Raw genomic sequence first — 57,671 nt, 5'->3', positions numbered from 1 at the left:
GGAAACGATCGTCGTCCCGTTCCCCGCCAAGGGTTCCGAGCCTGACGCGGCGGGCCTCGCGATGATCGACGATCTGATGACGCACCCTTCGTTCCGGGCTGGCGGCCCGATCACCATCTGGGGTCACAGCGATTCCAAGGGGTCCGATGAGCAGAACCTCGCCGCCTCGCGCCGCCGGGCCGAGGCCGTGCGCGGCTATCTGGTGAAGAAGGACGTGCCGCGCGACCGCATCACCGTGATCGCCCTCGGCGAAGCGCGGCCGATCGCGCCGAACCGCAACCTCGACGGCACCGACGATATGGAGGGCCGGGCGAAGAACCGGCGGGTGGAGATCAAGGTCGATCTGCCCACACCGCCGCAGGCCGAGGAAACCCCGGCCGCGAAGCCGGAGTAAAGCGGGTCAGACCGGTGCGATTTCGGTGACAGGGTCCACGTCAGCAAGGCTCTTGCGGAAGGCCGATCGGATCAGCCACGGCTCCAGAATCCGGCCGACGACGTAGAGCACCGTGAAGATACCGGCGAACACGAAAGCCGGATTGCGCGATTCCTTGAGCAGCCACGCGATGCCGAGGAACAGGAACGGCAGGAAGAAGCAGAACTGAAGGGTCGGGCTGTTCAGGTCGTAGCGCAGTTCGGCGCCTTGCCCGTCATCCTCCACCCACAGCGTGCCGTGGTTGAATATGGCCATCCGGTCCTGCGCGATCGGGTCCTTCTTGCTGAAGGCCAATGTGTCGCCATCGATGCGGAAGGTCGTGCCGACCGCGCGAAACAAGTGATCGAGGCGGGCGAAGACGTCCCGGGGCGCACGCCGCACATCGAGCGCTAAGGATCCCCGAACACGCCAGATCCGGTCTATGAAGGGAAGGTCCACGCGAAAGTCTCCCTTATTCGGCCGGGACGGCGGCGGGCTGGAAGCGAACCTGAATGGTGGACTTCGTGGTCCTCCAGGCTTCGGTGAAGGGGTAGGTCATCTGCTCGCGGATCGACATGCGGCGGCCGCCTTCCATGCCGAGGAGTTCCGCTTCGCCATCGACGCAAGTGCCGAACATGCGGTCGATGAAAATGTAGGTGCCCGCGTAGTTGCTGCGGCTCGCCTCGAAGTCCTGCGAGTGGTGGACGCTGTGGTGCTCGGTGGTGTTGAACAGGAAGCGCCACAGCCGGGGGGTGTTGAAGCGCACGTTGATGTGCTGGTACGTGCCGACCGCCATGCCGATCGCTCCGGCCAGCAGCGCCGCGCGCGGCAGGAAATCGAAGAACCCGCCGATGCCGAGCCCGATCAGGAACAATTCGACCGGATTCCCGACCGCACCCTTGTTGATGTTGAGCTGCGTGATGTAGTGATGGACCGAATGGGTGAGCCATAGCGGATACCAGTTGTGCATGCCGCGATGCATCCAGTATTGCCCGAAATCGAAGATGAACGAGATCAGGAACGCCTGAAAAAGCAGGGGCATCTCCTTGAAATAGGCGAATTTCTCCCAGTCGAAAGCATGCTGGATGGCCCCGACCATGGCGTCGCTGCCGATGTGCTTGCCGGCATACTTGACCAGCGTATAGCTGATGCCGACGTAGAACAGGTCGGTGACCAGTTCCTTCCATGTAAGCCGCCAGCTATCGTGGCGCGGGTTCACCCATTCGAGGCAATAAAGCAGCGCCTTAAAACCGATCCCGATGCCGATCGCGGTCGAGGCCTTGGCGATGGAATCGGGTGCGCAGAGCCAGAAGGTCACCAACGCGATCAGCACTGCAGGCTGAAACCAAGTGAAGACGAACTGTTTCACCGGGCTGCCCTCTACGCGCGGGATGTTTTCCCAGCCCACCGTGACCGGCGACTGCGTGCCGATCAGCCTCTTGCCTACGCGAACTCCGTCCATATCACCCGCCCTCGTAATACCCGACCACCCACATCGGTAATACTAAACTTTGATATGGTAATACCAAACCTTTGCGGCTGTCCATTCCCTCTTTGTGCACTGCAAAAATAATGTCACGAAATCCGGATTTCTGCCGTCTTCCGCTATACAAGTGGGCTCCGGCCCCGCGCATCGCCCTTTGCGCTGGCCATCACTCGGGCGGGAGCGGCACCGCACAAAGGCCCTTGTCGATCAACTGCCGCGCCGCGCGAAAGAGCAGTGGCTCATGTCCGGCCGCGCTGATCAACTGGATGCCCAGCGGCATAGCGAAGTCGCCCGCTAGCGGCAGCACCAGCGCGGGCAGCCCCATCAGGCTGATCGGCTGCGTGTAGATGCCAAGGTGGCTGCGAGCCGGGATCGTCTTGCCCTCGAACGTCATCACCGGATCGGCAATGGTCGGTGCGAAGCCCGGCGCGGCGGGGGTGAAGAGGACGTCGGCCAGCTCGAACTGGCGGCGCAGGCGCGCCTGAATCCAGCTCCGGAAACGCTGCGCGGCAAGGTAATCGTCGCTCGGCAATAGCAGACCTGCCAGCATGCGATCGCGCACCGGGGGCTCGAATTGCATCGGGTCGGCCTCCAGCGCGGGGCGGTGCAGGCTGGCACCCTCGGCCGCGATAATGACCGAGGCGGCGGCGCGGGCAATCTCGGAATGGGGCAGTTCGAAGCTGATGCGGCCGAGGCGGCTCCAGAACGCATCGAGCGGTCCGCGCATCTCTTCGGAAATGTTGTCGTCGAACCAACTCATCAAGCGGCCGAAGGAAATCTCGCCGCGCAGGGGCTCCTGCCGCTCGGGTGCGCCTTCGCGCAGGATCGTGCGGACCAGCGCCACGTCATCGAGATCGCGGCCGAGCACGCCCACGACATCGAGGCTCTCCACGAAAGGATACATGCCTTCGCGCGGTAGGTCGCCGTAAGTGGGCTTGAGGCCGATTACCCCGGTCAGCCCCGCAGGCACGCGCAGCGATCCATTGGTGTCGAAAGCAAGGCTGAGCGGGACCACGCCAGTAGCCACCGCCACTGCCGAACCGCCCGCCGCGCCGCCCGCGACGCGCGAAGGATCGTGGGGGTTGCGCGTCGTGCCGTACTCGGCATTCATGGTGACGAAGCCGTAGCCGAATTCGTCCATGTTCTGCGTGCCGACAAGCACCGCGCCCGCTGCTTCGAGCAGCGCGATCGCCTTGGAGTCACGGCTGGCGAACGCCGCATTGCGCCGTGTGCGCGACCCTGCGGTGGTGATCTCTCCGGCCACGTCGAACAGGTCCGCCACGCCGAAGGGCACGCCTGCCAGTGGGCCGGGATCGAGCCCAGCCTCGACCAGCTTGTCGACCGCCGCCGCCCGCGCCAGCGCACGCCGGCGCAGCAGCCGCGTGAAACCGCTACGCTCGCCGCCGAGTTGCTCGGCCTTGTCGAAAGCCTTCGTCGCCAGTTGCACGGCCGAAATTTCGCCGCCGCGCACCCTGGCGGCCATGACGATAGCGGATGACGGCGCGAGGGACATGCTCAAGCCTCGAACCGCATGGCGCTGGCACTGCGCGGATCGAGCGCAAAGGCGCGCAAGGTGGCGACGTGGTCCTGCAGGACGATCAGGTTGGACAGGACGCCCGGCAAGCACTCGTCAGGAGCGGAAACGCCCGCCTCGGCCATGCGTGTGCGCAGGCTGCCCTCGCTCGGAGGTGCCGCTTTTCCGCTCGTTTCGGCCACCAGCATGATCTCCCTCGCTCGCCATCGATCGAAGGGCCACCCTTACAGTCTTGCGATCTAGCGGCAAGGGGGCCTTTACCCGAACCGATAGGCCGAGATGTCCGCCATCATGACGTTGTCACCGAACACCTTGCGTCCGGCCGAGACCCCACCCGCCCCGGCCGCTACCATCAGCGGCAGCAGATGCTCCTCGCGCGGGTGCGACTGGCGGCCCGCAGGCGCCTCGGCCCAGTGAGAAAGCAACGTTTCACGCTCTTTGGGCGTGGCTTCGACCGCTCCCGTCAGCCATTGGTCGAACACCGCCGAGGGGCGGGTCGCCGCAGGTGTCCGGAAGCCGCGCATGTTGTGGTAGCTCATGCCCGAGCCGACGATCAGCACGCCCTCCTCGCGCAGCGGCTCCAACGCCTTGCCTGCGGCGATATGCTCGGCGGGATCGAGGTCCGCCTTGAGCGAAAGCGGCACGACCGGGATCGTAGCGTCCGGATCGACCAGCAGGAAGGGTACGAATACACCGTGATCGAAGCCGCGGGCGGGATCGGTGCGGGCGGGCAGGCCCGCACCCTTCAGCAGTTCCACGACGCGCTCCGCCAGCGCGGGGGAGCCCGGCGCCGGGTATTTCAGCTCGTAAGTATGCGGCGGGAATCCGTAGTAATCGTAGATCATCCCCGGCTCTACCGCGGTAGATGCGGTGAATGCCGACTCCTCCCAATGGCCCGAGATCACGACGATACCCTTCGGCTTTTCCGGGAGTGTCGAGACGAGCGCGCGCAGCCACGCCTCGGTCTTGTCCCACGTGTCGGCGGGGCCGCCCATCACCGACCAGTCCATGAAGAAGCACGGACCGCCTCCATGCGGAATGAAAAAGGTGGGCATCTGCGTCGAGGAAACCGTCATGTCGGCCGTCTGAGCATTCATCTTGGCGAATCGTCCCTGGTTGATCTCGCGGGCAATTTTCGACCCCACGGGTCGCTGGGTGCAAAGTCGGGTCGAGCGCGCTCTCGTGCAAGGACCCATAGTTGACGGCGCGCGAAGGAATTGTTGCGGCGCACCTATAAACACTTGGGATCGGCGCGCGGCGGGCCTTTACTCCGGCAATCGGAACCGGAGACCTGCCCATGCCGAGCGCTTCTACCCGCCTTGCGATCGCTGCCACTACCGGCAACCTCGTGTGCCTCACTGCCGCGATCAGCGCGACCTTCGGGACGTTCCTGGTGCCGATCTCGCAGGACCTGGGCTGGTCGCGCGCGGCGGTGTCGGGCGTGCTGGGCCTAATCGCGATCATCGCGGCGGCAAGCTATCCGTTGATCGGGCGCACCATGGACCGTGTCGGAGCACGACCCATGATCATGGGAGGCAACGTGGCCCTCGCGCTGCTGGTGGCCAGCCTGTCGCAGACGAGCGGCAGCCTCTGGCTGTTCTACCTCCAGTACGGTCTCATCGGGCTGGCGGGCGCGACATGCGCCTCGCCGATGATCGCCAAGATCGTGTCGAACTGGTTCGACGCCCGGCGCGGGCTGATGCTGGGGGTGACTGCCGGGATCGGCAACGGCGTCGGCGCGACCTTGATGCCGGTAGTGGCAGGCATCCTGCTGCCGCTGATCGGGTGGCGCGCGACGTACGGCGCGATCGGCGCGATCGTTCTGCTGCTGGGCTTTCCGATCATGTGGTTCTGGCTGCACGACACGCCCGGCCACGTCTCCCGCAAGGACGATGAACCCGAGCGCGTGTTCGAGGGCATGACGTTGCGCGAGGCGGCATCGACCCGCCGCTTCTGGCTGCTGTTGCTCGCCGTTGCGAGCGGCGCGGGAGGCATGACGGCGGTGTTCACCCATGTCGTGCCGATGATGACCGATCGCGGCTTCGGCCTTGGCCAGGCGACCGGCGTTGTCGCGACTTTCGCGCTTGTCACGGCGGCGTGGCAGGTGGTGACCGGCGGAATGCTGGACAAGCTGCGCACGCCGCTGCTGATCGTGCCGATGTATGCCGCCGCCATGGCGGGTCTTGGGCTTCTGCAGTTCGGACAGGGCGGTCTTGCCGCCACCGCCGCAGGCGTCCTGCTCGGTATCGGCATGGGCGCGGAATATGCGGCGTTGCCCTACTTCTGCTCGCGCTACTTCGGCCTCAGGCATTTCGGATCGATCAACGCGGTGCTCTACGCCGCCGTCATCCTGGCACAGGGACTGACCCCGGCGGCGATGGATCTCAGCTACGGGGCCACTGGCTCCTATAACGAGGCTGCACTGGCGATCATCGTGGTGCTGGGAGCGGGAATGGCCCTGCTGTTCTTCCTCCCTGGCATCGGTGCCGACGGGCGCACCCGCGTACGTCCGGTCAAGCCCGTTGCCTCCGGAGATCTCGCAATGGCGGCAGGTTGATGCTCAGGGATGCCCGCTGAGCGTACGGACCCGATCGATCGACGACAGGCTCTCCCCCACCCATCGGTCGAAAGCGTCGATGAGGGTCTGGGACAGTTCCACATAGTCCCCCGGCCGCTCGGACAGCGTGACGAAACCACGCTCCGCCGCACCCTTGAGCACGTTGCGGACATGGGTGCGCGAGACACCGCCCTGCCCGCCGGCCCGCGAATAGAAGCCCGGCGCCGTGCGATTGTCCGGATTGCCGCGTACGGACTGCATCAGGATCATCAGCACCCGAAAGCCCACTGCCTCCTGCACGAAATAGTCCATCGGCGGGTTGGCGCTCATGATCTCGTTGGCGATCTCGAGCGTTCTTAGCCCGGCGATGCGGAAGGCCTTCTGGTAACTTGTCCGTCGTTCCAGCACCGGACGGTAATCGACCTCCGGACGCAGCAGCGCGAGCGGTGCGTGGAATACCCCCAGCCATTCGCAATCGGCCGCGACCCCGCGCTCGGTGGCGCGCAGCAGCCGGGCTCGGCGATCCCTGGGGTCAGGCACGACATTCAGCAGCAGGTCCCGGCGCAAGTTGGCAACGAGATCGGCGATCCGCCTGCCGGGTGCTATACCCATGTTGGGCAGCACTTCGTTCAGCACCTGCATCGATACACCGCCCGCCGGATCGTCGGGATCGCGCAGCGCGTCGAGCGAGGCGATCAGCATGAACGTAACCCCCTTCTCGTATTCGATAAGCGTGCGCAGCCGAGCGTCGTCAATGTAAAGGCCTGCCAGCCCGTCGATGAGCAGCACCTTGGCATCCTCGAAGCGCGGATGCGCGCGTACTTGCGCGATCGAGATATGCGTATCGCCGGCACTACCGGCCCTCCAGTTCGTGTCCATCAGCCCCTCGTCGCCGCAACAGCCCCCGACGAAGCCGCGGCGAGGCTTCGTTAACGATAAGCTAGTGGATTTTACGGATTTTCGTAGCCGTTCAAGCAGCGATGGCAAAAAAATGACCCGGTGGCCGATAAGGCCCCGGGTCAGGCTGAAAGGCGGATAAGTTCCGTCCTTCGGGTCGCCTCGGTCGGATACCCCGATGGAGCCGAAAGGCAACGGAACAATTTCGTAGTATTTCAGAGTCCTTGGCCACGTATCTTCAGGTCGGGTCGATGACGGTGCCCTTGCCCGGGAAGATGCGCCGCTCGATGCGTGCGTGGACGCCCAGCGTGCCGTCCACCACTTGCGTCACGCCGAAATCGGCCGCCACGCTCATCAGCGAATAGGCGTCCTCCTTGCTCAGCCCCTGCTGTTCGTGGAGCAGGTGGAGCATGTCCATCGAACAGTTCTTCATCGCCTGGTCGAGATCCTCGCCGAAGCCGTGGACGATCCAGTTCTCGGGCGTCTCCAGCAATGGAGATGGGAAGGAAAAGTCCTTGCGCAGGATGATCTGGAACAGGCAGTCGAGCGACGCCTCGATCGCGGTGCCACTGATTTCGCCGTCACCCTGGCTGACGTGGGGGTCGCCGATCGAGAACAGCCCGCCCTTGACCTGGCACTTGTAGAACATCGTCGAGCCCGCGCCGATGCGCCAGTTGTCGATGTTGCCGCCATGCAGCCCCGGCGGGATGGTCGAGACCGGCGCATCCACCGCCGGCGCCACGCCCGCCGTGCCCAGATGCGGACGGGCGGGGATGGTGATGCCGGGCAGCGCCGGGTGCCGGTCGCACACCGGGCAGTTGGTGATGGTGCCGGGGACGAGGTATTCGCCCGGGAAATCGTAGGCATAAAGGGCGTGGGCGGTGTTCGCGCTGGGGTCCAGCTCGTAGATCGTCACCCGCTCCTTCCTGCCGAACTCCTCATACAGATGCCCCCAGTTCGCCGCGAGGTTGGAGCCGTAGTTGTTGCGCGGCGTCATCTGCAGATAGCGCACCTCGATCATGTCGCCCGGCTCGGCGTCCTCGATGTAGATCGGGCCTGTCATGATGTGGACGCCGGGCGCGCGGCTGGCGGGATCGACCTCGCGGAAGATGCGCTCCACGCCTTCGTCGAACATCAGTTCGGGCGCATCGCCTGCATGGTGCGTGATCGCCTCGGCCTGCACCAGATCGCCACTTTTGATCCTGAGCGCCGGCTTGATCTCGGGCGAGAAGTAGCCCCAGTGGATCGTCTCCGGCGTGGCCTTGAGATGCCAGATCGCCGAGGGCCGCGTGTCCGCCTTCGCCGATGTCAGAGTGGTGACCGAAGCCATGCAGTGTCCTTTGTAGAGTGGAGGATCGACCGCTTCACTCTCTCCCGAGGGACGAAAAGGGTCTTGGCCGTCAGCGCACTGGTAGTTGGCAGCGCGGTGAACTGCGGGGGCTGCGAGAGGCCGCGCCTGCCCCTTCGACAAGCTCAGGGTGAGCGGGGTTGGGGGTAAGCCTCCCGACTCCGCTCCGGGAGAGTGAATTCGGAGGAAACCTCCAATTCCGCTCAGGCTGAGCCTGTCGAAGCCCCCGCGCCACACGCCCGCCCACCTCGCGTCAACAAACCGGACGCTTGCCGCCAAGAGCCGCGCGCGCATCTGGCGCAGACCGTGAGGCACACGAGAAGGAAGCCCAAACCCCATGCCCAACACGCTCATCTTCGTAGACCTGCCCGCCGACGATCCGGCCGCCGCCGGGCGCTTCTACGCCGAAGTCTTCGGCTGGCGCGACGATCATAAGCCCGAGGGCGTCTATCACCGCATGGTGCCGGGCGGCATGTTCCCCAATCCCGACGGCACCGACAGCCAGATCGGCAACCTGCATGTCGGCATCTTCGACCCCGCCAACGCCCGCCCGCACCCGGACGCCGAAGGCATCGCCCCGCGCGAAATCGCCAAGGAGGGCCGGAAACCGCGCATCTGGGTGCTCATCAGCGACGACGACACCCCCGAACGCATCCTTTCCGCCGCCGAGGAGCGCGGTGCCACGGTGCTGTGGCGCAACCACTTCTGGGGTACTTTCAACGGCCTCAACCACTGCTTCCGCGATCCCTGGGGCAACGAGATCCTGCTCTGGGGCAAGGCCGGAGATCCTCCCAGGATTCCAGACGATTACACCCACGAGTAAGCCTTTCTCGCAAATGCAATATTGCCTTCGCAGGTGCCGCATGCACAAATGCACCTGACGGCACTCAACGGCACCTAGCGTACCCATAACAGCACTCAGGATGGTCACCATGCCCGCGCCAACCATGACGGACGACTTCATCGAATCCCTCTCCGCCTCGGCCGTGAACCTCGAGGACGCGGTCACGCTGCCGCCCTCGTGCTACACCTCTCAAGACTTCTACGAATTCGAGAAGGACGCGCTCTATTACGCCGAGTGGCAGTGCGTCGGGCGCGAGGACTGGATCCCGAAGCCGGGCGATTACTTCACCACCCGCACCATCAACGAGCCGATCATCGTCTCGCGCACCCTCGAAGGGCAGGTGCGGGCGATGTCGGCGGTGTGCCAGCACCGCGCGATGCTGGTGGCCGAGGGCAGCGGCAACGCACGCGGGTTCCTGTGTCCCTACCACCACTGGAGCTACTCGCTCGACGGCACGCTGGTGGCGGCCCCGGCGATGAACAAGACCTGCAATTTCGACCGCAAGGCGAACAGCCTGCCGCGCTTCGCGGTCGAGATCTGGAACGGCTTCGTCTTCATCAACTTCGACGAGAACGCCGCGCCCCTCGCCCCCCGCCTGATCGGGGTGGCCGAGGCGATCGCGGGCTACGACCTCGCCTCTGCCGAGGGTCCGAAGCCCGATGAGGGCGCCAGGCTCCCGTGGAACTGGAAGGTGATGTTCGAGAACAACAACGACGGTTACCACGCCAGCCGTCTCCACGCCGGGCCGCTGCATGACTTCGTGCCGTCCGGCAAGGCCGAGTTCCCGCATTCCGAACCCGAGGACGCCGGGTTCCTGCGCTTCAACGGCACGCTCCACCCCGACGCCAGCTTCAACGCCACGCAGCGCGCGGTGCTGCCGATCTTCCCGGGCCTTTCGGATGAAATGCGCAACCGGATGACCTTCGCCAACGTGCCGCCCTCGCTCAGCCTCATCATGATGAGCGACATGGTGATCTACCTGATCCTGCGGCCCGACGGCCCGGAATCGCTGGAAATGGACACCGGCCTGCTGTTCGCCCCCGGCGCGATGAAGGACCCTACGTTCGACCACAAGCTCGACATGAACATGCGCGCCACCGCACACATCATCGCGCAGGATTTCCACGTCGACGAACTGGTGCAGAAGGGCCTGCGCTCGCGCTTCGCCCCGCGCGGCCGCTATTCGTGGCAGGAAGGTGCGCAGGGCCAGTTCAACAAGTGGCTGGTCCACCGTTACCGCGCTGCACACAAGCGTCTGGCGGGATTGGAAACAGTGAGTTAGGCTGCCCCCTACAGGGTTACACAACAAGGATAATTCCGGCATGACCGGCGTGCGCTTGACCACCAATGCTTATCCCCACGACCAGCGATTGCAGGCGTGGCGTTTCGCATTGCAGCGCGTGTCGCTGGAACTGGAATCCGAGAACGAGGACATCTACGGAGACCTCGTCAGCTTCACCAGCGGGCAGAAGATCCAGTTCGTCCGCTGCACCGGCACCGCGCAGGCGATGACCCTCGACTTCCGGCAGGAGGCGCGCTGTTTCTGGCTCGTCCTCCTGCTCGAAGGGCGCATTGCCGCCAGCAGCGGAGACCGCGAAGTGGAAATCGGCGAGGGCGACATGGTCTACGGCGGCGGCGACACCCGCTGCCGCATCGCCATGGAAGGCGATTTCCGCCTGCTCATCGTCAAGGTGCCGCACAGCCTGCCCGCGCTCAAATCCCGCTCGCAGCTGCCGACCGAGATCAGCGACCTCATCGCCGACACCGCCGTGGGTCGCATGATGTCGAGCCTGCTGCGCACCGTGGCCGACACCATCCTCGACATATCAGACGACCAGATCCGCCCGGTCGAACTGGCCCTGCCCGAGATGATCGCCGCCACCCTGCTCGACCGCGCGCCCGCCAAGCAATTGGGCGGCGCGGCGGGCGGGCGCGCGGCGATCCTGGAGCGGGTGTTCCAGTCGATCGAGATGCGGCTGTCCGACCCCAACCTCAACACCCACCAGATCGCCGCCGAGCACAACATCTCGCCGCGCTACCTGCAGAAGCTGTTCGAGAGCCACGGCGAAAGCTTCGGCCATTACGTGAAGCTGCGCAGGCTGGAGCGCTGCCGCCTCGATCTCGGCAGCCCGCTCCATGCGCAGCGCTCGATCTCGGAAATCCTGTTCCAGTGGGGCTTCAACGACAGCGCCTCGTTCTCCCGCGCCTTCCGCGAGCAGTACGGGATGAGCCCGCGCGAGTATCGCAAGTCCCCCGAGATCGCGACGAGCGCGGCCGAAACTCCGCGCCGCGGACGGCCCGAAAAAGCGCGCGACGTGCGCATGGACAACCGCGAGCCGCCCAGCGTCCTCAGCGGACTACCCAGCCTCGACGATGCCGCAAGATCGCGCCGCCACCACTTTCTGCCCGCGCGGCCCGACACTATCCACTGGGGCTATTTCAGCCGCTCGCTGCAACCCGCGCTCGAAGTCCGCTCGGGCGACTACGTCACGATCGAAACGCTGACCCACCACGCCAACGACGATGCCGAGCGCATGATCGAGGGCGATGCGGGCGCCGAGGCGGTGTTCCACTGGACCACCGACGGCAAGGCGGTGGAACGGCGCGGCGCCGGGCCGTTCGACGCCTCGGCCCTGGGTCGCGGCCCCGGCGAGGGTTTCGGCGTCCACATCTGCACCGGGCCGATCGCGGTCGAGGGCGCCCGCCCCGGCGACGTGATCGAGGTCCGCATCCTCGACATGGAGAACCGCCCCAGCCAGAACCCGCTGTTCGCCGGGCGCGCCTTCGGCTCCAACGTCGCGGCCTACTGGGGCTATCACTACAATGACCTCCTGACCGAGCCCAAGCAGCGCGAGGTCGTGACGATCTACGAGATCGACAACGAGCCCGGCGGCGCCACCGCGCAGGCGGTCTACTCCTATCGCTGGACCCCGCAGACCGACCCTTCGGGCGTGGTCCACGAGCGCTACGACTATCCCGGCGTGCCGGTCGATCCCGAGACCATCACCCGCAACTTCGACGTGCTGCGCGACGTGACGATCCCGGTGCGCCCGCACTTCGGCGTGATCGCGCTGGCGCCCGCACATTCGGAACTGATCGATTCGGTGCCGCCCGCCAACTTCGGCGGCAATATCGACAACTGGCGGCTGGGGGCGGGATCGAGCTGCTTCCTGCCGGTGGGGGTGCCGGGCGGGCTGCTGTCGATGGGCGATCCCCATGCCAGCCAGGGCGACAGCGAACTGTGCGGCACCGCCATCGAATGCTCGATGACGGCGGTGATCCAGGTGATACTCCACCCCGCCAAGACCAGCCGCAAGTACATCCGCGACATCGATTATCCGCTGATCGAAACCAAGGACGAATGGGTGATCCTGGGCTTCTCGCACCCGGAATACCTCAAGGAACTGGGCGCGAACGCACAAAGCGAGGTCTACAAGCAATCGTCGATCGATGCCGCGATGCGCGATGCGTTCCGCAAAGCGCGGCGGTTCCTGATGACCTTGCGCGATCTGACCGAGGACGAGGCGATCTCGCTGCTCTCGGTGGGGGTGGATTTCGGGATCAGCCAGGTCGCCAACGGCAACTGGGGCGTGCATGCGGTGATCCGCAAAAGCCTGTTCGCCGCCTGAAGCAGCGACCGTGCGCCCGCATGGGCAGGCGCACGGTCGAGGCGGGGGCGCGCGGCGTCAGCCTTTCGGGGGGACGAGTTCGAGCATCGCCGTGGTCGCCCCGCTGCGGCCGACCCATGCATTGCTGCGGGCAGCATCCTCGCGCAGCCGGGTCATGTTCCTTTGCGCATAACCCTCCGAATTGGCGAAGAGAACGCGCACGATATACTGTTGGTCATGCCCCACCCCGCGCGGCAGCGGGTGAAGCGTGGCGATGCGCTCCACCGCGCGCACCGTTGCGCGGTCGAGGTCGCCGTGACCCGAAGTCTTGTAGAGTTGGACTTGTGAAGGCACGCCGTCTTCGCTGCAATTGAACTTGACGGCGACGATGCCTTCGCTGGCCGGCATCGTGCCCATCGGAGCCGGATACCTGACCTTACGCTCGAATTGTCGGAACACGTTCTCCGACCAGTTCTGGACGCTCGGCGGCGCAATGACGGAAAGCGTATCGGTCGCGGTTTCTGCCCGGCCGCCACTCGGCGCTACGCACAAAGTAAGACCCACGACAGCGGCTGCAACAAACTTCTGCCTGTTCATTGGAGTACCCTCCCAATGCGTCTCACATCGACCTCAGACAAGCAATATATGACGCGCAAGACGCAATTTTACATATTTTCATGAAAAACGACTCGTTTATTGCGCGAACCCTGGATCAATATTAAATCAAAATACGCACGCTGAGAGTCGACCAGATCACATAACGCGAATTAGTGTAGATTACTTTGCCTCGACATTGCTGCATATGCCGAGCGCCAGCATCAAAATCGCCATGGTTTCATGTGCATGCCAAGGGTTTGTCAGAAACGCCCTCATCCGAGATTATTTTGCAGCCACTGCCGTCGTCAGATGCATCCAGGTGTCGAATTGCCCTTGGAGCATCGCGAACTCCCCTTTGGCGTAGCCCAAGGCATCCTCTCCCAGCAGCAACACCAGCGGCGGCTCCGGCGCGGCGATGGCCGTCACAATCGCTTGCGCAATCATCATCGGATCGCTCGGTTCCTCGCCATGATGGCCGGTCAGTACCTGCCGCGCGACGTGCGCAGTCCCGGCATAGTCGGCGATCGAGGGCTCGGCCCCCAGCAGCCGCGAGGCGGCGAACTCGGTGCGCATGCCCCCTGGAGCTACGTTGGTCACCTTGATGCCGAGCGGCCCCACCTCCTGCGCCAGCGTGCGCCCGATGCAGTCGAGCGCGAACTTGCTGGCGCCGTAGATACCGGTGCCGTTCCAGCAGGCCATGCCGCTGATAGACCCGACATTGACGATATGGCCGGACTTTCGCGCCCGCAGGTACGGCAGCGCCGCCTGAATCACTGCCAGCGCCCCCCAGACGTTGACGTCGAACAGCGCCTTCGCGTCATCGATCGGCGTTTCCTCGATGGCCCCGGTATAGCCGAGGCCTGCGTTGTTCACGACCACGTCGAGGCCGCCGGTGCGCTCCTCGGCCGCATCGAACACCGCCTTCACCGCGCCGAGGTCCGTCACGTCGAGGACCATGCCGATGGCCCTCTCCCCCATCGCCTCGAAGGCGGCGACGGCATCGGCGTTGCGCACCGTGCCGACGACGGTATGCCCGGCGTCCAGCGCGGCTTGCGCAATGGCGCGGCCGAGCCCGGTGCTGACGCCGGTGATGAACCAGTTGCTCATGTCGAACTCCCTCACGAATACCCGGCGCACCTAGCGCGAGCAGGCCGACGCATCTATGCCCCTCGCGCCCGATGCCTTGAGCGGCGACAACAGCATGGGCGCAGGGTGACAAGAACCGCGCCGCGCCCCATTCTAGCCTTTGCCGAGAAATCCAGTCAGGGGAGCCCGATGATCCAAAGCCAACCGCGTCCCGAGAGCTTCGGCCTCCCGTCCGACACCGGAGGACGCGACCTCGGCATCTTCATGCCGATGGCGAACGGTGGCTGGATCCTGTCGAAGAACGCGCCCACGCTCGACGGGTCCTACGACTATAACCTCAAGGCCGCGCGGCTGGCCGAGGACATCGGCCTCGATTTCATCATGGCGATGGCTAAGTACCGCGGCTACGGCGGCGAGACGCAGCACTGGAACACGTCGCTGGACTCGCCGATGCTGATGGCGGGGCTGGCGCAGGCGACGAGCCGGGTGAAAGTCTGGGCGACCGTCCACACGATCCTGCAGAACCCCGCCGTCACCGCCAAGATGATCGCCACGCTCGATCAGATCAGCCATGGCCGCGCCGGGCTTAACGTGGTGACCGGCTCCTACAAGGGAGAATTCTCTCAGATGGGCGCCTGGCCCGAGGGCGTCGATCATGACGAACGCTACGTGCTGGCGACCGAGTGGATACGCGGCATCAAGGCGTTGTGGACGCAGGACTCCGTGACGATGGCGGGCAAGCACTTCACCCTCGACGACTGCATGTCGAACCCCAAACCCTCCAGGGCACCGTTCCTCGTCTGCGCGGGCACCTCGAAAGTCGGCATAGAGTTCACCGCCAACGAGATGGACGCGCTGTTCCTGTCCGGCGGCAACGTCGAGGAACTGGCGAAGGCCAGCGCCGACGCCAAGGCGGAGGCGGCCGGGCACGGCGCGAAGATCCGTACGTACTCCATGATGACCGTGGTGTTCGGCGACACCGACGAGGCCGCCGAGGAAACCGCCGCTCGTTTCCGTGCCGGCTTCGACGAGGAAGCTCTCCACGGTATGATGCGTGCCTACGGCTTCCTCGATAGCGAGATCGGCAAGGAGAACGCCTTCACCCAGAAGGCCCGCTCCACTTTCATGACCCCGCATGTGCTGGGCACCCCGGAGACGGTGACGGCGCGCCTGTCGGAGATTTTCGAGAAGACTTCGCTCGACGGGCTGATGCTGATCTTCCCGGATTATCACGCCGCGCTGCCCATATTCGGCGAAAAAGTGCTGCCGACCTTGCGCGAGCGCTTCCCGAGCCGGATGGAACCCGCGCATGGCTGACTTGCCGCACATCGACCCCGCCGGGATGATCGCTCCCGCCCGCACTGCCCTGATCGTGGTGGACGTGCAGGTCGACTTCGCCGCGCCCGAGGGCCTGATCGGTCGCTTCGGCATCGACCTCGCCCCGGCCGAGGCCGCGATCGACCGGATCGAGATGCTCATCGCCGCCGCCCGCGCGGCCGGAGTTACGTTAGCGTTCATGCGCGTGATGACGCGCCCCGAAACCGATTCCGAGGCTCTGAAGACGCTGATGGCCCGGCGCGGCACGCCCGGCGAGGAAGGCATCTGCCGGATCGGCAGCGGCGGCGAGGACTACTATCGCCTGTTCCCCCAGCCGGGCGACATCGAGATATCCAAGCTGGTCTATTCCAGCTTCCACGGCACCGATCTGGAACAGCAACTTCGCGCGCGCGGGATCGACACGTTGGTGATGACGGGCCTCACCACCGAGTGCTGCGTCGATTCCACCACGCGCGACGCCTTTCACCGTGACTTTCATACGTTCGTGGTGTCCGACGCCTGCGCAGCCTACGAACCGGACCTTCACGCCCACGCGCTCAAGGCGCTGGCCGCGAATACCTCGCTGCTGGTGACCACCGACGCGGTCATGGCTGCGTGGAGCGCGTGAACACCCTCTCGACGATGCGGGCCATGGATGCCATCTTGCTCCGCGTGGAGAGAAGTGTCGGCACCGCGCTTGTGTCGATACGCATGATTGTACTCAGCCGGTGGCCGGTGCCGAGAAACACCGCCGCCTCCACCCGCCCCGCCACAGGGATCATACCAGGATGAACACCCGTCTGCTCGTCATGATCGTGCTTCAGGCTTTGTGCCTGATGTACTTCCTGCTCTCGGCGGGGACGTTCAACTCGCTGGGCATGGTGCTGCCCTCGATGGTCGAGGCGTTCGGCATGACCTGGGCGCAGGCGGGCTTCGGCTTCACCCTGCTGGGCACGGCTTGCGGGATCGTCAGCCTCGCCCCCGCGCTGACGATCCGCAAGCTCGGCATCGGGCGCACGCTGGCGGCGGGGACGGTGATCCTGTTCGTGGCCTTCTGGCTGCTCTACACCTCGACCGGCGTGATGGGCTACTATCTGGGCACCACACTGCTCGGCATCGGCTACTGCTTCTGCGGGACCGTGCCTGCCGTGCATATCCTGTCGAGCAGTTTCCGGCGCCGCTCGACGGTGCTGGGGCTCTACTTCACGATCGGCAACCTCGGCGCCGTCGCCGGGCCGCTGCTGTGGTACGGATCGCAGAGCGCCGGGTTCGACTGGCGCTTCTACTGGCTGCTCTTCGCCGTGGCTTCGGTCGTCGTGGGGGGCTTTTGCACCCTCACCGCCGGACGCCTCCACATCGCCGCGCCCGAGGAGCACGTCGCGTCCCCGGGTGCACCGGCCGAGTGGACCGTGCGCCGCGCGCTCGGGACCGTGCAGTTCTGGGTCGTCGTGCTCGCCTATACCGCGTGCCTTGCGATCAACACGACCACGCACGGTTTCGCCTACCAGCACCTGATGGAGCACGGCATCGCGCAGGATCGCGCCTCGCAGCTCATAAGTCTTGCGGCTCTGGTCTGCGCGATCGGATCGGCACTGGCGGGCATCGCGGGTGAGAAGACCAGCGCGCGGACGCTGACGATGTTCTCGCTGGGGTGCCTGGGAGTCTCCGCGGCTACGCTGGCGATGATCGACGGACCGATCTCGCTGATGCTGTGGATGGTGACGTTCGGCGGTGGGCTGGGCTTCAGCTACGTCAGCACCGTCATGCTGCTGCAGTCCTATTTCGGACAACGCGCTTCGCTGGAACTCTATTCGATCATGATGGCGGTATCTACCTCGGCCGCGATCGGCCCGGCGCTGGGCGGCGCGGTGAAGGACCAAACCGGCAGCTTCTCCGGCATCTTCCTCGGCCTTGCGGTGCTGAGTGCGGTACTGTTCTGCGCTGTCGCGATCCTGCGCAAGCCGGGCGAGCGCGGGGTGCAGGCTGTGCAGGTCGTGGCGGCGGAGTAAAGACCCATTTGTCTCGGGGAGGTGGCGCCGCCGAAGGCGGTGGCGGAGGGGGAATTGCGCGAGGTTCTCCCCCCTCCACCACCCGCTGCGCGGGCGGTTCCCCTCCCCGAGCAAGCTCGGGGAGGAATTTTAGGGGATTTCCGACCTCAAGGGCATCGACGGCGCGGCACCCCTGCGCCCTACCGAGAGCGACGCCGCAGCGTTAGCCAGTCGCAGCGCCGCTTCCAGACCCACGCCCTGATCGATGCAGGCGGCGAGCACGCCGCAGAAGCAATCCCCGGCGCCGCTGGTATCGACCACCCGCTCGGCCGGAACCGCAGGCACGAACGTCGCACTCTCCACCCCGATCGCCGCTGATCCCAGCGCGCCGAGCGTCACCACAACAGTCTGATCCGGCCGCGCCAAGAGGCGGCGTGCCACGAGCAGATCGTCGAGCGTCTCCGGCTCGCGGTCCAGCGCGAGATAGTCGGCGAACTCGGTCTGGTTGAAGATCATCATGTCCGCCATGCCGAACAGCCGCGCGCCCGCCGGGATGGCCGGAGCGGCGTTGACGATCCTGCGGACATGCGCGGCCGCATCGCTGGCGAACAGCGCGGCAATGGCATCGATATCGGTTTCCAGCTGGACGAGCAGCACCCGCGTCACCGCGTCGATCGCACCGAGCGCCACCTCGGCGCGTGCCAGGAGGTTGGCCCCGGCCTCGACCGCGATCATGTTGTCGCCGCCGGGTTCGATCAGGATCGTGGCGCGACCGCTGCCCTGCCCTGCCAGCACCTCGACATGCGCGGTATCGACGCCATCACCGCCAAGCGCCTCCAGCAGCAGGCGCCCCGCCGCATCGTCGCCGACAGCCCCCGCCATACGGGTGACCGATCCGAACCGCGCCGAGGCCACCGCCTGGTTGAGTCCCTTGCCGCCGATCGCCTGCGCGCTGTCCTCTACCAGCAGGGTCTGCCCCCAGGCGGCCTTCGCCGGCAGGCGCAGCGCTATGTCGAGATTGAGGGAACCGAAGACGGTGACGCTCATGCTGACTCCCGGATCGGCTCCCTCGCCCAATCTATCAGAACTTGTACCCGACCGAGAAGAGTGCTTGGCGCGGCGGGATGTAGGTGTCCGAGATCTGCCCGCTGCCGTAAGGATCGGTGAAGCGCGAGTTGATGCCGTTCGTGTCGAACAGGTTGGTCACCGTGGCCGAGACGCTGAAGCCGGTATCGGCGAAGGCGTAGCTGGCGAACAGGTTCACCTGCGAGTAGTCGGGTGTATCGTCCTGCCCCGGCGTGTTGAATACGCGCGACTGGAACTTGCCGCGATAGATGTACTGCGCGCGGGCGGTGAATTCGCCGGGGCCGATATCGCCGGTCCACGAGAGCGCCGCCGATCCCTGTACCGAGGGCATCTTGGGGATCTTGTTGCCGTTGATGTTCTCGCGCGCTGCCTCGCGGACATAGACCGCATTGCCGAAATTGGCGAAGAAGCCGCCGACGCCGCCATAGCCCGCCGCGACCTGTGCCGCGTCGGCAGCCGTGGCGTTGAGGGCCAGATAGTCCTCGGTGAACTTGCCGTGCAGCAGCGACAGCGAGCCCTCGAACCTCAGGTGCTGCGTGGCGTGCCAGTCCATCTCCAGTTCGGCGCCGTAGACTTCCGCCTTCGGGGCATTGCTGATGCCCTCACCGAACAGCACCGCGTCCTCCTCGAGGAACTGCAGGTCCTTGTAGAAGTAGTAGAACGCCGAGGCATTGATCTGCAGCGTATCGCCGAAGAAGCGGTTCTTGGAACCGATCTCGATCGAGTCCAAAGTCTCGGGCTTGTAGGTCGGCTTCACGCCGGTCTCCATGCCGAAGATGGTGTAGGAGCTGTTCCCGCTCGCCGCCGCGCTGTTGATGCCGCCCGGCTTGAAGCCGCGCGTGTAGCTGGCGTAGACCATGTTGCTGGGGGTCAACTGGTAGTCCAGCGCGAACTTGCCGGTCAGGCGTCCGGTGCTGGTGCCGAGGGTCGGCGCAGGCTGGAGATAGGCCCCTGAAGTCTGCCCGCTGGTACCGCCGGACATGCTGTCGCTGACGCCGCTGTACTTGTCGTGGTTGTAGCGGATGCCCGCCGTCACCGTCAGCGCGTTCGTCAGTTCGAGACTGCCTTGCGCATACCCGGCATAGGCCTCGCGGGTGATGGCCGAGAGTTCGGCATAAGTGATCGCTTTGACCAGCGGATCGCTGAACAGCGTGCCCGTGGCCAGCGGCGGGTTAAGCCCGTCGCCCTTGTTGTCGCGATATTCGTTGATGTAGTTCTTGTTCTTCGAGCGCAGGTAGACCCCGCCGACGATCCAGCGGAATGGCCCCTCGTTGTCCGAGGCGATGTTGTATTCCTGCGTCCAAGAGGCGGTGTTCTGCTGCCAGGTGGCGATGTGGTCGTAGTTGTAGAAGCCACCGCTGGCCTGCAGGAACAGTGCCGGGTTCAGCCCGTCGCCGTCCCATGACAGGTCGCTGTGCAGCTTCTGGTAGCCGGTGATCGAGCTGAACGTTGCGCCGCCCAGGTCGAACTTGACCACGCCGTAATAGAGCTGGGTGCGGATATAGGTCTTGCCCGGGAAATCCTGCGTCAGTTCGCGCGGGTCGGGATTGGGATCGAGCACGTTTTTCTGCGCGGTCGCGTTCTGGTCGCCCTTGTACTGGATGGTTGAGAGCAGCACCGAGACGCGGTCGGTCGGGGTCCACTTGACGGCCAGCTTGCCGCCCCATTCATCGGCATCGTCGAGTTCATAGCCGGGCTGCCCGGCGACATCCGTGGCCTTGGCATAGCCGTCATGGCGCAGGCGCTGCCCGGCGGCACGGATCGCCAGCGTATCGGTGATCGGCACGTTGATGGCCGCATCGGCCTTGAGCATGTTGTAGTTGCCGTAGCCAAAGTTCGCCGAGCCGGACAGCGCCGAGGCGTCGGGCTGCTTCGACACCACGTTGATGGTGCCGCCGGTCGATCCCTGCCCGTACATCGTGCCCTGCGGACCGCGCAGCACTTCGACTTGCGCGACGTCGATGAAGGCAGCGTTCGCGGCGATCGAATTGAAGATGTAGACGCCGTCGACGTGGAACGAGACACCCGGCTGGGTCGAGGGGTTCTCCGGCGTCTCCGAACCGATGCCGCGGATCGAGATCATCCGCTCGCCGCCGCCGCTCTTGGCGACGACGAGGCCCGGCACGCTGCCGTTGAGGCCGGTGACTTCGGTGATGTTCGCCTTGTTCAGCGTATCGTCGGTGACCGCCGTGACCGAAAGCGACGCCTTCTGGAGAGTGACGTTGGTGCGCTCCGCCGAGACGACGATCTCGCCGATCGGACCGCCGCCGCCCTCAGCCGCCGCCGCTGCGGTATCGGCGGCCGCGTCCGCCGCTTCGGCCCGTGCCGAAGCCGGACAAGTCGCTGCCAGCAATGCGAGGACGGAGACGCCGGTGGCGCCCATGAATCGAGCAGTCGTGGTCACAATAACCCCCATCTGTGAAGGCGCACCGCATGGGTACGCGCGTTGGCACCGCCTTTCCGCTGCCGAAGATCCCCATTCCCGAAGGGCTGCCGACCGGTATTCCGGTTCGCCCTGCACTCGTCGCTTGCGCTTTTCCCTGAACCTTTTGTCTGACCCTGCCCCCCCCCGTGAATTGTGGGGTGAGTGGGCCGCCCGTCGAAACTTCGGCGAATCACACGCCGACGCAAGCGACAACTGGCCGCGTGCGCTCGCGATCAAACGGCGGGGCATCATGCGCAAAGAACCGGCCCTCAAGGCGCCTGGGTGACGATGGCCGCAATGCGGATTGCCTCAATTCTCATGAAACCCTGTGCAGTCTGACCCGTTGCCTCTGCCAAGAGCACGGCCAGAGGGGAAGTCAATTGCCGGAATACGTTTCGTGAGCAGCAGGGTACGCCGCCTTTGCGCGGGCTTCGGCACATCATTCCTGGCCTTCGCCCTGACGGCCAATGCCCAGCCCTCCCCCGCCGATCAGTTCGGGGACCTTTTCGCCGCGGTGCAGGAAGGCCACGTCTTCGAGGACGGCAAGACGTTCGCCGACGCCGTGCCCAGGCGCGCACCCGACGCGATCATGGCGGAGTACGCGGCGAAGCCGCCGACCTCTCCGACCGACCTGCGCTATTTCGTGCTCGACAACTTCACCGTCCCCGGTGTCAACGACAAGCCGCTGCCCCCCTTGCGCGAACACATAAGGACATTGTGGCCGCAGCTTTCGCGCGACGCGGTCACGCCGCCGCCCGCAAGTTCGGCGATCGCGCTTCCGTCGCCTTACGTCGTGCCGGGCGGGCGGTTCCGTGAGATCTACTACTGGGATTCCTACTTCACGATGCTGGGCCTCGTCGCCGATGGCCGCGACGATCTGGTCGAGGGGATGATCGACGACTTCGCCAGCCTGATCGAGCGCTTCGGTCACATCCCTAACGGCACCCGCACTTACTACCTCAGCCGTTCGCAGCCGCCGTTCTTCGCTCTCATGCTGGACCTCTCGAAACAGACCGACGGCACCGTCCGCGCCCGGCGTCTCGCGGCCTTGCGCAAGGAGCATGCCTACTGGATGGCCGGCGAAAGCTGTGCCCGTGCGGCGAAAGCGTGCGAGCGGGTGGTGCGCATGCCCGACGGCAGCGTGCTCAACCGCTACTGGGATGACCGCGATACGCCGCGCGACGAATCCTTCGCAGAGGACCGCGCCACTGCCAAGGCCTCCGCACGGCCTGCCGCCGAAGTCTACCGTGACCTGCGGGCGGGCGCGGAAAGCGGGTGGGACTTCAGTTCGCGCTGGCTCTCCGACCCGCAGGACCTGGCGACCATTCGCACCACGCGGGTGGTGCCGGTCGATCTCAACGCTCTGATGTGGGCGATGGAGAAGCGTATCGAGAAAGGCTGCAAACAGGCAGGCGATCAGCCCTGCACGCGCGAATTCTTCCAGCGGGCCGCAGCGCGCAAAGGCGCCATCGACAGATACATGTGGCAGAGCCGCCAGCGGCGGTTCGCCGACTGGCTTCTCGACGAGAGCACGCCAGGCAGCGTCCAGTCGTCCGCCACGCTGTTTCCGCTCTTCGTCGGCATGGCGTCCCCCGCGCAGACCACGGCCATCGCCGCAACCACGCGGCGCGCACTTCTGGGCGAAGGCGGCATCCGAACGACGATCCTGCGCACCGGCCAACAGTGGGATGCTCCCAATGGCTGGGCGCCGCTGCAATGGGTCGCCCTGGAGGGGCTGCACCGCGGTGGGCAGGACGCTCTGGCGAAGGACGTCGCCGCGCGCTGGCTCGGCACTGTGAACTGCACATACCTGGAAACGGGCAAGATGCTGGAGAAATACGACGTGGAGGAACGCCGCGCGGGCGGCGGCGGCGAGTATCCGCTGCAGGACGGCTTCGGCTGGACAAATGGTGTCACGGCGGCAATTCTCGAACGCTATCCGGCACTTGTACCCGGCACTACGCTGCGAACTTGCGCCCCGACTTCCGGCAGTGAACAGTAACGCCGGTAGCTGCGCCGTTTCGGGACTCGCTGTTCTTTCGTACAGCTTGCAGATGTTATCGTTTACATCTATATGTGATTCATGCGTGGCCCCGAGGGGCCTTTTTGTAGCCAGGCGGTGATCTCCTCCCTCCGCCACCTGTGCCGGACAAGCGCAGAGCCTTCTCGGGTCGCAACCGCAGACGGTAAAAGAGAAACCCCGGGAGCTTCCGCACTCCCGGGGTTTCCGATTCTCAGGCCCTCAGTATCAGGACATGCCCATCCGGCGGAAATCCGGCAGTGCTCCGTCGCCGCCCGCGAAGTCGTCGAAGGCATGTTCGGTCACCCGGATGATATGCTTTTCGATGAACGGCGCACCTTCCGCCGCGCCGACCTGCGGATGCTTGAGCGCGCATTCCCATTCGAGCACGGCCCAGCCCGCGAAGTCGTACTGCGCCATCTTCGCGAAGATCGCTCCGAAATCGACCTGCCCGTCGCCGAGCGAGCGGAACCGGCCCGGGCGTTCCACCCAGCCTTGATAGCCGCCGTAGACCCCCGCCTTGGGCGAGGGACGGAACTCTGCGTCCTTCACATGGAAGCACTTCACGCGCTCGTGATAAACGTCGAGGAAGCCGACGTAGTCCATTTGCTGCAGGACCATGTGGCTGGGGTCGTAGAGGATATTGGCGCGCGGGTGATTGCCGGTTGCCTCGAGGAAACGCTCGAAAGTCACGCCGTCGTGCAGGTCCTCGCCAGGGTGCAGTTCGAAGCCGATGTCGACGCCGCATTCGTCAAAGCGGTCGAGGATCGGCTGCCAGCGGCGGGCGAGTTCGGCGAAAGCCTCGTCCACCAGCGCGGCCGGGCGCTGCGGCCATGCATAGAAGTAGGGCCACGCCAAAGCGCCCGAGAAGCTCGCCTGCGTCGTCAGGCCAAGGCGCTCGCTGGCCTTTGCCGCCAGATGCATCTGGTTCACCGCCCATTCCTGCCGCGCGCCGGGATTGCCGCGCACCGCTTCGGGAGCGAAGGCGTCGAACGCCGCGTCATAGGCCGGATGGACCGCGACCAGCTGGCCCTGGATATGCGTGGACAGTTCGGTCAGCGCCAGACCATGCTGGCCAAGGATGCCCAGCACCTCGTCGCAATAGTCCTGGCTGTCCGCCGCCTTTTCAAGGTCGAACAGCCGCGCGTCGTTGCTGGGCACCTGCACGCCCTTGTAGCCGAGCGAGGCCGCCCACGCCGCGATCGAATCGAGCGAATTGAACGGCTCGTCGTTACCGGCGAACTGAGCGAGGAAGATGCCCGGCCCCTTGATGGTCTTCATGTCCTGCGAACCTCTTTATTTCCTGTCAGACCGTTTTCCGCGCCCGAAACGCACGATCCAACCGCATCGCACTGTCGCGATAGAAGGTGGCGAGCGATTCGAGGAGCCTTTCCGGGCAGTCCGCCCGCAAAGCGCTTGCGAATACGACCATAAACGACGTTTCTTTCCCGTTTGCGACGCTGGTTACGGTCGTTTAATGAAAACGATACCACCGGCTAATTACCGGGAATTCCGCCATTCGCGCAAGCCCGGCACAGCCATCGCTTGACAACATGCGAGGATTGGGCCTTTTTAAGAAAAGAAAAGGTTTACATTGGTGGCGCGCGGCGATGGCCGGTGCGCCGTCGCAGGCTGAGGTATCCATCTAAATGCTGTCGTTCGGCGTCGATCTCATCACGTTCTTCCATCCCGGTTTCTGGGGGATGGCGAATGAGCAGGAGGTCGTCACTTTCGGCCGTGAACAGCCCCGCGCCTTCTGGGACCGCATGCTCGACACGCTGGCGCAAAGCGGCGTCACCGGCATCGAACTCACCTTCTCCCCCTTCGGCCCGGAAGGCCTGATCGCCGCCTATGGTTCGATCGAAGCGGCCAGGGACGAGCTTGACCGGCGCAATCTCGCCATCGCCAGCGGCTTTTTCGCCGACGTCGCCATCGAGGGCGGCATGGGCGATGCGCAGACCGAGGCCCGTTGGCTCGACAGCGCCGAGGAATCGGCGAAGGCGCTTGCCGCCTGGGGATCCGACATCATGGTCATGGGCCTGCCCATGCGCACCAGTTGGGACGCCGAGCCGCCTGTCTTCGTCGACATGGAATTCGCCCGCAAGGCGGCGGACTTCTGCAACCGTCTCGGCGCGCTGACGCTGCGGCACGGGGTGCGCCTCGCGCTCCATACCGAGGCCCACTCCACCTTCTGTCAGCCGCGCGACATCGACCTGCTGCTGATGCTGACCGATCCGGTCTACGTCGGCTTCTGCCCTGACAGCGCACACATCCTGCTTTCGGGCGGCGATCCGGTCACCGTCGTCGCGCGCCACATCGAGCGTGTCGTCACCGCGCACTGGAAGGACGCCAAGAGCGCGATGCCGATCAACATCCCGATCGATCATGGCATCCATCACGCCCACCGCGAATATTTCTGCGCCATCGGCGAAGGCACCGTGGATTTCGACGGCTGGGCCAAGCTCATGCTATCGAAGGCCGACCAGAAGTGGGCCATCCTGGAGATCGACGCCGTGCCGGATCCTCTGACCGAAACCCGCAAGTCGCTGGCTTTCGCCGGCGAAGTGCTGGACCGTCTTTCCAACGAGACCGCTGCATGAACGGCGCACTGACCTGGCGCGAGAAGCTCAGCTACGCGCTGGGCAACTTCGGCATCAACCTGCCGTTCGGCATGACCAATGCCTACCTGCTCTACTTCTACACCGACGTCTACGGCGTCAGCGCGGGCACGGTCGCCTCGCTGTTCCTGATCGCGCGCTGCGTGGATGCCGTGTTCGACCCGATGATGGGCCTGCTGATCGACCGCACTGAAACCCGCTGGGGCAAACATCGACCGTTCCTCCTATGGCTCGCCGTACCCTTCGCGGTCTGCGGCGCCATCGTGTTCTGGGCACCGCCGCTGGAGGGCTGGCAGAAGATCGCCTTCATCTTCGCGACCTATACGCTGATGGGTATTCTCTATTCCGCCGTCAGCCTGCCGCTGAATTCCATGCTGCCGACGCTGACCCGCGATCCCAGGCAGCGCAACACTGTCAACGCCCTGCGCGAGTTCATCGGTTCCTCGGCCACGGTCGGCATCGGCTACGCCGCGCTGCCGCTGGTCAAGACTTTCAGTAATGGGGACGAGGCGCACGGTTTTCTAGTCCTCGCCGCGATCACCGGCGCGATCACGCTGGTCTGCATGCTCAACGCCTTCGCCAACACGCGCGAGCGGGTCGAGGTGGACCATTCCGTCGCCAAACTCACCACCGCGCAGTCGCTGCAAGCGACGAAGGGCAACTGGCCCTGGATCGCGACGATGCTGGTCAACTTCTTCTTCTGGATCGGCTTTACCGGCCACATCCAGTCCTTCGTCTACTTCGCGCAGAGCGTGCTGGGCGAGGCGGAGTTCACCTCCACCCTCATGCTGACGATGCTCGCCGTTCTGGTCGGCACCGGCTTTGCGGGCGTCTGCGCCAACGCTATCGGCAAGCGCATGACCGGCGCGATCGGCGCCGCGGTCGCCACCGTCTTCACCGCGATCATGCCGCTCTCCAACGACCACACCTGGCTGATCGCGACCAACTGCGTCGCCTATATCGGGCAGGGTCTGATCGGCGGTCTGCTGTTCTCGCTGATGGCCGACGCGGTGGACTACGGCGCGTGGAAATCGGGCTACCGCGCGCAGGGCTTCTTGTTCGCCGCCTCCAGCTTCGGCGTGAAACTGGGCATGAGTGTGGGCGGTGCGGCAGGCGCGTGGTTCCTCAGCCTTGCCGCCTACGACGCCAAGGCGCCCGTCACGCCCGAGGTCGTCACCGCCGTCATGGCCGGGCACGTCTGGCTGCCTGCCGCCAGCTATGTGGCGATGGGCCTCTCGCTCATCCTGTTCCGCTTCCTTCCTGCCTACAAGAACGCTTGAGAGCCCCGAGCATGCGCACTGAGTTCGATTACATCATCGTCGGCGCGGGCAGCGCCGGTTGCGTCCTCGCCGAGCGCCTGAGCGCCGATGGCAAAAGCCAGGTGCTCCTCCTCGAAGCGGGCGGCCGCAACGAGGAACTGATGGTCCGCATGCCGCGCGGCATGATCAAGATCTGGACCAAGCCCAAGTGGTACTGGCCCTTCCCCGCCGAGCAGCAGGGGACACGCCCCGCCGGCGAAACCTGGTTCTACGGCAAGGGCCTCGGCGGTTCGAGCGCGGTCAACGGCACGTGGTACTTTCGCGGCCAGCCCCGCGACTACGACGCATGGGAAGCGCAGGGCAATCCCGGCTGGAACTGGGCCGAGATCGAGCGCTGCTACGAGGAACTCGAAGACTACCACGGCAAAAGCTACGGTCGCCGTGGCAAGCGTGGCCCGCTCGAAGTCACCGAAGTGCCGGAGGGCGACCCGGTCCTGACCGGCGCGATCCTGCAGGCGGCGCGCGAGGCGGGCATTCCCGTCCTAGACGACGTCAACGCGCCGGGCACCGAAGTCGCCGGTCGCACGCAGCAGACCGTGGACCCGCGCGGTAATCGCGTCACCGCCTATACCGCCTTCCTCAAGGCCGCGGCCAAGCGCCCGAACCTAACCATCCTGACCGGCGCGCTGGTGCGCCGCGTTACGTTCGCGGGCAAGCAGGCCACCGGCGTCCTCGCCGAAATCGAGGGTAAGGATGTTGCCTTCACCGCAGGCCGCACCATCCTCACCGCAGGCGTGCTACAGAGCCCCAAGCTGCTCCAGCTTTCCGGCATCGGCCCCGCCGACGTTCTCGCCCGCCACGGCATCGATGTGGTGCATGAGAACCCGCACGTCGGCCGCAACATGAACGAGCACATGATGGTCGCCCTGTCATGGCGGCTGAACAAGGCGCGCGGCCTCAACCACGAATTCCGCGGCTGGCGCGCCTACTGGCATGGCCTGCGCTACATCCTCACCGGCAAGGGCCTCATGGCCTCGCTGCTGCCGGAAGTCTCGGTCATGGCCTCGCTGGAGGCGGACAAGGACTGGCCCGACCTGCAACTCGGCATCTCGCCCTATTCCATGGCGTCGTCCGAGGACGACAAGCCCGAGGCCGGGCGCGGACAGACCGAGGCGGTCCCCGGGATCACCGCCACCGCCTTCTGCCTGCGCCCCAATAGCCACGGCTACGTCGAACTGGCGAGCACCGACCCCGCCGCCCCGCCGCGCCTCGTGCCGAACTGGTTCGCCGCGCCCGAGGACCGCGCCACGATCCTGCGCGCGATCCACAAGGTGCGCGAGATCATGGCCCAGCCCGCCCTCGCCCCCTACATCGGCGCCGAGACCGTGCCCGGCCCCTCCGTCCAGACCGACGAGGAGATCCAGCAGGCCGCGAACTGGATGGTTTCGACCGGCCTCCACGGCACCGGCACTTGCCGCATGGGCTCGGCCGAGGCCGGTCCCAATGCAGGCGTCGTCGATGCGGGCCTTCGGGTCCATGGCGTCTCCGGCCTTTACGTGGCCGACTGCTCGGCGATGCCGACCGGCATCTCGGGCAACACCAACGGCCCGGCGATGGCCTTTGCGTGGCGCGCGGCGGAGGTGATTGCGGCGGCGTGACGAAAGTTGCGCATCGCGCAACTTCGCTTGCTCCGCCCCTCGCGGCTATGTAACGTTTACATCCAATGGCGAACATCAAGGACATCGCCCGCGTCGCGGGAGTATCGGTAGCGACAGTGTCGCGCGCGCTCAGCACCCCCTCGCTGGTGCGCCCGGCCACGATCGAGCGGATCGAGGCGGCCATCGCCGACCTCAACTACGAGCCGAACCACCTGGCCGCGGGCCTGCGCCGCCAGCGCAGCGACAACGTGATCGTCGCGGTGCCCAGCATCTACAACCCGTTCACCTCAGCCTTCGTCGAGGGGATCGAGAACGTCGCGCGCGCCAACAAGATGCGCGTGCTGCTCGGCATCACCGAGGGTGACGTCGATGCGCTCAACAAGTTCACCTCGATGATCGCGGGCAAGCAGGCCGACGGGCTCATCCTGCTGGAAAAGAACCTCCCCGACATCGTCCTCAATCCCCCGGCCAAGAGCAAGCTGCCGCCGATGGTCGCGGCTTGCGAGTATCCGCCCGACCTAAACCTGCCGCGCGTGCGCACCGACAACCATGAGGCCAGCGCCCTGATCGTCGGCCATCTGGCGGAACTGGGGCACCAGCGCATTGCCGCGATCACCGGGCCGCTCGACCAGTTCATGTCGATGGACCGTCTTTCCGGCTACAAGCTGGGCCTTTTGCGCGCGCGGATCGAGTTCGACGAAGCGCTGGTGGCGCGCGGCGATTTCTCGCTCCAGTCGGGCTACGATGCGATGGTGCGCCTGCTCGACAGCGGCGCGGAGTTCACCGCCGTCGCCTGCGCCAACGACGAGATGGCCATGGGCGCGATGAGCGCGCTGCATCAGCGCGGCATTTCCGTGCCGGACGAGATGTCGGTGGCGGGTTTCGACGACTTGCGTTTCGGCGCCTTCGCCATCCCGCCGCTGACCACGGTGCACATCCCCACGGTGGAGATCGGCGAGGCGGCGATGCGGCTGATGCTGGATTCGCTCCTGCAGCAGGACCACGAGGGACCGGCGCGCGAAGTGGTGCTTCCGCATCGCCTGATCGTGCGTCAGTCGACGGCCGCGCCAAGAAAAAAACGCAAGAAAGCCTGAATCCTCCCCCCTCCCCGTGCCAGGGAGGATGCGCGCGCGTCGTCCCTCCAACCCCGTCATCCCAGCGAAGGCTGGGACCGCTGGCCTGTTACGGCCAACTATCGTCAGCACGCCTAGCCGAGGGTTGGGTTTTACGCGGCCAGCGGTCCCAGCTTTCGCTGGGATGACGGGGGTGTGCGTGCAGTCAGCGCACACAAAAACACCCGCTGGCGAGTGCGGGCCATTACGCCGGGGAAATCAACGCATCCGAAGGTAACATCGGGTCGGCGTCGGGAGCGTCCAAGCAGGGACGCGGGGTTTTGTTTTCCGTGAAGCTCTGGCGAGCGGCCGGGTAACTCACGGTGCAGCCCGGCTCGACCTGTATTCCATCGGAAAGTCCCATGTGGCCGTCGTTAGGGTTCGCATCGTTATCGGCCGAAGGCTATCCGGGATGGCCGTCCCAAGTCCTGCCGTGTGTCGCAGGAACGTATGGACAGCTTTTCCGGTAGCGCAGAGACAGTCCGGGTCTTCGTTTGGGCGCGTGGTTTGCGTGATCACGGCTTGAAACCGCATCCCGGCCCACGACGCCGACCCGATACACCTTTCCAGCGTGATCATCGCCGGATCGGATGCCGAGCCATACAACCTATTTGGCGATAAATGTCAATCGCGCTTCCACTTCGCGCGCGACGCCGATCAATCGCCGGTCGTCATAGCGCGGCGCCACCAGCGAGACGCCGATGGGCATCCCGCCCTCACCTTTGGCCAGCGGCAGATTGACAACCGGCGCGTGCAGCAAGGTCCAGGGCTGGTTGAACCGGGGTTCCCCCGGCGAACGGCCGAGCGGAGCGATGCCCGGCGCGCTCGGCGCCAGCACGGCGTCGAGTCCGGCGATCGCCCGCTCGAACCCCACCCGTGCCGCCGCCGCACGGTCATGCGCCTCGCGCAGCCGAGCGTCGGGATATGTCGCCAGGGCATCGACCCGAAGATGGAAATCGGGATGCAGCAAGTCGGGCCGTGCGCGTGCAAGGCTCAGGAAAGCGGCCGCGCCCTCGCGGAACAGGATCGCGCGGTGATCGTCGTTGAGGTGCTCGAACTCGGGCAGCGTGGCGATCTCGACGACGTCGATCCCGGCCCCCGTCATGGCGGCGGCGATGCCGTCGAAAGCGGCTTGGCCATCGGGCGTCATTTCATCCCACCAGGGGGTGCGGAACACGCCGATGCGCAAGGTCCGGCCTTCGACGTGCGCACCGGGCGCGAAGCCGTAGATTTCGCAGACCCGGTCGATCAGGTCGAGGTCCCGCGCGTACCAGCCCACGGTATCGAGGCTATTGGCATAGGTCTTCACGCCTTCCCGGCTGATAAGGCCCCAACTTGGCTTAAAGCCATGGATGCCGCAGAAGCTGGCGGGGCGGATCGTCGAGCCGCCGGTCTGCGTCGCCAGCGCCAGCGGCACATGCCCGTCCGCCACCGCCGCCGCCGACCCGGCCGAGGAACCGCCCGGCGTGCGCGCAAAATCATGCGGATTGGCGCTGGCGGCATTGCGCCCGGCGGCGGCGAACTCGGTGGTGTCGGTCTTGCCCAGGATCACCGCGCCCGCCGCCCGCAAGGTGGCGACGCAAGGCGCGTCCTCGGCAGGCACGAAGCCGGAGAACAACGGCGAATTGTGCGTGAGCGGCATCCCCGCCACCGCGATCACGTCCTTCACACCCACGCAGATCCCGTGGAGCGGCCCCGGTTCGCCCGCATCCAGTGCCCTCGCCGCAGCCAGCGCCCCGGTATCGTCCACGTGCAGCCACGCCCGGACCTGCGCATCGCGCGCGCCGATACGCTGCAATGCAGCATGGACATTGGCCACGGCAGGGGCGTAGGGGGTCTGGACCATGGAAATTCGGCTCCCGAGCAGGCGGCGCCATAGCGCCATATCCCACGATTGTGACTTCCCGCTTGGCGCGTGTAAAGCATTACATTATGCAGTGCAGCAATGACATCCACAGCCTCAACGCATAGTGCGCCCGACCCGAGCAAAACTGGGGCGCCCTCGATCGCCTCGGTGCTGGCGACGACGACGACGATCCAGATCCTGTCGACCATGACGGCGCTGGCGCTGACCGGAATCGCCCCGCTCGTCGCCGGTGAGTTCGGGCTGGCACCGCATTACGTCGGTTACCAGATCAGCGTGATCTACGCGGCGGGCACGTTCGCCTCTGCCATGGCGGGAACACTGATCCAGCATCGCGGGCCGGTGCAGGTGGAGCAGCTTGCCCTCGCCTGCTTCGGCACCGCGCTGCTCTTGCTGACGAGCGCGAGCCCGTGGCTGGCCCTGCTGGCCTCGATGGTGATCGGCGTGGGCTATGGGGTGCAGAACCCGGCCTCGGCGCAGATACTGGGCGCGGTGACGCCGCCGCACCGGCGCTCGCTGATCTTCTCGATCAAGCAGGCTGGCGTGCCGATCGGCGGCGTGGTGGCGGCGCTGCTGATCCCGGCGCTCGCAGGATGGCTGGGCTGGCGCACGACTTTCGTGCTCGGCGCTGTGCCCTGCTTCGCGATGATCGGGGTTCTGGCGCTCAAGGGCGGGCCGGAGCGACCAGCGGCGCCTGTCACGATCTCGGTCTGGCGCGGCTTCGTCTATGAGCAGCGCCTCGTCTGGGGCAAGGCACCGCTGCGGGTGCTGGCGATGCTGGGGATGCTCTATTCCTCGATCCAGCTCTCGCTGTCGGCCTTCGCGGTGATCATGCTGGTCGAGCATCACTGGTCGATGTTCGCGGCGGGCCTTGTCGCCGGGGGCGTGCAGGCCTGCGGAGCGCTGGGCCGCGTGTCGTGGGGCGGGCTGGGCGACCGCTTCGGCGGGTTCACGGTGCTGGCGGTGATCGGCGTGGTCTCGATGGCCTGCATGATCGCGCTGTGGCGGATCGACGCATTGCCTGCGGTGGTCGCGATCGGCGTGCTGTGCCTGTTCGGCTTCTGCATGAGCGGTTGGAACGGCGTCGTCATGGCCGAATGCACGCATCACTGCGCGCCCGAGGATGCGGGCCGGGTGATCGGTGGGTCGCTGGTCTACACCTTCCTCGGCGTGATGATCGGCCCGGCGGCGATGGCGACGATCTACGGCTTTACCGGCGATTACGGGACGAGCTTCCTGCTGGTGAGCTGGGTTGCGGGCCTTGGCGCGCTGCTGGCGGGGCGGGCGGCGATGGCTTCCCGCGCCTGACGAAGCGCCTTGCTGCGGGGGCTTCGACAAGCTCAGCCTGAGCGGGCTTGAGAGGTTTACGCCCCCGCCTGCCCAACCCTTACGCTACATCCGCTCACCCTGAGCTTGTCGAAGGGTCGCAGCAGAACCTTACCGCGCAAAAAAGCCGGTCACGCGGGGGCGTGACCGGCCGAGGGTATTGGACGACCCGATGGAGAGAGAGACCGGGCCCTCAGGGTAGCGTAGATCAGGCCGCGACGAGGCGATCCTGACGGCAGGCCATCAGCGGCTGCACCTTCTCGCCGAAGTTCACGAGGCCCTGCTCGAAGTCGTCGAAGGTCAGCATGATGCCCTTGGTGCCGGGCACCGAGGCCGCTTCGTCGAGCAGCTTTGCCACGGTTTCATAAGAACCGACGAACGTGCCGATACCGAGGTTCACCGCGCCTTCCGGCAGGTTGATGTGACGCGCGGTCGAGCCTTCGCCGGCGGTCTTGTCGGCAGCGCCCTGATCGCTCATCCACGCCAGCGCATCGACGTCGGCGCCTTCGCGGTAGGACTGCCACTTGGCCATGGCCTTCTCGTCGGTCTCGTCGGCGATCACCATGCACAGGATGTAGGCGCCCACGTCGCGGCCGGTCTTGGCGGCCGCTTCGACCAGCGCCTCGACGGTCGGCGCATGCTTGGTCGGCTTGTTGAGGCCGCCCGCCGTGACGAAGTTGTAGTCGCCGTAGTTGGAGACGAACTCCATCCCGCGCGCCGACTGGCCCGCGCCGACGATCTCGATCTTGCCGGTGCTGGGCTTGGGCTGCATGTGGCAGTCTTCCATCTGGAAGTGCTCGCCCTTGAAGTCCGACTTGCCCTCGGCCCACAGGTCCTTCATCACCTGCACGTATTCGCTGGCGTAGTCGTAGCGGTGGCCGAAGTAGGCGTCGCCCGGCCACATGCCCATCTGCTCGTATTCACCCTTGGCCCAGCCGGTGACGACGTTGACGCCGAAGCGGCCCGGCGCGACGCTGTCGATCGTCACGGCCATGCGCGCGACCATCGCGGGCGGCAGGGTCAGAATAGCCGTCGAGGCGAACAGCTTGATCTTGCTGGTGACGGCGGCGAGCGCGCTCATCAGCGTGAAACTTTCCAGGTTGTAGTCCCAGAACTCGGTCTTGCCGCCGAAGCCACGCAGCTTGATCATCGACAGCGCGAAATCGAAGCCATAGCCTTCGGCCGTCTGGACCAGCTTCTTGTTCATTTCGAAGCTGGGTTTGTACTGCGGAGCGTTCTCGGAAATCAGCCAACCGTTGTTGCCGATGGGGATGAACAGACCAATATCCATTGCAGTGCTCCTGGGAGAGGGAAGTTTAAGGGAGAGGAGGCGGAGACGGTACGCGCGCGAGCCAGGAAGTCGCCTGTTCATAGGCAAACCCTCCACGCAGCAAGCATTGTTCGGAATTCGGAGCGCCGACGAGTTGCAGCGCCAGCGGCAGCCCGCGCGCGTCGAAGCCCATCGGCGTGACGAGCGCCGGGAAGCCCAGCATCGAGATCGTGCGGGTAAGCGCGGATAGCTCCGCGACCATCGCCTGCATCGCATCGCCGCCGGTTGCGCCGACCTGTTCGGCCATGGGCACCGGGAAGCGCGCGGCGGGGGTGAGCAGCAGGTCGACCTTGGCGAACGGGCCGCTCAGCATGTCGGACTGCGCGGATTTACGGCGGCCGAGCGCGGCGAGATAGGTATCGGGAGAGACCGCGGCGCCCGCCAGCAGGCGGTTGCGCACCTGGTCACCGAAATCTTCCGCCCGCTCCGCCAGGTGGCGTGCGTGGAAGGCGGCGGCTTCGGGAGCCCATATCTCGGCGGCGATCGCGGGATAGCCGGAGTGGTCGGGAATGGCGACATCGACGACTTTCGCGCCGAGGTCCGCGAAGACCTGCCGCGCGGCCGCGAAGGCAGCGGCGACTTCAGGGTGAAGGTCATCGGTGAAGTAGCTGGTCGGCACGCCGATCGTCAGACCCGAGCAGTCGGCGATGAGGCCAGCCTCGTATTCGCCGTCCACCAGAACGTCCATCAGGCGGGCCAGAGACCGGCTGGAAGTGGAGAGCGGCCCCGCCGTATCGAGCGTCTTCGACAGCGGCATCATCGCCGTGTCGGGCAGAAGGCCGTTGGTCGGCTTGAGCCCAGCCACGCCGCAGAACGCGGCCGGAAGCCGGACAGAACCGCCGGTATCCGATCCCAGCGCGCCGGTGACGATGCGCGCACCGACCGCCGCGCCCGAGCCTGACGACGAGCCGCCCGAGATCGCCTCGGCGTTCCACGGGTTGCGGCAGCGGCCGAGGTGCGCGTTGTGTCCTGTCGGCCCCATCGCGAACTCGGCCATGTGGAGGCGGCCAATGGTGATCGCGCCCGCCGCAGCCAACCGGGCCATCAGCGGTGATGTCTCGGCGGGGACGTGGCCGCGCCAGATCTTCGAGCCCGCCTCGGTGGGAATACCGGCACGGAAGAACATGTCCTTGTGCGCGAGCGGCACGCCGTGGAGCGGCCCGCGCAGCGATCCGCGCCTGCGCTGTTCATCGCAGGCCCGTGCCTGGTCGAGCGCGGCCTCGGCCTCGATCGCGACGAAGGCATTGAGCCCTCGCCAGTCCTCGGCGCGCTCCAGTGCGTCGGTGACCGCATCGACGGCGCTCAGGGCTCCGCTGGCGATCGCTTCGGCAAGTTCGACGAGATCGTGTGGCATGGCTGTCCTGTCCGCGAGGATCGCGTGTTTCGAGGCGGATGGGAAAAAGGGGCCTCCCACCCTTCGCGCTTGCGCTCGCGGAGGGTGGGAGGGAGCGCGGGACAGTCCGGAGGAGAGAAGGACCATCCCGCAGTTCCGATCAGAACGAGTAGGTCAGGCGCGCGCCGTACGTACGCGGCGGAGCGAACTGGACGAGGTAGGCGCTGGCATAGCCGGCGTTGCTGTTCGCCGTCAGGATCGTATTGTTCTCGATGTTGCGCACGTATGCGGTGATCGAGAACGGGCCGTCGTCGGGCGTGTAGGTGACCTGCGCGTCGCTCTTCCAGTAGGCGCCCTGCTGTTCGGCCGCCGTATTGTAGAACGTGAAGTAGCTCTTCGACTGGTAACGGGTCTGGACACGCGGGGTCAGGGTGCCGCCCAGCAGGTGGAAGTCATGCTGGATGCCGCCCGAAAGCGTCCATTCCGGAGCCTGCGTCAGGCGGTTGCCGGACAAGTCGCTGGCCGCCGGGCAGGAGGCCGCGGTGACGGTGCAGAATTCCGCATACTTCGCATCGAGCCACGCCACGTTGGCGTCGATGCGTGTGTCCGGGGTGACCTGCCACAGCGTTTCGAGTTCCGCACCCCAAACGCGCGCCTTGCCCGCGTTGAGGGTGTAGACGAGCGCCGTCGCCGGATCTTCCTGCTGGGTCTGCAGGTCCTTGTAGTCGTAGTAGAAGCCGCTCAGGTTGACCTGCAGCGTGTTGTTCAGGAAGCGGTTCTTGGTGCCGATCTCATAGGCGATGATCTGCTCGGGACCGAACGAGGAGTTGGTGGTGTAACCGCCCGCCTTGTAGCCCTTGTCGACCTTGGCATAGAACAGGTTGTCGGGCGTGACCTGATAGTTCGCGCCGAAGTGCCAGGTGACCTGATCGCCCGAATAGTGGTTGTCGAGGGTCGAATAGGCACCGGCGATGTCGTTGTAGCCGACCTGGTACTTGTTGTCCTTGGTGTAGCGGACGCCCGCTTCCAGCTTCAGCTTGTCGGTCAGGTCGTAACCGACCTGCGCGAAGACGGCCTTGGACTTGCTGCCCACGTCGTAGTCGAAGGTATAGAAGTTGAACGGATCGACCGCGAGCCCGTGGACCTGGAAGTAGGTCAGCAGCGCGTCGGTCTCCTTGAAGAAGTAGCCGCCGACCTGCCAGGTGAAGCCGGTCTTGTTGTTCGAGCTGAGACGCAGTTCGTAGTTCTGGTCCTTGACGTCTTCGTTCTGCTGGAAGCCGTAGTTGTAGAGCGTGCCGCCGTCCTGATCGTTGTCGCGGTTCAGCGTCGACTTCTGGAAGCCGCCGAAGAAGCTCAGGGTCGCGAAGTCCATGTCGTAGGAGATCGCGGTGCGCACGGCCTTGGTGCGGATGCGGGTATAGCCCTGGTTGTTCAGCTCGAACTTCTTCGACGAGCCGATCTCCAGCGAGCCGTCGGAATTGACGTCGGTATAGGGCACCGCCTTGATGGTCGAGCCGACGCCGTCCACGCGGGTCATCTCGCCGGTGACGAGGATCGAGAGGCGGCTGGTCGGGGTCCACAGCGCATGGACGCGGCCGCCCGTCACGTTGCCGTCGTCGCCGTCCTTGAGGCCCGGGTTGTCGCGGTAGCCTTCGTGGGTCTTGCGGGTGCCCGCGAAGCGGAAGCTCAGGGTGTCGCTGACCGGCACGGTCGCGCCGACGTCGAAGTTGAGGGTGCCGTAGTTGCCGATCTCGGCAGCGGCATCGAGCTTCCAGTCGTCGGTCGGCTTGACCGTCGCGATGTTGACCGCACCTGCCGTGGCGTTGCGGCCGTACAGCGTGCCCTGCGGGCCGCGCAGGACTTCGATGCGCTCCACGTCGAACATCGCCGCGTTGAGCGCGAAGGCGCGCTGCAGGTAGAAGTTGTCGACCGAGACGGCGACCGCCGGATCACCCGTTTCCGAGTAGTCGCGGCTGGACACGCCGCGAATGGTGATCATGGTATTGGCGTTGTTCTGGGCGATGTTGACGGTCGGCGCGATGTTGGAAAGCGCGTTGACGTCGGTGACGCCCGCCTTGGAGAGTTCCTCGCCGCTCGCGACGGTCATCGCGATCGGGGTGCTCTGCGCGCTGGTCTCACGCTTGGTCGCGGTGACGACGATCTCGCCGAGGCCCTCCGACGCGCCATCGGCCGCGGAAGCGGAGTCCGTACCCGCATTCTGGGCAAAAGCAGGCTGCGCGAAGGCTGCGGCTATGGAAAGCGCGCTGGCAGTGAACGTTAGACGCTTGAGCAAGACTGGAACTCCCTGTGACCCGTTCTGGAATGATTGACGTTTTCATTACAATGACCGATTCGCGGATGATTGCAAGCGGGTCGTTTTGGGAACGATGCAGCAATACATTCAATTCATTGTTTCATAATAATTTTTTGAAAATCTTCCGAAGGGTAACGTTTTCATTTTTGACGTAGCAAATCTACCGCTCATGAAGGTATCTACCAGAAAAACCTTGGAAATCTGCGCCACGCCCAATCACCGAACCGCGAAAACCCGATAGCGCCAGCTGTGGCGTCATACCCCGAATCACACCCTCATGGCCAAAGGTACGAGAGATCAAACGCGATGGCACTAACACGCATAAAACCAGCATGTTTAGGCCGCATCCGGCCTCTGGTCGGACAAATCGGAGCGCCATCCCGGGCGGGTTCAGAGACCCATCCGGTCGTTCATTTTTCACTCGCGTAATGTAAACGTTATCATTAGGTCTTTTGCCTTGGCGCGGTTGATTGCCTGCCCGGACTGCGTAGATCCGCCAGGAAGCACAACGCGAAGGATCACGCCCATGGATACCCCTGCCCGCCCCATCCGCGTCGGCCTGCTGGGCTATGGCTTTGCCGGAAAGACCTTCCACGCCCCGCTGATCGCCGCGTGCGATGGTCTCGTGCTTCACGCCGTCGCCTCGCGGGATGCGGGCAAGGTCCATGCCGACTTTCCCGGAGTGACAGTCCATGCCGCGCCCGAGGCGCTGATCGCCGACGACACGGTCGATCTCGTCGTCGTCGCGACGCCCAACGACACGCACGCGCCGCTCGCCCGCACGGCGCTGGAAGCGGGGCGCCACGTCGTCGTCGACAAGCCCTTCGCGCTCGATCTGCAGGAGGCGCGCGGCCTGGTGGCATTGGCCGAAACGACCGGCCGTCACCTTCAGGTCTTCCACAACCGCCGCTGGGACAGCGATTTCCTGACGGTGCGGCGTGCCATCGAGGATGGAGCAATCGGCCGCGTCACTCACTTCGAATCCCGCATCGACCGCTTCCGACCGCAAGTGCGCGACCGTTGGCGTGAGAATGCCGCGCCAGGTGCGGGTGTGTGGTTCGACCTCGGCCCGCACATGGTCGATCAGGCGCTCGCGCTGTTCGGGTTGCCCGACAGCGTCACCGCCAGCGTCGCCATCCAGCGCGACGGCGCACAAGTCGACGATTGGGCGCATGCCGTACTCGAATATGGGCAACTGCGGGTCGTCGTCCATGCCGGGATGCTCGTCGCGGGCGGATCGGCGCGCTTCACCGTTCACGGCACGGGCGGCAGCGCGGTCAAGCTCAAGGCCGACGGCCAGGAAGTGCAGCTCCTCGCCGGACTGCGGCCCGGCGCGCCGGGCTGGGGCGAAGATGCCGACGCCCTCGTCGTTTACGACGGTTCCGGCGAGCCCCGCTCCATCCCCGCCACGCCCGGCGACCAGCGTGGATTCTACACCGCCGTCGCCGCCGCGCTGGCGGGCGACGCCCCGCCGCCGGTGCGCCCGATCGAAGCGCTAGCGGTGATGGCCGTGCTGGAAGCCGGTGCCGCCTCCGCACGGGGGGGGCGCTCGATGCCGCTGCCGCTCACGCCGGAGGAACGCGCCGCCTGGTAAGCATCATCCTGCGGCAAGCTGGGCCGAGACGGAACCGGTACGCTCCAGCTTGCCCCAGCCCACGACCCACCCGGCCACAGCCGAGGCGATCGCGCGGATCACGACCCAGTACATGATCTGGCGATATACCAGTCGCTGCGCCACCAGCAGGTGCGCCGGGTAGCGCGCCCGTCCGCCGTCGAGGCGATAAGCGATCCATCCGCACAGCACATCGATCGCGGTGAAGGCGATCCAGTAGGCGCCCATCATGCCGACGTCCCCGCTGGTCTGCGCCCAGCCATGGGCCGAGACCCGCAGCGCGGTGCCGATGATCGAGACCACCAGCGCGAGGTCGATCAGCGGCGAGATCGCGGCGAAGGCGATCTGGAACAGCCACGCCTGCGGCAGTCCGACGAGGCCGAGCCCGGCAGGCTTGCGAGTGCGGATCACCGCGCGGTGCTTCCACAGGCACTGCAGGGTGCCGAAAGCCCAGCGGAAGCGCTGCTTGGCCAGCGCGGTGAAGCTCTCGGGCGCCTCGGTCCAGGCGACGGCGCGCGGGTCGTACGTGACGCGCCAGCCCGCCCGCTGGATGGCGATGGTGAGGTCCTGGTCCTCGGCGAGCGTGTCCTCCGGATAGCCGCCGACCGAGTCCAGCGCCGCGCGCCGCCATGCGCCGACCGCGCCCGGCACCACCGTCATCGCGTCGAACCCGGCCAGTGCACGGCGTTCGAGGTTCTGCGCGGTGATGTACTCGACCGCCTGCCAGCGGGTGACGAGGTTCACCCGGTTGCCGACCCGCGCATCGCCCGCGACGGCGCCGAGCTGTGGGTCCGCGAACCAGCGGGCGAGGCGGCGGATGGTTTCGGGCTCGAACTGGGTGTCGGCGTCGAGGGCGATGACGATCTCGCCGGTCGCCTGCAGCAGTGCGCGGTTGAGGGCGCTGGCCTTGCCGCCGTTCTGCAGCGTCAAAAGCGTCACGCGCGGGTCGTCGCCGAAGACCGACCGCACGATCTCGCTCGTGCCGTCCTTCGATCCGTCGTCGGCGACGATGACCTGCAGCGCGGGGTAGTCGGAGGCGAGCACCCGGGCGACGGATGCGGCGATGACCCGCTCCTCGTTGTAAGCGGGGATGATCACCGAGACGGCGGGCTCGAAATGCGGCGGTTCGGCGCGCTTGCGGCGGCTTTGATACCAGGCGAGCGCCGCCATGATCACCGCGCGCGCGATGCCGAGCGATATCGCGAGGTAGAACACCCAGGCCAGCACCGCCGCGACCGCCATCAGCGCCACGAACGCGGCAACGTCCACGCGCACGGCGGCAAGATCGGTGGTCGAAATGGCGGGCATCGCCCGCGCCTGCGGGATGCCGACGAGCTGCGAGGCGGTGACGAAGGTATAACCCTCGCCCTTCAGCGCGGCGATGATGCGCGGAAGCGCGGCGACGGTCTGGGCACGGTCGCCGCCGCCGTCGTGCAGCAGGACGACATTGGTGGCATTCTCCGGCGTCGCGGAATGGACCTGCTGAAGCACCTGGTCGACGATTGCGTCCGCGCCCGGGCGCTGCCAGTCGTTGGGATCGACGTGGAGGCCCACGACCGTATAGCCCGCCTCCTGCGCGGCCAGCGCGGGACCGAGTTCGTCAGGCGTCGTCGGCTCGGCGTCGCCGAAATAGGGCGCACGGAACAGCGTCATGCTGCGGCCGGTATAGGCTTCGACCAGCCGCTGGGTCGCATTCAATTCCAGCCGGGTCTGGCGCGGCCCGGCATTGGCGAGATTGGGATGGGTGTACGTGTGATTGCCCAGTTCGTCGCCGTCGGCAACGATGCGCTTGAGCAGGCCGGGGCTGCCCAGCGCGTTCTCGCCGATCACGAAGAACGTCGCGGGCACGTGCGCCGCCTCCAGTTCACGCAGGATGCGGGGCGTCCACGCAGGGTCAGGGCCGTCGTCGAAGGTCAGTGCGATGCGCTTGGGGTCCGTGCCGCCCGAGCGCTGGACGACGTAGGGCGTCGGCAGCGCGGCGTAGGTCTCCTCGCGGATCATACCGTTGCCGTCGGCGCGCACGGCGCGCTGGCCGTCGCGCGGGGTGGCGGTGATGCGCAGGATCTCGCCCGATCCCTCGATGTCGGCGCTGCTGAGCGCGCGAGGGGTCGAAAGGTCGGGCGTGCCGCCCTTGCGGAAGGCGCCGAGGTCGTTCCAGAAGCCGGAATCCTCGGTGCCGAGCCGCCACAGCGCCATGTCACCGATGCCGAGGCGCTTCAGCGCCGACAACTCGTTCCAGCTGGTAGCCGCGTCGAGCATCCAGATCGTGTGGTGGGTCTGTTCGTCGTCGTAAGCGAAGCCTGCGTTGCCGCTGGCGGGATCGAAGGAAATCTTCGCAGCGCTGTCGTGCGCGGCGAGCCATGCATCCTCGATGGCGAGCGCGTCGGTCTGGTCGCCGTGCCAGTCGTAGGCGTAGCTGCCCAGCGCGACGACGAGGTGCTCGGAACCGATGCGCTTCAGAGCGCCCTGCACTTCGTGGACGAACCAGTCCTGTGCGGCGATCGGGCCGGGCGTGCCGCCCTCCCAGTGCTGGTCGTAGGCCATGAAGATGACCTTGTCGGTAGCCTTGGCGAGCGCCTCGAGCGGCCAGCCGCCCTCGTCGTCGGCGGGGGTGGTGACGGCAAGCGAGGTGCCCTTGGGCAACGCTGCGTGCAGGCTGCGCAGAAAGGCGAGGTAATCGGGCATGGCGCGCGTGGGCAATGCCTCGAGATCCATCACCAGCCCGGCGTAGTTCCCCTGCGTGACGGCCCCGGCGAGGCGCTTGGCAAGCGCGAGGCGCTGCGCGGGATCATGCAGCAGCGCGGCGGTTCCTGCACCGTCCCAGCCGTCGGAGGCGACGTTCTGGACCATCGGCAGCACCTTGAAGTGGTGCGATTGGCCCGCGACCAGCCGGTCGAAGCGGGCATCCGGCTCGACCGTCACCTGATGCTGCGGCCCCGCGACGTTGATCAGCGCGGGCACCACCCAGTCGAGGTCGTTGCCGTGATGGACCAGCGAAAGGAAGCTGGCGTCGTTGCCCGGCAGGTAGAAACCGATGCTGAGCGGCTTCTGCCCCGGCCCCTTGCGACCGCGCGGCAGCCAGGACTTCAGCGCATGCTTCAGCGGCGATCCGTGCAGGGTCGAGGGCTTGAGGCGCGGCGTCGGCAGTTCCAGTTCCTGCTGGGCGGGCACCGCGACGAGCGTGGTCGCGAAAGCCGCCGCGCCCAGCAGCACGATGACCAGCAACGCGGCGAGGACACCGCGCGCCCAGCGGCTGCGGCGGCCGGTGGGGTCGTAGAAGATGGGCTTGCTCATGACGTCGGGTGTCCGGGGGTAAGGAATGTGAGCCGGCGATAGGCCCGGCGCAGTGTTCGGGACCTGATCGGCGCCTTAAATTTTCGTCATGTTCGGCGCGCTCAGAGTCTGTTTGAAAAATGCCGAAAGCGGCATTTTCGAATGCGGCACCGGCCCGCTCCCCCACCCGACCACCCACAGGATACTGCCGATGGGCGGTCGGGTGGGGGAGCGGGCCGGTGCCGCGAAATTCGCGTTCCGCGAATTTCCAAACTGTCTCTCAGCCCATCATCCCGGAGCGGAACCAGCGGCGCATGGCCGGAAGCCGCCTGAGGTCGCAGCCGCAGACCTTGCAGCGGCAGTTCTGCACCCCCGAGGAATCGACCGTGAACTTGCGCGAGGCGACGTGACGCTCGGCATGGCAATCGCTCAAGGTCCCGCTCATGGCTGCAACCCCGCTTCGGGCGCGACTTCGTGCAGCGCGCGAAGAGTCGTGGCGATCAGGCGCGGCGCATCGTGGCCGAGGTAATGGTCGCCGCTCAGGCCGATGACCCGCGCCCGGCCTGCGAGGGAGGGGCACAGGCTGCCCTTCTCTTCCAGCCCGTAGACGCAGACCACCGGCGCCCAGTCGACCCCGCGCATCGCCAGCAACGGGTGCGCGTCCGGCTTGCCGAGGTAGGCAAGGCCCACCGGATCGGCGCGGAAGTAGACGTCGTGCGCAGGCACCGTGAGGTCGATGGCAAGGACCCGGGCACGCAGATCCGGCGGCAGGTCCGGCGCCGTGGTCGCAAGGATGTCGGCGCCGTAGGACTGGCCCATCAGCACGACCCGGCTCGCTCCCGTACGCGTCAGGGCGAGGCGCACCGCGCCGGCGACGACTGCGTCCGCCTCGGCCCGGGTGCGGTGCGTGGCGAAGACAACCGGGGACGCGACCCCGACCACCGGGACGCCCTTGGCGGCAACGGCGGCGGCGACTTTCTCGCCCATGCCGAAGTGGAAGCCCATGTCTCCGGACAGGAAGACCGCCGCCACGCGCGGATGCGGCTCGGCGGCCGGGAACATCACGATGGACTCGGTGCCGAGCAGGCCAAGCACCGGCGCGGCCAGCGCAGTGAGACCCACCGCAGCCAGTGCGAACAGCCCAATGGCAAAGCGAGTGCGAACGCGGCTCATGCGATCAGCATCCTTGCCTCGGAGGTGATGGCGGGCACTGGCGCGATCGGGCGGACAAATTCACCCCCTCCCCCGCCGCCGATCAGGCGCGATACGTCGTGCAGCCCCTGGATCAGCCCGATGCCGTGCGGCCCGGCGACGTAGCGCGGTTCCCAGCGGGGGGCGAACTTCTCCTTGTAGCCGCGCAGGCCGCGAAAGCCGTAGAAGCGCTCGCCATGGCGGAACACCAGCGCCGCCGCCTTGGCCCATGCGGGCGCGAGCGGGCCACCCTCGATCCCCGACAGCGGCACCATGCCCAGCGTGAAGCGCTTGTATCCGCGCGCCTTTGACCAGAGCAGCAGGTTGGTGAACAGGAAATCCATCGTCCCGCGCGGCGCGTCCTCGCGCTGGCGCATGAGGTCGACCGAGGCTTCGGTGTGGTCCTGCGTGCACCACAGGTTGGCGAAGGCGACGATGCGGTCCTCCACCATGACCAGCGCCATGTCGAAGTTGCTCAGGTATGCGCGGTCGAAGGCGCCGAGGCTGAAGCCCTTCTCGCGCTGGCCCTTGGCCGTCATCCACTCGTCGGAGATCGCCTCCAGTTCATCGAGGATCACCGGCACCGCCGCCGCCGGCACCACCCGCAGCCGGGCGCCGGCGCGAGCGGCGGTGCGCTCCGACTTGCGTACCGAACGCAGCTGGGGAGTTTCCAGCTCGAACGTGGTGAGATCGACCACCGCCTCCTCCCCATACTTCACGATCTGCAGGCCCATGCCGATGGCAAGGTCGAGCGTGGCGGGCGAAATCTCGTAGAGCACCAGCCGTCCCTGCCTGCGGTGCGACATGTCGCGCAGGGTCCAGAGGAGTTCGCCCCACGATCCCTCGTTGCCGACCGGATCACCCATGACGACCCAGCTGGAACCCTTGATCTGGTACATGACGAAGGCGTCGCCCGCCTGCGAGACGAGGAACCGCTTGTCTCCGGTCAGCGCCAGCATCGCCTCGGTGCGCGGACTGGTGGCGAGGATCGCGCGGATCGCCGGGGCATCCTCCATCACCTGCGCGTCGCCGCGCGCGCTGCCGGGCGCGCAAAGCCTCCAGACCGCGAACCCCGCCAGCAACACCGACGAGGCCAGCGCCGCGCGCAAGTAACGCGGGGCATCGGCACGCAGGGCGAACTTCCACCACAGGTCGTCGTTGTAGGGTACATGGCGATAGGCGAAGAGGCCCGCCCAAAGCGCCAGTCCCGCCGCCATCACCACCGCCGCTATCCAGCCCGCGGTGAGTGGCGTCTCGGTCAGCGCGGTGCGGCGGTAGAAGGCCCGGCGCGTCATTTGCAGCAGCGCGGCCAGCGCAAGGCAGGCCAGCGCCTCCTCATAGTCGATGCCCTTGGCCAGCGAGAATACCGCGCCCGCCATCAGCAGCAGCCGCGCGGCAAGGCAAGCGCCGTCGAGCCGGCGGTAGAGTCCCGGCGCCAGCAGCAGCAGCGCGGTGCCGACGAGGCTGGCGGCGATATGGCTCGCCTCGATGACGGGCAGCGGCATGACGTCGGCCAGCAGTCCCATGCGTGCGTGGACGGCAGGCAGCGAGCCCGACAGCAACAGCATGCCGCCGCCAAGGAACGTCGCGCTTGCCAGCAGCAGCGGCGAAAGGCCGGTGGCGACGCTCTGCACCCCGCCGACAAGGCGCGCCACGCGGCGGCTGCGGGCACCCTCGCGCCAGGCCAGCAGCAACGCCGCCAGTGCCAGCGGGAGGAGATAATAGACGAGCCGATAGACGATCAGCCCCGCGAAAAGGTGCGCCCGGTCCCCCGGCGCCACGGCGAGGACCACCGCCTCGAACACGCCGAGGCCGCCCGGCACATGCGTCACCAGCGCCACGACGATGCCCAATGCATAGGCCAGGACGAACACCGGAAGCTGCGCCGGGTCGGCGCCCGGCAGCAGTACGAAAAGCGCCGCGCCCGCGCAGGCGATGTCGGCGACACTGACGCCGACTTGCGCCGCGATCTCACGCGCGGAAGGCAGCGGCAGGCGGATTCCCGGCAGCCTCAACTGCTTCGCCCGCGCAGCCGCGAAGCCCAGCGCGCCCAGCAGAGCCAGCATCGCCGCGCCGAGCGCATGCGCCGCCTGCGGCGTCAGCGTCACCGCGCCGAAGTCAAGGCCGCCGTCACGGACCAGCATCGCCGCACCCGCGACGGCCAGCACGCCCGCCCAGAAGTTGCCGGCCGCCAGCATCACCACTTTGGCGACCTCCGGCCCGTCGAGCCCGGCACCAACGTAGATGCGATAGCGCGCCGACCCGCCGGTCAGCAGCGAAAGCCCGAGGTTGTGGCTGAGCGTATAGCTGGTGAACGACGCCAGCGCGGCAGTGCGCCACGGCAGCGGGTGCCCGATCGTCCTGAGCGCTAGGAAATCGTAGAACGTCAGCGCGAAATAGCTGGCGGCGGTCAGCATGAGACTCAGCGCGATCTGGCCGGCGTCCAGCGCATGGACGGCCGCGCGCACCTGCGAGTAGCGGATTTCGTGCGTCAGCGTATTCAGCGCGACGAAGCCGAGGGCGATCACCGCCAGCACCGCGCCCGCCTCCACCAGCTTTCGATAGCGCGAGAGGAAAGCAAGCGGCGCGGTCATGCCGGCACCTGCGCGATGCGGGTCCATACCTGCGAGCGGCAGAAAAAGCCGCCAAGGATGCACCCGCTGATCTTCAGCCGGTCGGCCGAGAGAGGTTCGATCCGGGAATCGAAGCGGCGCCCCATGTCGGGAACGAAGACGGTGCCACGCCATATGCGGCCCTCGGGGCGGTAGTCCTGCAGCAGCTCGGTGCCGATCAGCGACGCGATCCCGCTGTCCTGCGCGTCGGCCTTCGCCTGGCCGCTGGCCCAGACCACGCGTCCGCACAGGCCTGGCCCGCAGGAACCGGTACGCACGGCGACGCTACCGGATGGGTTGAGCCAGACGCCCTCGACGGGCGTAGCCGCGCGCGCACCGAGCGGCACGGCGAGGAGCGAGAGAAAAAGGGCGGTTCTCAGCAACATGGTGCCGTTTGTGCGCTCGGCCGGATTGCCGGAGGCTCGCCACAACATGAACAATCGGCAATCTGGACGCTGCGCCACCCTCCCATCCCGCTCAGCCTGAGCTTGTCGAAGGCCCCGAGACGTGGCGCTGCGCCTGCCGACGCGTCGGCAAGCTCAGCATGAGCGAAGTGGGTTAAATCAGGAAAAGTCTACCCCCCGAGCGAATACGTGATCACGAAACACGCCACCGTCAGCAGCGACATCGCCAGGATGAACGCCGCATCCGCCACCCGCTCCAGTCCGTGCAGCCGTGTCGAGGACTGCACCCTTAACGCGAAGTAAGAGGCCAGCGTCGCCAGCAGGAACAGCAGCGCATCGACCGAGAGCAGATCGTCGGCGATCGTCTCATGTCCTCGCACCGACACCGCCACGCGCAGCAGCCCGATGCCGGTCATGCAGACCCCCACCATGCCCGAGGCGATCGGGCAGATCAGGCGGCAGGTCCGCTCATCGAGGATGGCAGTGTCGGTATCCATGTGGTCTCAACTCTTGTCGTGGCGCGCCCAAGGTGCATACGATGCGCGGAGCCTCCCCCGGCTGGAGGGAACATGAGCGAAAGTTAATCCGCTCCCCATCGCGCCGGAGGGCCACACGGCTCACAATGGAAGGACCGCAAGTGTGAGGAAGGCGCGTTGAGCCAGAAGATCCTGCTCGTCGAGGACGATGCCGACACCGCCGACTTCATCGCCAAGGGCCTCGACGAGGCGGGCTTCACGGTAGACCGCGCCGCCAACGGGCGCGACGGCCTGTTTCTGGGCACGGACGGCGGATATGCATGCATCGTGCTCGACCGGATGCTGCCGGGGCTGGACGGGATGGCGGTGCTGGCAGCCCTGCGCGGCGCCGGGCTGGAGACGCCGGTGATCATCCTCTCCGCGCTCGGATCGCCGGAAGACCGGATCAAAGGACTGACCAACGGCTGCGACGACTATCTGGTCAAGCCCTTCGCCTTCGCCGAACTGCTCGCCCGCATCCGGCTGCTGATCCGCCGCGGCGCACCTGCCGCCGTGACGGAAACGGTGCTGCGCTGCGACGATCTGGAAATGGACCTCCTTGCCCGCCGCGTGCGCCGGGGCGAGCGAGTCATCGAACTGCAGCCGCGCGAATTCCGACTGCTCGAATTCCTGCTGCGCCATGCCGATCAGGTGGTGACCCGCACGATGCTGCTCGAAGGCGTGTGGGATTACCACTTCGACCCCGGCACCAATGTCGTCGACGTTCACCTCAGCCGGTTGCGCAAGAAGATCGACGAGGGCGAGGCGCGCCGCCTGCTCCATACCGTGCGCGGCGCGGGCTATCGCATCGGCGCCGAACCGTGAAAATCTGGCACTCGACCACGTTCCGCTTCGCCGCGCTCGTCTTCCTGTTCCAGATCGTCGCGGCTGCGGTACTGCTGCTCGGCCCGGCGCTGCTGCTGCGATCCCAGAGCCATGCCGACGCCGTGGCCGTCGCCGTGACCCTGCGCGACGACCTGCTCGACGCCTATAACGAGGGCGGAGAGCCGGCGATCTCCCGCGCCATCGACGCCAAGGTTTCGCGCCGGATCGAACGGGCGAGTGTGCTCTTCCTCGCCAACCCGGACGGCACTCGCTTGACCGGCAATCTCGATAGCTTACCGCCCGACCTCACACCCGGCGCGCCTTATGCGCTAGAGAAGCTGCCGCGCTCCGGCCATACCGCGCCGGAGGCAATGCTGATCCAGTCGGTCCGCCTGCGGGACGGTTCGATCCTGGTCACCGGAACGGTGGTGGAGACGGAACGGCAGGTGCTGGCCCTGCTCGAACGCACCTCGATGATCGCGCTGGCGCTCTCCGTGGTTTTCGCGGCCTTCGCCGCCTACGTCTCGACGCGACTGATCCTCAACCGTCTGCGGGCAAGCGTCGCCACCTTGCGCGACGTGCGCGAAGGTCGCCTCTCCCGCCGCGTCCCCGCAGACGACACCGGCGACGCCTTCGCCCTGCTGGGCAGCGAGGTAAATCAGGCGCTCGACCGCATGGCCGCGCTCAATGACGAGCTGAAGCTGGCCACCGACGCCCTCGCCCACGACCTGAAATCGCCCCTGACGCGGATGCGCGCCGCGCTCGACCGGGCGGCGCAGCACGTCGAGGATCCCCTCGCCCAGCCCTTCGTCGATCAGGCCCTCACCGAAAGCGAACGCCTGATGGCGATCGTCGAGACCGCCCTGTCGATCACCCGCGCCGAAGCGGGCATGGGCCGCGAGAGCCTGGCCGACGCCGACTTGTCCGAACTGCTGGAGACGGTGGCGGAAATCTATGCGCCCATGGTCGAGGATCAGGGCCGCGCGATCGTGGTCGTCGCCCCGGCCGCGCTGCACATGCGGGTCCATCGCCAGTTGCTCGATCAGGCGCTGGGCAATCTCGTCGACAATACACTCAAGTACGGGGCTGGCACCATCACCCTGTCGCTGGTGCCAGAGGCGGACGGCGCGGCGGTCGTCGTGGCCGACGAAGGCCCCGGCATTGCGCCCGAGCGCCGCGAACAGGCGCTGCGCCGGTTCACCCGGCTGGACGAAGCGCGCGGCGGCTGGGGCGCGGGCCTCGGCCTCTCGCTGGTGCAGGCGGTGGCGCACCTCCACGGCGGAACGGTGGACTTGCGCGACGCCGCGCCGGGGCTGGCGGTGCGGATCAGGCTGGTAGAGCCGCCCCCGCGCGCCTGAAGGACCATTATCCGCCATTCCATTGCCGTCATACGCGCAAGAGCGGGGACCCATCTCCCGACATCGCAGGGTGCACCGGCATCAGATGGGTTCCCGCCTTCGCGGGAATGACGGGATCGGGTGCGGGGCCGTAGCATTCCTATGCCCGGTTCCGGTTGCGGCACCGCGCCAAGGCTGCAATAGCTACCGGCGGGTGCTCGCCGATCCCGGCAAGCAGGTTTCGCAGTGCCGGTCGGGCCGCCGGTGCACTTGCCCCCAAGCCCGGAGCCCCGCATGGTCCTCTCCCGCCTCAAGACCCCCAGCGCCCTTCGCCAGTTTCTCGACGGCCAGTCATCCGCCGGACTGTTCCTGATGGCGATGGCCGCGATCGCCCTGCTCCTCGCCAATTCGCCGCTGGCGCACGGGTACGAGCACGTGCTCCACCTTAGCCTCGGGCCGCTGTCGCTGGCGCACTGGATCAATGACGGGCTGATGGCGATCTTCTTCCTGCTGGTCGGACTGGAGATCAAGCGCGAGATGCTGGACGGCCAGCTCTCGTCGTGGTCGCGCCGGGTGCTGCCCGGCATCGCCGCGCTGGGCGGCATGGCGGTGCCCGCGCTGCTGTTCTACGCCTTCAACACCGGCGACACGGCGAAGGGCTGGGCTATTCCCGCCGCCACCGACATCGCCTTCGCGCTGGGCGTGATCTCGTTGCTGGGCAAGCGGGTGCCCGCCTCGCTGCGGGTGTTCCTGGCCGCTCTGGCGATCATCGACGACCTTGGCGCGGTGATCATCATCGCGCTGTTCTACACCGCATCGATCTCGCTGCCCGACCTTGCCGGGGCAGCGCTCGTGCTGGGCGTGCTGATCGCGATGAACCGGATGGGTGTGCGGAGCCTCTCGCTCTACATGGCGCTGGGCGCGGTGCTCTGGGTGCTGACCTATCGCTCGGGCATCCATGCCACGCTGGCAGGCGTCGCGCTGGCCCTGACGATCCCGATGGACGTGACGCCGAGCCATCCGGACGGCGATGCGGCCAGCCCGCTGCACCGGCTCGAACATGCGCTGCATGTGCCGGTGGGCTTCCTGATCGTGCCGCTCTTCGCGCTCGCCAATGCGGGCGTGCCGGTGCTTAGCCTTCCGGCCGAGGCACTCACCGCACCGGTCACGCTGGGCGTCGCGGCAGGCCTGCTAATCGGCAAGCCGGTGGGCGTGTTCGGCTTCTCGATGATCGCCGTGCGCCTCGGCCTGGCCGACGCTCCGGCCCATGCGGGCCGCCTGCAGATGCTGGGCGTGGCCCTGCTGTGCGGCATCGGCTTCACCATGAGCCTGTTCATCGCCCTGCTCGCCTTTCCGGACGCAGCCGCGCTACAATCGGAGGCGAAGCTCGGCATCCTCGCCGGATCGCTGTTTTCCGGCCTGCTGGGCTATGGTGTTTTGCGGATTGCACACCGGGAAGCGCCCGTCCCGCGCTGATCCTCAGGCTGCGGCCGACTGGTTGCGCCCGCTCCGCTTCGCCCGGTTGAGCGCCGCGTCGGCGGCCGCCACGATCCGCTCCGGGTCGCTGTCCACGGACAGCGGTGCGATGCCGACGCTAACGGTCGCGGCAATGACGCTTCCCGACGCCGTTTCCACGCCGACCGTGCCGAGGCGGGTGCGGATGCGCTCGCACACCAGTTGCGCGTGCTCCACCGACAGGCCGGCTAGCAATACGGCGAATTCCTCCCCGCCGAGCCGCGCGACGAGATCCCCTTCGCGCACCGCCGCCCGGACGATGGCCACGAAGCGCACCAGCACCGCGTCACCGGCGGCATGGCCGTATTCGTCGTTGATCCGCTTGAAGTGGTCGAGGTCGAAAACCGCGAGACAACCCGGCTCGGCGCCGATCGGCGGCGACGAAACCAGCGCACCCAGCGCATCGTCGAACGCGCGGCGGTTGCAGGCGCCGGTCAGCGGGTCGGTCATCGCCTTGTTCTTGAGATCCTCGACGATATGGCGGCGTTCGGTAACCTCGCGGATGATGCTGACGGTGCCTGATATGTTGCCGTCCGCATCGACCATCGCGCGCACGTGGCTCTCCACCCATATGATCGCGCCGCTCTTCTGGATGACGCGATATTCGATGATGGCGCTGTCCTCCGGCGCCGCCAGCACCACGCGGCGCGTGTCGAGAACCATCGGCAGGTCGTCCGGCACGATAAGGTTGAACAGCGGCCGCCCCCCGAGCTCGGCCGCCGGATAGCCGGTAACGCGCTCGACCGAGGGGGAGGCATAACGCACCGTGCCGTCGATGCCGGCGCGCAGCACCACGTCGCTCATGCGGTCGAGGACGAGCCGGTGCAGCGCTTCGGCCGCGTGAAGACGCTCGACGATGCGCCGCCGCGCGTAGAGTTCCGCCGCGAGCGGCAGCAGCAGCATCACGATCGAGGCGAAATAGATCTGCAGCACCTGCAGCTTGAGCGCCATTCCGCCGGTCAGCAGCGCCGTCGGCCCGATCCCCGCAAGCGAACAGCCGAGACCAACCGAGATCAGGATGACGATGGACGAAACCGCACCGAACCGGCCCAGCCTGAACGTCGCGGCGATCATCGGCAGGAACGGGACGACGACGAGCGGAATTTTGCTTTGGCCGAATGTCGCCAGCGACGCGAGCAGCACGAGCCCCAGCAGCCCGAATGTCCGCTTGCGTACGCGCGTCCCGGCGGTGCGCGTCCAGTGTGCGACGTCGCCGCGCAGGAACAACAGTAGCGGCGGCGCGAACACGATGAAACCAAGCGCATGTCCGGCGTACCAGTCCCGCCAGGCCGACCAGAAGCCGATGTTACGCACCGCCGTGGTCATGACCGCCGCGAACAGCGCCGTCACCGCAGGCACCATGACGCCGCAGACGACCAGGAACGCTGTGACTTCCGCCACCGACTGGAAACGGCCGAACCGGGGAAACACCCTGCGCATCAGCCATGCCGCACCGACCGCCTCGATAATGCAGAGCAGCGGCAGGCCAACCCCGGTCAGGCCCTTGAATCCGAACAGCTGCGAGGAGCAGATCGCCAGCGGAGTACAGGCCAGGACCACCGGTGCCCAGCGTCGGCGCGGCGTGACATGGAGCCGGGCGAACAGCACCGCCCCCGCCAGCCACACTACCGCGATGCCGCCGTCGAAACGGGTCAGCACGAGCGCCAGCGACGCACAGGCGAAATACGCGAGCGCGGTGCCGAGCACCTCCCCCGGATACCACCTGCTGCGACGATACGACTCGTGAATCATCATCCTCGCCTAGTGAAACATGGTTTACCTAGGGTAAATACATATGGACATCTTCCAATAATCGCCGCTTGCAGGTGCATCCCTGCCACTCATCCGTCGCCGAGGAGCGGTCAAACTCCGCATGACATGTGGGCTCCGGGCGCAGGAACTGCACTCTGCAGTGACCAGTACGGATTTATCGAAAGGGCTGCATGGACGAGTTTCTGGAACGTCGCCGGGCGATGCAGGTATTGGGGCAAGTATTGGGCGCAGGCGTGGTCGCCACCTCGCTGGCTACCCGCCCGGCGGCAGCGGCGGACAAGGCGCCCGCGCCTCTCGCTCCCGCCCCCGCCCCCGCTACCGGCGAGGTGAAGATGCGCCGCGCCTATGCCGATGGACCCTATGGCCAGATTCACTACCTCGACGCGGTAAAAGGACGGCCGCTGGTCCTGCTGCATCAGGCCGTAATGACCGCCAACCAGTTCGATCGTGTCTTCGCCCCGCTGGTGGCCCACGGCTTCCGTCCGATCGCCATCGACCTGCCCGGTTTCGGCCTGTCCGACAAACCGCCGTTCGAACCTGCCGTCAGCGACTATGCCGCGGTGGTGCCGGCCGTGCTCGACGCGCTCGGCATCCGGCGGGCGGCGGTCGTCGGCCATCATACCGGGGCGCTGGTGACCAACGAAGTCGCGGTCCGGTTCCCCGACCGTGTCATCGCCAACGTCATCTGCGGCCCCCTCTTCATTCCCGAGGAGCAGCGGGCCGCCCTGATCGCCGACATCGGCGGCCGCGAACGCGCGTTCCGCGCACTGCCGCATGCCGCCCACATGAACCAGCTGGCCGAGGCGCGCGAGCGCTATGCGATGGGCACGATCAGCCCCGAGCGCATCAGCGACTATGTCGTGCAGGCCATGCTCGCCTTCCAGCGCGGTGCCTACTGGTACGGCCACAATGCGGGCCTGACCTACCGACAGGAGGGACCGTTGATGAAGATCCGCCAGCCCACGCTGCTTCTGACCAACACCGGCGACATGCTCTACCAGTCGGCCCTGAAAGCCAAGGAAATGCGCCCGGATTTCAAGCTGGTGGAACTGCAGGGCGGCGGCATCGACATCGTCGATCAGCAGCCCGGGCAGTGGTCCGCCGCGATCGCCGATTTCCTGCGTCCGATCCTCTGACCCAGCAGGCTGATATCCCTGTTTCCATTTCCCTTTTCATCCCGACGAACTGCGGATACGCTGCGGGCATCTGGCGGAAGTGGGCGATCCAATGTTCGGTTTTCTGAAGAAGCAGTTCGTCGATGTCATCGACTGGCTGGAGCGGCCCGGCGACCTTGCCTGGCGCGTTCCGTTCGAGGATCGCGAAATCCAGAACGGCGCCCAGTTGACCGTGCGCGAAGGCCAAATGGCGCTGTTCGTCAACGAAGGCAATCTGGCGGATACCTTCGAATCCGGCCTGCACCGGCTCGATACCGCGAACCTGCCGGTGCTCACCAGCCTGATGCACTGTGACAAGGGCTTTCGCTCGCCGTTCAAGTCGGACGTCGTGTTCCTGTCGTTCAAGGAGCAACAGGGCCTGAAGTGGGGCACCGGCCAGCCGGTGACGGTACGCGACGCCGAATTCGGCCCGCTGCGCCTGCGCGCCTTCGGCTCCTATTCGTTCCGCATCGCCGCGGTCGAGCCGTTCGTGGACCGGATCCTTGGCACGCTCGACGGCGTCAGCACTGCGTCTCTCGAGCCGCAACTGCGCGCCGCGATCCAGACTGCGATCGCCACCGCGCTCGGCGGCGGCGGGGTGCCGTTCCTCGATCTCGCGGCCAACCAGCAGGCGCTCTCCGAACGCATCCGCGTGGAAGTCGACAAGGCCTTCGCGCAGTGGGGCCTGACCTGCCTCTCCTTCTACGTCGAGAGCATCTCGCTTCCGGAGGAAGTGCAGGCCCATCTCGACAAGGGCTCCTCGATGCGCGTGCTGGGCGACCTCGGCAACTACACCCGCTTCCAGGCGGCGGAGGCCATCGAGGCCGCAGCCGGGCAGGAAGGCGGATCGGTGGCCGGGATCGGCGCGGGCGTGGCCGCAGCGACGGCGCTCGGCGGCGCCATGGCGCAGGGCCTCGGCACGCAGGCTACGGCCGCCGCCGCTCCCGCCGAGGACCCCATCGCCACCATCGAAAAACTGCACAAGCTGGTGACCCTGGGCGCGCTCAGCCAGGAGGAGTTCGACGCCAAGAAGGCCGAGCTTCTCTCGCGCATCCGCTGACACGCCTTCGGGGGGAGACGTGAGCAACTGTCCTTCATGCGGCGCGGCCCTGCCTGTGCGCAGCGGCGTCCTGCCCTATACCACCTGCGCCTACTGCCGCTCGCTGCTCCTGCGTGACGGGCTGGAGGTGCAGGACGTCGGAAAGATTGCTGTCCTGCCGCCCGACGTCTCGCCGATTCAGCTGGGCACCGGCCTGCAGGTCGAGGGACTTGCGCTCACCGTCGTCGGGCGGGTCCGCTGGGGCTGGGCCGACGGCTCGTGGAACGAGTGGCTGCTCGATGGCGGCGACGGCACCGAGCGCTGGCTGGGCGAGGCGATGGGGGCGTTCATGCTGACCGCCGCGCGCGCCGACCTCCTCGAACAGCCGATGATCGCGGACTTCGCGGCAGGCGGGCAAATCGCGGTCGGCGCCCGTCTCGCGGTGGAAGGCGTCACCTTGCTGACCATCGACTGCAAGGAGGCCGAATGCCTCGGTAGCGAGGGGGACCTGCCGTTCCCGACGCTTCCGGGTCGCACGATGACCAGCATCGACTTTCGCGGCCCCAACCGTGAGGCGGTAAGCCTGCAGCGCGATGCGCGGGGGGCGTCGGTCTGGCTGGGCTATTACAGCGACCTCGCCTCGCTCGCGCCCTCGAACCTGCGTGCGATCGACGGGTGGATCATCCCGCGCGAGCTGATGCGATGACCGCCGTGCGCACGGTCGCCTGTCCGAACTGCGGCGGCACGCTGGAAGTGCGCGCGGCGGGGCTCAGCGTCAACCTCGCCTGCAGCTATTGCGGCTCGCTGCTCGACATCGCCCGCCCCGAAGTCGCGCTCATCGAGGCGCATGACAAGGCCGCCCGAGGCTTCCGCCTGTCGCCCGGCAGGCGCGGCACCCTGTTCGACGTCGAATGGGAGGCCGTCGGCGCGCTGCGACGGCGGGATTCGGGTTATACCTGGGAAGAGTACCTTCTTTTCAACCCTTACGCGGGCTATCGCTGGCTGGTCCTGAGCGATCGCGAATGGCAGTTCGGCACTATGCTGCTCGACCTGCCCGAAGGCGATGACGACACCGTGACCTGGCGCGGCGAACGCTACACGCGCGACGGCGAGGCATCGACCAGCGAGACCACTGCCGTGCTCGGCGAGTTCTACTGGCGCGTGCGTGCAGGCGACACTGTGGAAGCGGCCCTCTACGAACGCGGCGACACCGTGCTGTCGCGCGAAGGCGGTGGCGGGGAGGTCAACTGGACCCAGCTTGTCCCGCTGGAAGACGGCACCGTCGCCGAGGCATTCGGCCTCGTTCCTCTGAAAGCAAAGCGCGCCGTCCGTAGTCCCGTACCGTCGCCCGGCATCTTCGACGACCTGCCGACGATGTTTGGCCTCGCCAGCGCAGCTCTCGTCGCGCTGCTGCTGGCGATGGTGCTGATCTCCGGCCCGGTGGAGCGCGCCTCCGGCAGCGTCGATGCCCCCTTCGCCGCCACGCGCGAGGGCGTGAAGATTGGCACCCTCACCGTCCGCCGCCCATGGCAGTTCGTGACCGTCACCGCGCGCGGCAGCGATTTCGACAACCGCTGGGTCGATCTCGACTACAGCCTCGTCGACCGTGCCACCGGCCAGTCGATCGACGGCTATGGCATCGTCGAGCATTATTCCGGCTACGACAGCGACGGGTCGTGGACCGAGGGTAGCCGCAAGGGTTCGACCCTGCTGGGCAAGGTCCCGCGCGGCACGTACGACCTCTATGTCGATGCCGCCGCCCACGGCTGGCCCAGCGACCCGCCGCCGAATACCTCGGGATGGTCCTCGCTGCCCGAGACGGTCTCCGTCTCGATCGAGGCGGAGACCGGCGCCCTTCCCTGGGGCAACTGGTGGACGGCGGCGTTGCTGCTTTTCGCGTTCCCCTGCGTCGCGGTGTGGCGCCGCTATCGCGAGGAGAACGCCGGATGACGCCGCGCCTGATCCTGTTCCTGCTGTGGATCGCGATGGTCATGGCCGGGTGCCTCAGCGCATCGTATTATGCCTGGTCGCCTTTCTCCGACGAGGAGCGGCCCATGCACGCGGGCGGCTCCTACGGCCCGACGCACAAGTAACCTTCAAGGAGACGGCCCATGCTGACACTCTCGGTCTTCCTCGCCACCCTGCTCTATGCCGCACTCGGCATCGTGATATTCGTGTTCAGCTTCGTGCTGGTCGACAAGCTGACCCCCGGCGAACTGTGGCGCGAGATCATCGAGCGCCGCAACATGGCCGTCGCTCTGCTGGCGGGCGCGGTGGCGCTGGGCATCTCCAACATCATCGCCGCCGCCATCCATGGCTGACCATCGTGGCTGAAGCCGCCCCTCTCGTCCCGACCGACGCCTCGGAGCGCGCGCCCGCCTCGCTGGCGGTGATCCTGCTCG

At 66.5% G+C, this 57,671-nt stretch carries 48 protein-coding genes (2 of these 48 running past the window's edge); 25 read left to right on the top strand and 23 right to left on the bottom strand.

The genetic code is table 11. The annotated features are described in order from the left end of the window. Positions 1-394 carry the 3' portion of an OmpA family protein gene (locus BES08_RS19450; protein ID WP_008832392.1) on the top strand. It extends 218 nt beyond the left edge of the window, so only the last 394 of its 612 coding nucleotides appear in the window; its start codon lies off the left edge, out of view; its stop codon occupies positions 392-394. 6 nt (positions 395-400) lie between these two features. On the opposite strand, the gene BES08_RS19445 is transcribed toward BES08_RS19450, so the two are convergent. The 5 genes from BES08_RS19445 to BES08_RS19425 all read right to left on the bottom strand — a co-directional run bounded on the left by BES08_RS19445 (position 401) and on the right by BES08_RS19425 (position 4,529). After that, positions 401-871 (bottom strand): hypothetical protein, encoded by a 471-nt coding sequence (locus tag BES08_RS19445; RefSeq protein ID WP_008832391.1) that lies wholly within the window; start codon positions 869-871, stop codon positions 401-403. 13 nt (positions 872-884) lie between these two features. After that, positions 885-1,874, bottom strand: a complete 990-nt coding sequence (locus tag BES08_RS19440; protein ID WP_008832390.1) for a sterol desaturase family protein — start codon at positions 1,872-1,874, stop codon at positions 885-887. A gap of 190 nt (positions 1,875-2,064) precedes the next feature. Further along, complete coding sequence (locus tag BES08_RS19435; RefSeq protein WP_008832389.1) at positions 2,065-3,411, bottom strand: AtzE family amidohydrolase; 1,347 nt, start codon at positions 3,409-3,411, stop codon at positions 2,065-2,067. Between the two features lie 2 nt (positions 3,412-3,413). Beyond that, entirely contained in the window at positions 3,414-3,620 is a 207-nt protein-coding gene (locus BES08_RS19430; protein ID WP_008832388.1) for a hypothetical protein, read from the bottom strand. 69 nt (positions 3,621-3,689) lie between these two features. Next, the gene (locus tag BES08_RS19425; RefSeq protein ID WP_008832387.1) at positions 3,690-4,529 is read right to left on the bottom strand and encodes a DODA-type extradiol aromatic ring-opening family dioxygenase; all 840 of its coding nucleotides are present in this window, start codon (positions 4,527-4,529) and stop codon (positions 3,690-3,692) included. Between the two features lie 200 nt (positions 4,530-4,729). Between BES08_RS19425 and BES08_RS19420 the strand changes: the two genes are divergently transcribed. Further along, positions 4,730-5,989, top strand: coding sequence for an MFS transporter (locus BES08_RS19420; protein ID WP_008832386.1), 1,260 nt, complete (start codon positions 4,730-4,732; stop codon positions 5,987-5,989). Between the two features lie 3 nt (positions 5,990-5,992). Here the strand turns inward: BES08_RS19420 and BES08_RS19415 are convergent, their stop codons facing one another. Continuing rightward, positions 5,993-6,868 (bottom strand): hypothetical protein, encoded by an 876-nt coding sequence (locus BES08_RS19415; protein WP_008832385.1) that lies wholly within the window; start codon positions 6,866-6,868, stop codon positions 5,993-5,995. A gap of 256 nt (positions 6,869-7,124) precedes the next feature. Further along, on the bottom strand, positions 7,125-8,216 hold the full coding sequence (locus BES08_RS19410) for an acetamidase/formamidase family protein (protein ID WP_008832384.1): 1,092 nt from the start codon (positions 8,214-8,216) through the stop codon (positions 7,125-7,127). Between the two features lie 355 nt (positions 8,217-8,571). Here BES08_RS19410 and BES08_RS19405 point away from each other — a divergent pair, with 355 nt between their 5' ends. The 3 genes from BES08_RS19405 (at position 8,572) to BES08_RS19395 (ending at position 12,707) form a co-directional block, all read left to right on the top strand. Continuing rightward, positions 8,572-9,057: a VOC family protein gene (locus tag BES08_RS19405; RefSeq protein WP_008832383.1), complete on the top strand. Its 486-nt coding sequence runs from the start codon at positions 8,572-8,574 to the stop codon at positions 9,055-9,057. Between the two features lie 109 nt (positions 9,058-9,166). Further along, a complete protein-coding gene (locus tag BES08_RS19400) occupies positions 9,167-10,360 on the top strand; it encodes an aromatic ring-hydroxylating oxygenase subunit alpha (RefSeq protein ID WP_008832382.1) in 1,194 nt (397 codons plus the stop codon). Between the two features lie 40 nt (positions 10,361-10,400). Beyond that, positions 10,401-12,707 carry an acetamidase/formamidase family protein gene (locus tag BES08_RS19395; RefSeq protein WP_008832381.1) on the top strand — a complete coding sequence of 769 codons (2,307 nt, stop codon included), beginning with the start codon at positions 10,401-10,403 and terminating at the stop codon, positions 12,705-12,707. Positions 12,708-12,764: 57 nt separating this feature from the next. Here the strand turns inward: BES08_RS19395 and BES08_RS19390 are convergent, their stop codons facing one another. After that, positions 12,765-13,283, bottom strand: coding sequence for an energy transducer TonB family protein (locus tag BES08_RS19390; protein WP_081798960.1), 519 nt, complete (start codon positions 13,281-13,283; stop codon positions 12,765-12,767). Positions 13,284-13,565: 282 nt separating this feature from the next. Then, a complete protein-coding gene (locus BES08_RS19385; RefSeq protein WP_008832379.1) occupies positions 13,566-14,390 on the bottom strand; it encodes an oxidoreductase in 825 nt (274 codons plus the stop codon). Positions 14,391-14,558: 168 nt separating this feature from the next. Between BES08_RS19385 and BES08_RS19380 the strand changes: the two genes are divergently transcribed. From BES08_RS19380 to BES08_RS19370, 3 genes are all read left to right on the top strand, one after another. Continuing rightward, positions 14,559-15,686 carry an LLM class flavin-dependent oxidoreductase gene (locus BES08_RS19380; protein ID WP_008832378.1) on the top strand — a complete coding sequence of 376 codons (1,128 nt, stop codon included), beginning with the start codon at positions 14,559-14,561 and terminating at the stop codon, positions 15,684-15,686. Then, positions 15,679-16,314, top strand: a complete 636-nt coding sequence (locus tag BES08_RS19375) for a cysteine hydrolase family protein (protein ID WP_008832377.1) — start codon at positions 15,679-15,681, stop codon at positions 16,312-16,314. Before BES08_RS19380 ends, BES08_RS19375 begins: the two co-directional genes overlap by 8 nt. A 160-nt stretch (positions 16,315-16,474) precedes the next feature. Continuing rightward, on the top strand, positions 16,475-17,695 hold the full coding sequence (locus BES08_RS19370) for an MFS transporter (RefSeq protein ID WP_008832376.1): 1,221 nt from the start codon (positions 16,475-16,477) through the stop codon (positions 17,693-17,695). Positions 17,696-17,824: 129 nt separating this feature from the next. Here BES08_RS19370 and BES08_RS19365 read toward each other — a convergent pair whose 3' ends face one another. Further along, the gene (locus BES08_RS19365) at positions 17,825-18,721 is read right to left on the bottom strand and encodes a ribokinase (RefSeq protein ID WP_008832375.1); all 897 of its coding nucleotides are present in this window, start codon (positions 18,719-18,721) and stop codon (positions 17,825-17,827) included. 34 nt (positions 18,722-18,755) lie between these two features. Continuing rightward, entirely contained in the window at positions 18,756-21,164 is a 2,409-nt protein-coding gene (locus tag BES08_RS19360; protein WP_231958287.1) for a TonB-dependent receptor, read from the bottom strand. 418 nt (positions 21,165-21,582) lie between these two features. Between BES08_RS19360 and treF the strand changes: the two genes are divergently transcribed. Then, positions 21,583-23,187 (top strand): alpha,alpha-trehalase TreF, encoded by a 1,605-nt coding sequence (gene treF / locus BES08_RS19355; RefSeq protein WP_008832373.1) that lies wholly within the window; start codon positions 21,583-21,585, stop codon positions 23,185-23,187. Between the two features lie 246 nt (positions 23,188-23,433). Here treF and BES08_RS19350 read toward each other — a convergent pair whose 3' ends face one another. Beyond that, positions 23,434-24,486 carry a sugar phosphate isomerase/epimerase family protein gene (locus BES08_RS19350; protein WP_008832372.1) on the bottom strand — a complete coding sequence of 351 codons (1,053 nt, stop codon included), beginning with the start codon at positions 24,484-24,486 and terminating at the stop codon, positions 23,434-23,436. 368 nt (positions 24,487-24,854) lie between these two features. Here BES08_RS19350 and BES08_RS19345 point away from each other — a divergent pair, with 368 nt between their 5' ends. From BES08_RS19345 to BES08_RS19330, 4 genes are all read left to right on the top strand, one after another. Continuing rightward, on the top strand, positions 24,855-25,805 hold the full coding sequence (locus tag BES08_RS19345) for a sugar phosphate isomerase/epimerase family protein (RefSeq protein ID WP_008832371.1): 951 nt from the start codon (positions 24,855-24,857) through the stop codon (positions 25,803-25,805). After that, on the top strand, positions 25,802-27,103 hold the full coding sequence (locus tag BES08_RS19340; protein WP_008832370.1) for an MFS transporter: 1,302 nt from the start codon (positions 25,802-25,804) through the stop codon (positions 27,101-27,103). The genes BES08_RS19345 and BES08_RS19340 overlap by 4 nt, the downstream gene beginning before the upstream one ends. 11 nt (positions 27,104-27,114) lie before the next feature. Further along, positions 27,115-28,740 carry a GMC family oxidoreductase gene (locus tag BES08_RS19335; RefSeq protein WP_008832369.1) on the top strand — a complete coding sequence of 542 codons (1,626 nt, stop codon included), beginning with the start codon at positions 27,115-27,117 and terminating at the stop codon, positions 28,738-28,740. A 65-nt stretch (positions 28,741-28,805) separates the two neighbouring features. Then, entirely contained in the window at positions 28,806-29,834 is a 1,029-nt protein-coding gene (locus BES08_RS19330) for a LacI family DNA-binding transcriptional regulator (RefSeq protein WP_008832368.1), read from the top strand. 625 nt (positions 29,835-30,459) lie between these two features. Here the strand turns inward: BES08_RS19330 and BES08_RS19325 are convergent. Continuing rightward, positions 30,460-31,698, bottom strand: coding sequence for an amidase (locus BES08_RS19325; RefSeq protein ID WP_197524484.1), 1,239 nt, complete (start codon positions 31,696-31,698; stop codon positions 30,460-30,462). A 99-nt stretch (positions 31,699-31,797) separates the two neighbouring features. On the opposite strand from BES08_RS19325, the gene BES08_RS19320 reads away from it, so the two are divergent. Continuing rightward, a complete protein-coding gene (locus tag BES08_RS19320) occupies positions 31,798-33,024 on the top strand; it encodes an MFS transporter (RefSeq protein WP_069709370.1) in 1,227 nt (408 codons plus the stop codon). A 226-nt stretch (positions 33,025-33,250) separates the two neighbouring features. On the opposite strand, the gene rutA is transcribed toward BES08_RS19320, so the two are convergent. The 3 genes from rutA to BES08_RS19305 form a co-directional block, all read right to left on the bottom strand. Continuing rightward, positions 33,251-34,333, bottom strand: coding sequence for a pyrimidine utilization protein A (gene rutA, locus BES08_RS19315; RefSeq protein ID WP_008831654.1), 1,083 nt, complete (start codon positions 34,331-34,333; stop codon positions 33,251-33,253). Positions 34,334-34,358: 25 nt separating this feature from the next. Beyond that, positions 34,359-35,726, bottom strand: coding sequence for an amidase (locus BES08_RS19310; protein ID WP_008831653.1), 1,368 nt, complete (start codon positions 35,724-35,726; stop codon positions 34,359-34,361). 139 nt (positions 35,727-35,865) lie between these two features. Next, positions 35,866-37,998, bottom strand: a complete 2,133-nt coding sequence (locus BES08_RS19305; protein ID WP_008831652.1) for a TonB-dependent receptor — start codon at positions 37,996-37,998, stop codon at positions 35,866-35,868. Positions 37,999-38,545: 547 nt separating this feature from the next. Between BES08_RS19305 and BES08_RS19300 the strand changes: the two genes are divergently transcribed. Further along, positions 38,546-39,613, top strand: a complete 1,068-nt coding sequence (locus BES08_RS19300) for an oxidoreductase (protein WP_008831651.1) — start codon at positions 38,546-38,548, stop codon at positions 39,611-39,613. Positions 39,614-39,616: 3 nt separating this feature from the next. On the opposite strand, the gene BES08_RS19295 is transcribed toward BES08_RS19300, so the two are convergent. The 6 genes from BES08_RS19295 to BES08_RS19275 all read right to left on the bottom strand — a co-directional run bounded on the left by BES08_RS19295 (position 39,617) and on the right by BES08_RS19275 (position 47,608). Continuing rightward, positions 39,617-42,925 carry a trifunctional glycoside hydrolase family 18/polysaccharide deacetylase/glycosyltransferase family 2 protein gene (locus tag BES08_RS19295; protein WP_008831650.1) on the bottom strand — a complete coding sequence of 1,103 codons (3,309 nt, stop codon included), beginning with the start codon at positions 42,923-42,925 and terminating at the stop codon, positions 39,617-39,619. A 259-nt stretch (positions 42,926-43,184) separates the two neighbouring features. Next, entirely contained in the window at positions 43,185-43,349 is a 165-nt protein-coding gene (locus BES08_RS33015; protein WP_155986210.1) for a hypothetical protein, read from the bottom strand. Next, positions 43,346-44,077, bottom strand: coding sequence for an AcvB/VirJ family lysyl-phosphatidylglycerol hydrolase (locus BES08_RS19290; protein ID WP_008831649.1), 732 nt, complete (start codon positions 44,075-44,077; stop codon positions 43,346-43,348). Before BES08_RS19290 ends, BES08_RS33015 begins: the two co-directional genes overlap by 4 nt. Beyond that, positions 44,074-46,689, bottom strand: a complete 2,616-nt coding sequence (mprF, locus tag BES08_RS19285) for a bifunctional lysylphosphatidylglycerol flippase/synthetase MprF (RefSeq protein WP_081798978.1) — start codon at positions 46,687-46,689, stop codon at positions 44,074-44,076. The genes BES08_RS19290 and mprF overlap by 4 nt, the downstream gene beginning before the upstream one ends. Beyond that, the gene (locus BES08_RS19280) at positions 46,686-47,141 is read right to left on the bottom strand and encodes a DUF2147 domain-containing protein (protein WP_008833322.1); all 456 of its coding nucleotides are present in this window, start codon (positions 47,139-47,141) and stop codon (positions 46,686-46,688) included. Before BES08_RS19280 ends, mprF begins: the two co-directional genes overlap by 4 nt. A gap of 140 nt (positions 47,142-47,281) precedes the next feature. Further along, positions 47,282-47,608: a hypothetical protein gene (locus BES08_RS19275; protein ID WP_008833323.1), complete on the bottom strand. Its 327-nt coding sequence runs from the start codon at positions 47,606-47,608 to the stop codon at positions 47,282-47,284. A gap of 156 nt (positions 47,609-47,764) precedes the next feature. On the opposite strand from BES08_RS19275, the gene BES08_RS19270 reads away from it, so the two are divergent. The 3 genes from BES08_RS19270 (at position 47,765) to nhaA (ending at position 51,264) form a co-directional block, all read left to right on the top strand. Further along, positions 47,765-48,451: a winged helix-turn-helix domain-containing protein gene (locus BES08_RS19270; protein WP_036525027.1), complete on the top strand. Its 687-nt coding sequence runs from the start codon at positions 47,765-47,767 to the stop codon at positions 48,449-48,451. Next, positions 48,448-49,809 carry a sensor histidine kinase gene (locus BES08_RS19265; protein ID WP_036525030.1) on the top strand — a complete coding sequence of 454 codons (1,362 nt, stop codon included), beginning with the start codon at positions 48,448-48,450 and terminating at the stop codon, positions 49,807-49,809. The genes BES08_RS19270 and BES08_RS19265 overlap by 4 nt, the downstream gene beginning before the upstream one ends. A 273-nt stretch (positions 49,810-50,082) precedes the next feature. Beyond that, positions 50,083-51,264 (top strand): Na+/H+ antiporter NhaA, encoded by a 1,182-nt coding sequence (gene nhaA, locus BES08_RS19260; protein ID WP_036525313.1) that lies wholly within the window; start codon positions 50,083-50,085, stop codon positions 51,262-51,264. A 3-nt stretch (positions 51,265-51,267) separates the two neighbouring features. Here nhaA and BES08_RS19255 read toward each other — a convergent pair whose 3' ends face one another. Continuing rightward, complete coding sequence (locus BES08_RS19255; RefSeq protein WP_069709564.1) at positions 51,268-53,055, bottom strand: sensor domain-containing diguanylate cyclase; 1,788 nt, start codon at positions 53,053-53,055, stop codon at positions 51,268-51,270. Between the two features lie 191 nt (positions 53,056-53,246). Between BES08_RS19255 and BES08_RS19250 the strand changes: the two genes are divergently transcribed. The 7 genes from BES08_RS19250 to BES08_RS19225 all read left to right on the top strand — a co-directional run. Then, entirely contained in the window at positions 53,247-54,212 is a 966-nt protein-coding gene (locus BES08_RS19250) for an alpha/beta fold hydrolase (RefSeq protein WP_036525033.1), read from the top strand. Positions 54,213-54,303: 91 nt separating this feature from the next. Next, on the top strand, positions 54,304-55,290 hold the full coding sequence (locus tag BES08_RS19245; protein ID WP_036525036.1) for an SPFH domain-containing protein: 987 nt from the start codon (positions 54,304-54,306) through the stop codon (positions 55,288-55,290). A 19-nt stretch (positions 55,291-55,309) separates the two neighbouring features. Beyond that, the gene (locus BES08_RS19240; protein ID WP_036525039.1) at positions 55,310-55,975 is read left to right on the top strand and encodes a DUF4178 domain-containing protein; all 666 of its coding nucleotides are present in this window, start codon (positions 55,310-55,312) and stop codon (positions 55,973-55,975) included. After that, the gene (locus BES08_RS19235) at positions 55,972-57,219 is read left to right on the top strand and encodes a DUF4178 domain-containing protein (RefSeq protein ID WP_036525042.1); all 1,248 of its coding nucleotides are present in this window, start codon (positions 55,972-55,974) and stop codon (positions 57,217-57,219) included. The genes BES08_RS19240 and BES08_RS19235 overlap by 4 nt, the downstream gene beginning before the upstream one ends. Further along, the gene (locus tag BES08_RS33700; protein ID WP_197524483.1) at positions 57,216-57,362 is read left to right on the top strand and encodes a hypothetical protein; all 147 of its coding nucleotides are present in this window, start codon (positions 57,216-57,218) and stop codon (positions 57,360-57,362) included. Before BES08_RS19235 ends, BES08_RS33700 begins: the two co-directional genes overlap by 4 nt. 18 nt (positions 57,363-57,380) lie before the next feature. Beyond that, complete coding sequence (locus tag BES08_RS19230; RefSeq protein ID WP_036525045.1) at positions 57,381-57,590, top strand: DUF350 domain-containing protein; 210 nt, start codon at positions 57,381-57,383, stop codon at positions 57,588-57,590. 5 nt (positions 57,591-57,595) lie between these two features. Next, on the top strand, positions 57,596-57,671 hold the beginning of the coding sequence (locus BES08_RS19225) for a polyamine aminopropyltransferase (protein WP_069709369.1). 1,475 nt of this gene lie beyond the right edge of the window; only the first 76 of its 1,551 coding nucleotides appear in the window; it begins with the start codon at positions 57,596-57,598; its stop codon lies beyond the right edge, outside the window.

The organism is Novosphingobium resinovorum (assembly GCF_001742225.1).
Taxonomy (GTDB): Bacteria; Pseudomonadota; Alphaproteobacteria; order Sphingomonadales; family Sphingomonadaceae; genus Novosphingobium; species Novosphingobium resinovorum_A.
Note: the sequence above shows the minus strand (reverse complement) of the source record. Positions and strands in the feature narration are given on the sequence as shown.

What these genes read in the sequence shown, in the direction of transcription:
- BES08_RS19440 (WP_008832390.1), bottom strand. Translation starts at nt 1,874, where the DNA reads ATGGACGGAGTTCGCGTAGGCAAGAGGCTGATCGGCACGCAGTCGCCG.
- BES08_RS19435 (WP_008832389.1), bottom strand. Translation starts at nt 3,411, where the DNA reads ATGTCCCTCGCGCCGTCATCCGCTATCGTCATGGCCGCCAGGGTGCGC.
- BES08_RS19430 (WP_008832388.1), bottom strand. Translation starts at nt 3,620, where the DNA reads ATGCTGGTGGCCGAAACGAGCGGAAAAGCGGCACCTCCGAGCGAGGGC.
- BES08_RS19425 (WP_008832387.1), bottom strand. Translation starts at nt 4,529, where the DNA reads ATGAATGCTCAGACGGCCGACATGACGGTTTCCTCGACGCAGATGCCC.
- BES08_RS19420 (WP_008832386.1), top strand. Translation starts at nt 4,730, where the DNA reads ATGCCGAGCGCTTCTACCCGCCTTGCGATCGCTGCCACTACCGGCAAC.
- BES08_RS19415 (WP_008832385.1), bottom strand. Translation starts at nt 6,868, where the DNA reads ATGGACACGAACTGGAGGGCCGGTAGTGCCGGCGATACGCATATCTCG.
- BES08_RS19410 (WP_008832384.1), bottom strand. Translation starts at nt 8,216, where the DNA reads ATGGCTTCGGTCACCACTCTGACATCGGCGAAGGCGGACACGCGGCCC.
- BES08_RS19405 (WP_008832383.1), top strand. Translation starts at nt 8,572, where the DNA reads ATGCCCAACACGCTCATCTTCGTAGACCTGCCCGCCGACGATCCGGCC.
- BES08_RS19400 (WP_008832382.1), top strand. Translation starts at nt 9,167, where the DNA reads ATGCCCGCGCCAACCATGACGGACGACTTCATCGAATCCCTCTCCGCC.
- BES08_RS19395 (WP_008832381.1), top strand. Translation starts at nt 10,401, where the DNA reads ATGACCGGCGTGCGCTTGACCACCAATGCTTATCCCCACGACCAGCGA.
- BES08_RS19390 (WP_081798960.1), bottom strand. Translation starts at nt 13,283, where the DNA reads ATGAACAGGCAGAAGTTTGTTGCAGCCGCTGTCGTGGGTCTTACTTTG.
- BES08_RS19385 (WP_008832379.1), bottom strand. Translation starts at nt 14,390, where the DNA reads ATGAGCAACTGGTTCATCACCGGCGTCAGCACCGGGCTCGGCCGCGCC.
- BES08_RS19380 (WP_008832378.1), top strand. Translation starts at nt 14,559, where the DNA reads ATGATCCAAAGCCAACCGCGTCCCGAGAGCTTCGGCCTCCCGTCCGAC.
- BES08_RS19375 (WP_008832377.1), top strand. Translation starts at nt 15,679, where the DNA reads ATGGCTGACTTGCCGCACATCGACCCCGCCGGGATGATCGCTCCCGCC.
- BES08_RS19370 (WP_008832376.1), top strand. Translation starts at nt 16,475, where the DNA reads ATGAACACCCGTCTGCTCGTCATGATCGTGCTTCAGGCTTTGTGCCTG.
- BES08_RS19365 (WP_008832375.1), bottom strand. Translation starts at nt 18,721, where the DNA reads ATGAGCGTCACCGTCTTCGGTTCCCTCAATCTCGACATAGCGCTGCGC.
- BES08_RS19350 (WP_008832372.1), bottom strand. Translation starts at nt 24,486, where the DNA reads ATGAAGACCATCAAGGGGCCGGGCATCTTCCTCGCTCAGTTCGCCGGT.
- BES08_RS19345 (WP_008832371.1), top strand. Translation starts at nt 24,855, where the DNA reads ATGCTGTCGTTCGGCGTCGATCTCATCACGTTCTTCCATCCCGGTTTC.
- BES08_RS19340 (WP_008832370.1), top strand. Translation starts at nt 25,802, where the DNA reads ATGAACGGCGCACTGACCTGGCGCGAGAAGCTCAGCTACGCGCTGGGC.
- BES08_RS19335 (WP_008832369.1), top strand. Translation starts at nt 27,115, where the DNA reads ATGCGCACTGAGTTCGATTACATCATCGTCGGCGCGGGCAGCGCCGGT.
- BES08_RS19330 (WP_008832368.1), top strand. Translation starts at nt 28,806, where the DNA reads ATGGCGAACATCAAGGACATCGCCCGCGTCGCGGGAGTATCGGTAGCG.
- BES08_RS19325 (WP_197524484.1), bottom strand. Translation starts at nt 31,698, where the DNA reads ATGGTCCAGACCCCCTACGCCCCTGCCGTGGCCAATGTCCATGCTGCA.
- BES08_RS19320 (WP_069709370.1), top strand. Translation starts at nt 31,798, where the DNA reads ATGACATCCACAGCCTCAACGCATAGTGCGCCCGACCCGAGCAAAACT.
- rutA (WP_008831654.1), bottom strand. Translation starts at nt 34,333, where the DNA reads ATGGATATTGGTCTGTTCATCCCCATCGGCAACAACGGTTGGCTGATT.
- BES08_RS19310 (WP_008831653.1), bottom strand. Translation starts at nt 35,726, where the DNA reads ATGCCACACGATCTCGTCGAACTTGCCGAAGCGATCGCCAGCGGAGCC.
- BES08_RS19300 (WP_008831651.1), top strand. Translation starts at nt 38,546, where the DNA reads ATGGATACCCCTGCCCGCCCCATCCGCGTCGGCCTGCTGGGCTATGGC.
- BES08_RS19295 (WP_008831650.1), bottom strand. Translation starts at nt 42,925, where the DNA reads ATGAGCAAGCCCATCTTCTACGACCCCACCGGCCGCCGCAGCCGCTGG.
- BES08_RS33015 (WP_155986210.1), bottom strand. Translation starts at nt 43,349, where the DNA reads ATGAGCGGGACCTTGAGCGATTGCCATGCCGAGCGTCACGTCGCCTCG.
- BES08_RS19290 (WP_008831649.1), bottom strand. Translation starts at nt 44,077, where the DNA reads ATGAGCCGCGTTCGCACTCGCTTTGCCATTGGGCTGTTCGCACTGGCT.
- mprF (WP_081798978.1), bottom strand. Translation starts at nt 46,689, where the DNA reads ATGACCGCGCCGCTTGCTTTCCTCTCGCGCTATCGAAAGCTGGTGGAG.
- BES08_RS19280 (WP_008833322.1), bottom strand. Translation starts at nt 47,141, where the DNA reads ATGTTGTGGCGAGCCTCCGGCAATCCGGCCGAGCGCACAAACGGCACC.
- BES08_RS19275 (WP_008833323.1), bottom strand. Translation starts at nt 47,608, where the DNA reads ATGGATACCGACACTGCCATCCTCGATGAGCGGACCTGCCGCCTGATC.
- nhaA (WP_036525313.1), top strand. Translation starts at nt 50,083, where the DNA reads ATGGTCCTCTCCCGCCTCAAGACCCCCAGCGCCCTTCGCCAGTTTCTC.
- BES08_RS19255 (WP_069709564.1), bottom strand. Translation starts at nt 53,055, where the DNA reads ATGATTCACGAGTCGTATCGTCGCAGCAGGTGGTATCCGGGGGAGGTG.
- BES08_RS19250 (WP_036525033.1), top strand. Translation starts at nt 53,247, where the DNA reads ATGGACGAGTTTCTGGAACGTCGCCGGGCGATGCAGGTATTGGGGCAA.
- BES08_RS19245 (WP_036525036.1), top strand. Translation starts at nt 54,304, where the DNA reads ATGTTCGGTTTTCTGAAGAAGCAGTTCGTCGATGTCATCGACTGGCTG.
- BES08_RS19235 (WP_036525042.1), top strand. Translation starts at nt 55,972, where the DNA reads ATGACCGCCGTGCGCACGGTCGCCTGTCCGAACTGCGGCGGCACGCTG.
- BES08_RS33700 (WP_197524483.1), top strand. Translation starts at nt 57,216, where the DNA reads ATGACGCCGCGCCTGATCCTGTTCCTGCTGTGGATCGCGATGGTCATG.
- BES08_RS19230 (WP_036525045.1), top strand. Translation starts at nt 57,381, where the DNA reads ATGCTGACACTCTCGGTCTTCCTCGCCACCCTGCTCTATGCCGCACTC.